Source organism: Pseudoalteromonas amylolytica, from assembly GCF_001854605.1.
Taxonomy (GTDB): Bacteria; Pseudomonadota; Gammaproteobacteria; order Enterobacterales; family Alteromonadaceae; genus Pseudoalteromonas; species Pseudoalteromonas amylolytica.
In genome coordinates this window covers 1-57,671 of sequence record NZ_MKJU01000026.1, presented here as the reverse complement: position 1 = coordinate 57,671, position 57,671 = coordinate 1, and the positions used below count along the sequence as shown (strand labels likewise).

47 protein-coding genes are annotated in these 57,671 nt (G+C 43.4%); 23 read left to right on the top strand and 24 right to left on the bottom strand.

The window, feature by feature from the left end:
• Positions 1-193: 193 nt before the first annotated feature.
• Positions 194-706: an alpha/beta hydrolase gene (locus BET10_RS21285; RefSeq protein ID WP_139158543.1), complete on the top strand. Its 513-nt coding sequence runs from the start codon at positions 194-196 to the stop codon at positions 704-706.
• A gap of 28 nt (positions 707-734) precedes the next feature.
• Here the strand turns inward: BET10_RS21285 and BET10_RS11085 are convergent, their stop codons facing one another.
• Positions 735-1,682: an alpha/beta fold hydrolase gene (locus BET10_RS11085; RefSeq protein ID WP_070985655.1), complete on the bottom strand. Its 948-nt coding sequence runs from the start codon at positions 1,680-1,682 to the stop codon at positions 735-737.
• A 266-nt stretch (positions 1,683-1,948) separates the two neighbouring features.
• Here BET10_RS11085 and BET10_RS11080 point away from each other — a divergent pair, with 266 nt between their 5' ends.
• From BET10_RS11080 to BET10_RS11070, 3 genes are all read left to right on the top strand, one after another.
• Positions 1,949-2,128, top strand: coding sequence for an alternative ribosome-rescue factor A (locus BET10_RS11080; protein ID WP_070985654.1), 180 nt, complete (start codon positions 1,949-1,951; stop codon positions 2,126-2,128).
• Between the two features lie 284 nt (positions 2,129-2,412).
• Complete coding sequence (pnuC, locus tag BET10_RS11075; RefSeq protein WP_070985653.1) at positions 2,413-3,048, top strand: nicotinamide riboside transporter PnuC; 636 nt, start codon at positions 2,413-2,415, stop codon at positions 3,046-3,048.
• 34 nt (positions 3,049-3,082) lie between these two features.
• Positions 3,083-3,463, top strand: coding sequence for an MmcQ/YjbR family DNA-binding protein (locus BET10_RS11070; RefSeq protein ID WP_070985652.1), 381 nt, complete (start codon positions 3,083-3,085; stop codon positions 3,461-3,463).
• Positions 3,464-3,495: 32 nt separating this feature from the next.
• Here the strand turns inward: BET10_RS11070 and BET10_RS11065 are convergent, their stop codons facing one another.
• Positions 3,496-5,595 (bottom strand): PocR ligand-binding domain-containing protein, encoded by a 2,100-nt coding sequence (locus BET10_RS11065; protein ID WP_070985651.1) that lies wholly within the window; start codon positions 5,593-5,595, stop codon positions 3,496-3,498.
• Between the two features lie 418 nt (positions 5,596-6,013).
• Between BET10_RS11065 and BET10_RS11060 the strand changes: the two genes are divergently transcribed.
• Positions 6,014-6,463, top strand: coding sequence for an Hsp20 family protein (locus BET10_RS11060; protein WP_070985650.1), 450 nt, complete (start codon positions 6,014-6,016; stop codon positions 6,461-6,463).
• 71 nt (positions 6,464-6,534) lie between these two features.
• On the opposite strand, the gene BET10_RS11055 is transcribed toward BET10_RS11060, so the two are convergent.
• The 3 genes from BET10_RS11055 to BET10_RS11045 all read right to left on the bottom strand — a co-directional run bounded on the left by BET10_RS11055 (position 6,535) and on the right by BET10_RS11045 (position 11,146).
• A complete protein-coding gene (locus BET10_RS11055) occupies positions 6,535-7,497 on the bottom strand; it encodes a bile acid:sodium symporter family protein (protein ID WP_070985649.1) in 963 nt (320 codons plus the stop codon).
• Positions 7,498-7,600: 103 nt separating this feature from the next.
• Positions 7,601-9,928, bottom strand: a complete 2,328-nt coding sequence (locus BET10_RS21990; protein ID WP_070985648.1) for a TonB-dependent receptor — start codon at positions 9,926-9,928, stop codon at positions 7,601-7,603.
• Positions 9,929-9,994: 66 nt separating this feature from the next.
• Positions 9,995-11,146, bottom strand: coding sequence for a helix-turn-helix domain-containing protein (locus tag BET10_RS11045; RefSeq protein ID WP_070985647.1), 1,152 nt, complete (start codon positions 11,144-11,146; stop codon positions 9,995-9,997).
• Between the two features lie 145 nt (positions 11,147-11,291).
• On the opposite strand from BET10_RS11045, the gene BET10_RS11040 reads away from it, so the two are divergent.
• The gene (locus BET10_RS11040) at positions 11,292-11,984 is read left to right on the top strand and encodes a hypothetical protein (protein ID WP_070985646.1); all 693 of its coding nucleotides are present in this window, start codon (positions 11,292-11,294) and stop codon (positions 11,982-11,984) included.
• Between the two features lie 6 nt (positions 11,985-11,990).
• On the opposite strand, the gene BET10_RS11035 is transcribed toward BET10_RS11040, so the two are convergent.
• Both BET10_RS11035 and BET10_RS11030 read right to left on the bottom strand, forming a co-directional pair.
• Positions 11,991-12,731: a substrate-binding periplasmic protein gene (locus BET10_RS11035; RefSeq protein WP_139158541.1), complete on the bottom strand. Its 741-nt coding sequence runs from the start codon at positions 12,729-12,731 to the stop codon at positions 11,991-11,993.
• Between the two features lie 204 nt (positions 12,732-12,935).
• Entirely contained in the window at positions 12,936-13,292 is a 357-nt protein-coding gene (locus BET10_RS11030; RefSeq protein WP_070985644.1) for a RidA family protein, read from the bottom strand.
• Positions 13,293-13,647: 355 nt separating this feature from the next.
• Here BET10_RS11030 and BET10_RS11025 point away from each other — a divergent pair, with 355 nt between their 5' ends.
• Positions 13,648-15,897, top strand: coding sequence for a cytochrome c peroxidase (locus tag BET10_RS11025; RefSeq protein WP_240503677.1), 2,250 nt, complete (start codon positions 13,648-13,650; stop codon positions 15,895-15,897).
• An 81-nt stretch (positions 15,898-15,978) separates the two neighbouring features.
• Here the strand turns inward: BET10_RS11025 and BET10_RS11020 are convergent, their stop codons facing one another.
• The 5 genes from BET10_RS11020 to BET10_RS11000 all read right to left on the bottom strand — a co-directional run bounded on the left by BET10_RS11020 (position 15,979) and on the right by BET10_RS11000 (position 21,509).
• Positions 15,979-17,670 carry a hemolysin D gene (locus BET10_RS11020; RefSeq protein WP_070985643.1) on the bottom strand — a complete coding sequence of 564 codons (1,692 nt, stop codon included), beginning with the start codon at positions 17,668-17,670 and terminating at the stop codon, positions 15,979-15,981.
• A 188-nt stretch (positions 17,671-17,858) separates the two neighbouring features.
• Positions 17,859-19,046, bottom strand: a complete 1,188-nt coding sequence (locus tag BET10_RS11015) for an acetyltransferase domain-containing protein (RefSeq protein WP_070985642.1) — start codon at positions 19,044-19,046, stop codon at positions 17,859-17,861.
• A gap of 182 nt (positions 19,047-19,228) precedes the next feature.
• A complete protein-coding gene (locus tag BET10_RS11010) occupies positions 19,229-20,497 on the bottom strand; it encodes a Xaa-Pro dipeptidase (protein WP_083330513.1) in 1,269 nt (422 codons plus the stop codon).
• Between the two features lie 95 nt (positions 20,498-20,592).
• On the bottom strand, positions 20,593-21,207 hold the full coding sequence (locus BET10_RS11005; RefSeq protein ID WP_170829138.1) for a 1-acyl-sn-glycerol-3-phosphate acyltransferase: 615 nt from the start codon (positions 21,205-21,207) through the stop codon (positions 20,593-20,595).
• Between the two features lie 50 nt (positions 21,208-21,257).
• Positions 21,258-21,509 carry a helix-turn-helix domain-containing protein gene (locus tag BET10_RS11000; RefSeq protein WP_070985640.1) on the bottom strand — a complete coding sequence of 84 codons (252 nt, stop codon included), beginning with the start codon at positions 21,507-21,509 and terminating at the stop codon, positions 21,258-21,260.
• A 259-nt stretch (positions 21,510-21,768) separates the two neighbouring features.
• Here BET10_RS11000 and BET10_RS10995 point away from each other — a divergent pair, with 259 nt between their 5' ends.
• Positions 21,769-22,494 (top strand): XRE family transcriptional regulator, encoded by a 726-nt coding sequence (locus tag BET10_RS10995; protein ID WP_070985639.1) that lies wholly within the window; start codon positions 21,769-21,771, stop codon positions 22,492-22,494.
• A gap of 44 nt (positions 22,495-22,538) precedes the next feature.
• Here the strand turns inward: BET10_RS10995 and BET10_RS10990 are convergent, their stop codons facing one another.
• On the bottom strand, positions 22,539-23,681 hold the full coding sequence (locus BET10_RS10990; RefSeq protein ID WP_240503676.1) for a S8 family serine peptidase: 1,143 nt from the start codon (positions 23,679-23,681) through the stop codon (positions 22,539-22,541).
• Between the two features lie 478 nt (positions 23,682-24,159).
• Here BET10_RS10990 and BET10_RS10985 point away from each other — a divergent pair, with 478 nt between their 5' ends.
• Positions 24,160-25,470, top strand: coding sequence for an amidohydrolase (locus BET10_RS10985; RefSeq protein ID WP_070985637.1), 1,311 nt, complete (start codon positions 24,160-24,162; stop codon positions 25,468-25,470).
• Here the strand turns inward: BET10_RS10985 and rluA are convergent.
• Both rluA and rapA read right to left on the bottom strand, forming a co-directional pair.
• On the bottom strand, positions 25,467-26,120 hold the full coding sequence (rluA, locus tag BET10_RS10980; protein ID WP_070985636.1) for a bifunctional tRNA pseudouridine(32) synthase/23S rRNA pseudouridine(746) synthase RluA: 654 nt from the start codon (positions 26,118-26,120) through the stop codon (positions 25,467-25,469). The genes BET10_RS10985 and rluA overlap by 4 nt on opposite strands.
• A gap of 131 nt (positions 26,121-26,251) precedes the next feature.
• A complete protein-coding gene (gene rapA, locus BET10_RS10975; RefSeq protein WP_070985635.1) occupies positions 26,252-29,149 on the bottom strand; it encodes an RNA polymerase-associated protein RapA in 2,898 nt (965 codons plus the stop codon).
• A gap of 277 nt (positions 29,150-29,426) precedes the next feature.
• Here rapA and BET10_RS10970 point away from each other — a divergent pair, with 277 nt between their 5' ends.
• From BET10_RS10970 to BET10_RS10960, 3 genes are all read left to right on the top strand, one after another.
• Positions 29,427-30,833: a PhoH family protein gene (locus BET10_RS10970; protein WP_070985634.1), complete on the top strand. Its 1,407-nt coding sequence runs from the start codon at positions 29,427-29,429 to the stop codon at positions 30,831-30,833.
• Between the two features lie 113 nt (positions 30,834-30,946).
• Positions 30,947-34,666, top strand: coding sequence for a hybrid sensor histidine kinase/response regulator (locus BET10_RS10965; RefSeq protein WP_070985633.1), 3,720 nt, complete (start codon positions 30,947-30,949; stop codon positions 34,664-34,666).
• The gene (locus BET10_RS10960; RefSeq protein ID WP_070985632.1) at positions 34,667-35,569 is read left to right on the top strand and encodes a GGDEF domain-containing response regulator; all 903 of its coding nucleotides are present in this window, start codon (positions 34,667-34,669) and stop codon (positions 35,567-35,569) included. It abuts the gene before it with no gap.
• 24 nt (positions 35,570-35,593) lie between these two features.
• Here the strand turns inward: BET10_RS10960 and BET10_RS10955 are convergent, their stop codons facing one another.
• The gene (locus BET10_RS10955) at positions 35,594-35,965 is read right to left on the bottom strand and encodes a DUF3192 domain-containing protein (protein ID WP_070985631.1); all 372 of its coding nucleotides are present in this window, start codon (positions 35,963-35,965) and stop codon (positions 35,594-35,596) included.
• Between the two features lie 154 nt (positions 35,966-36,119).
• Positions 36,120-37,067: a D-2-hydroxyacid dehydrogenase gene (locus tag BET10_RS10950; protein ID WP_070985630.1), complete on the bottom strand. Its 948-nt coding sequence runs from the start codon at positions 37,065-37,067 to the stop codon at positions 36,120-36,122.
• Between the two features lie 73 nt (positions 37,068-37,140).
• On the opposite strand from BET10_RS10950, the gene zntR reads away from it, so the two are divergent.
• The 7 genes from zntR (at position 37,141) to BET10_RS10915 (ending at position 45,497) form a co-directional block, all read left to right on the top strand.
• The gene (gene zntR, locus BET10_RS10945) at positions 37,141-37,554 is read left to right on the top strand and encodes a Zn(2+)-responsive transcriptional regulator (RefSeq protein ID WP_070985629.1); all 414 of its coding nucleotides are present in this window, start codon (positions 37,141-37,143) and stop codon (positions 37,552-37,554) included.
• Positions 37,538-38,719 carry an SO_0444 family Cu/Zn efflux transporter gene (locus BET10_RS10940; RefSeq protein ID WP_170829137.1) on the top strand — a complete coding sequence of 394 codons (1,182 nt, stop codon included), beginning with the start codon at positions 37,538-37,540 and terminating at the stop codon, positions 38,717-38,719. The genes zntR and BET10_RS10940 overlap by 17 nt, the downstream gene beginning before the upstream one ends.
• A gap of 113 nt (positions 38,720-38,832) precedes the next feature.
• On the top strand, positions 38,833-39,930 hold the full coding sequence (locus tag BET10_RS10935) for a 1-acyl-sn-glycerol-3-phosphate acyltransferase (protein WP_070985628.1): 1,098 nt from the start codon (positions 38,833-38,835) through the stop codon (positions 39,928-39,930).
• A gap of 118 nt (positions 39,931-40,048) precedes the next feature.
• Positions 40,049-40,297 carry a DUF1289 domain-containing protein gene (locus BET10_RS10930; RefSeq protein ID WP_070985627.1) on the top strand — a complete coding sequence of 83 codons (249 nt, stop codon included), beginning with the start codon at positions 40,049-40,051 and terminating at the stop codon, positions 40,295-40,297.
• Between the two features lie 75 nt (positions 40,298-40,372).
• Positions 40,373-40,579, top strand: a complete 207-nt coding sequence (locus BET10_RS10925; RefSeq protein WP_070985626.1) for a DUF3283 family protein — start codon at positions 40,373-40,375, stop codon at positions 40,577-40,579.
• 1 nt (position 40,580) lies between these two features.
• Positions 40,581-40,979: a GNAT family N-acetyltransferase gene (locus tag BET10_RS10920; RefSeq protein WP_070985625.1), complete on the top strand. Its 399-nt coding sequence runs from the start codon at positions 40,581-40,583 to the stop codon at positions 40,977-40,979.
• A 102-nt stretch (positions 40,980-41,081) separates the two neighbouring features.
• A complete protein-coding gene (locus tag BET10_RS10915; protein ID WP_240503675.1) occupies positions 41,082-45,497 on the top strand; it encodes an EAL domain-containing protein in 4,416 nt (1,471 codons plus the stop codon).
• Positions 45,498-45,557: 60 nt separating this feature from the next.
• On the opposite strand, the gene BET10_RS10910 is transcribed toward BET10_RS10915, so the two are convergent.
• Together BET10_RS10910 and BET10_RS10905 are read right to left on the bottom strand one after the other, a co-directional pair.
• Positions 45,558-46,505: an ion transporter gene (locus BET10_RS10910; RefSeq protein WP_070985624.1), complete on the bottom strand. Its 948-nt coding sequence runs from the start codon at positions 46,503-46,505 to the stop codon at positions 45,558-45,560.
• A gap of 2 nt (positions 46,506-46,507) precedes the next feature.
• Positions 46,508-49,177 carry a bifunctional acetate--CoA ligase family protein/GNAT family N-acetyltransferase gene (locus BET10_RS10905; protein WP_070985623.1) on the bottom strand — a complete coding sequence of 890 codons (2,670 nt, stop codon included), beginning with the start codon at positions 49,175-49,177 and terminating at the stop codon, positions 46,508-46,510.
• Positions 49,178-49,427: 250 nt separating this feature from the next.
• Here BET10_RS10905 and BET10_RS10900 point away from each other — a divergent pair, with 250 nt between their 5' ends.
• Entirely contained in the window at positions 49,428-50,099 is a 672-nt protein-coding gene (locus tag BET10_RS10900; RefSeq protein WP_420820122.1) for an SIMPL domain-containing protein, read from the top strand.
• On the opposite strand, the gene BET10_RS10895 is transcribed toward BET10_RS10900, so the two are convergent.
• The 3 genes from BET10_RS10895 to BET10_RS10885 all read right to left on the bottom strand — a co-directional run bounded on the left by BET10_RS10895 (position 50,084) and on the right by BET10_RS10885 (position 52,656).
• Positions 50,084-50,848 (bottom strand): substrate-binding periplasmic protein, encoded by a 765-nt coding sequence (locus tag BET10_RS10895; protein ID WP_070985621.1) that lies wholly within the window; start codon positions 50,846-50,848, stop codon positions 50,084-50,086. The two genes, BET10_RS10900 and BET10_RS10895, sit on opposite strands and share 16 nt — an antisense overlap.
• Positions 50,849-50,962: 114 nt before the next feature.
• On the bottom strand, positions 50,963-51,481 hold the full coding sequence (locus BET10_RS10890; RefSeq protein ID WP_070985843.1) for an NUDIX hydrolase: 519 nt from the start codon (positions 51,479-51,481) through the stop codon (positions 50,963-50,965).
• A gap of 122 nt (positions 51,482-51,603) precedes the next feature.
• On the bottom strand, positions 51,604-52,656 hold the full coding sequence (locus BET10_RS10885; RefSeq protein WP_070985620.1) for an aldo/keto reductase: 1,053 nt from the start codon (positions 52,654-52,656) through the stop codon (positions 51,604-51,606).
• 290 nt (positions 52,657-52,946) lie between these two features.
• Between BET10_RS10885 and dinB the strand changes: the two genes are divergently transcribed.
• Complete coding sequence (gene dinB / locus BET10_RS10880; RefSeq protein ID WP_070985619.1) at positions 52,947-54,005, top strand: DNA polymerase IV; 1,059 nt, start codon at positions 52,947-52,949, stop codon at positions 54,003-54,005.
• Between the two features lie 386 nt (positions 54,006-54,391).
• Here the strand turns inward: dinB and BET10_RS10875 are convergent, their stop codons facing one another.
• Positions 54,392-55,309, bottom strand: coding sequence for an alpha/beta hydrolase (locus BET10_RS10875; RefSeq protein WP_070985618.1), 918 nt, complete (start codon positions 55,307-55,309; stop codon positions 54,392-54,394).
• A gap of 472 nt (positions 55,310-55,781) precedes the next feature.
• On the bottom strand, positions 55,782-56,138 hold the full coding sequence (locus tag BET10_RS10870; RefSeq protein WP_070985617.1) for a VOC family protein: 357 nt from the start codon (positions 56,136-56,138) through the stop codon (positions 55,782-55,784).
• A 682-nt stretch (positions 56,139-56,820) separates the two neighbouring features.
• On the opposite strand from BET10_RS10870, the gene BET10_RS10865 reads away from it, so the two are divergent.
• Both BET10_RS10865 and BET10_RS10860 read left to right on the top strand, forming a co-directional pair.
• On the top strand, positions 56,821-57,132 hold the full coding sequence (locus tag BET10_RS10865; protein WP_070983092.1) for an IS3 family transposase: 312 nt from the start codon (positions 56,821-56,823) through the stop codon (positions 57,130-57,132).
• A gap of 26 nt (positions 57,133-57,158) precedes the next feature.
• A partial coding sequence (locus tag BET10_RS10860) for an IS3 family transposase (protein WP_139158734.1) occupies positions 57,159-57,671 on the top strand: 513 nt, incomplete at its 3' end.

Here is a 57,671-nt window from a genome sequence, read left to right as displayed (position 1 = left end):
TAACGTGAGGTAAGGAAAAGGAAAGTGATGAAACTTCGTATGGTAAGCTGCGCTTGGCTCACAGCGCTGATATCTTTCAATAGCTGGAGTGCGACTGTCTTGACGGCTCCACCAGAGTCTGTATCTGCAAACGACAAATTTGTATTTTATCAACATGGTTACATAGTTGAGGGAACAAACCCAAAACCAATAAATACTAAAAACGGTTGGGGGGGGTTATGATTTTCCAGCAATTAAACAAGCACTTGCTGATAAAAGCTATACTTTAATTGCACACCATAGAGCTAAAAACACTGACCCCTTTGCTTACGCCTATGAATTAAATCAACAGGTACGCACATTGGTTGAAAAAGGTGTTTCAGCAAGGAATATTACATTAGTTGGCTTTTCTCGAGGCTCGTTTATCGCGGGTGTTGCCTCTGATAAGCTCTCAGATTTAGAGATTAATACCGTGATATTGGCTGGCTGCGGTAGGCTTGTCTCTAGTAAACACACAGATATAAAGGTGTTTGGCCACGTGCTATCGGTCTATGAGCGCTCAGATGGCCCTCAAAGCTGCGCAACTTTGGCCAAACGCAGTACACAAACGCGTTCGTTTAATGAAATTATGATCGATACTGGCCTTGAACATGGGGCATTTTACAAGCCAATGAATGAATGGGTTACCCCAGTAAAAGCATGGATTAAAGCACATATGGGAAGGTAGCCTCAGGTAAACCTCAGGTAAATGAGGTTTAGCTTTTCATGATGTGCAACTCACATTTGCGAGCTTTTTTCTCAAGGCGCTTTCGTTCGGATTTAGTGACGTGCTTGGCAACCCATTTTGTCATTTTTTTCATCAACTCGGGTGGAAAATTATGGCCCATTCCTGGTACGACTTTTAGTTTAGCTTTACGTATGCTCTGTGCTGTTTTTTGGCCTGCACACAAGGGGAAGATGGGGTCTTCTAAACCATGAATAACCAGAGTTGGTGCTTTTATTTTAGGCAGTAAATGCTCCCGACTGCCGCTGTAAGTAAGCGCGACTAACTGGCGTTTGAAACCATTTGGAGTATGAGCACGAGCTACGCTCAACTTAGCCTGTTTTTGGAGCGTGTGTTCGTCTTGTGGATACCCAGGACTGCCAATTAATTGGTTTAACCTCACGAGGTAATTAATACTGGACGCCTCATTGTTTCTCACAGGTTGCAAGCGAAGCAGGCGCATAAAAAGCAAAAAGTTACGTGTACAAAGGCGGGGCATGGATGAAGATGACATCACGAGAGTCAGACTCAACACTTTCTTTTTATGCTTAGCAGCCAAAGATTGCGCTATCATACCGCCCATAGAAGCGCCGACTAAGTGCGCTTTTTTTATTTGTAAAGCGCCCATCAGTGCTAATGTATCCTGACACATATCTTCAAGGGTATAGGGGGCTGCCGCTGTGGATGCGAAGCGCTTTTTTAACCATGTTTGTACAAGGCTAGGACTACCATATTGCTCTAACTGAGTAGAAAGCCCCGTATCGCGATTATCAAAGCGCACGACACGAAAACCTTTTTTAACTAGCCCGTAAAAAAAGGGCTCTGGCCACACGGTCATTTGTGCGCCTAACCCCATTATTAAAATAATGGCAGGGGCCTCTTTGGGCCCTTCATCTTGATAATTCAGTGTAATACCGTGACCGGTTACAATGCTGGGCATAATAAAGCTCAAACGTTTGGCAAGTTAAATTTATTTTCTTACAGTATAGCGAGTGAGGTATGAAGGTTTGATAACAATACCCAGTAAACCAGATTAATCTGCTAGGAAAGCCGCAATAAATTAGGTAAGGTTTTGTTTTTATTTATTTTAATATGGATTGGATAGAGTCTAAAAAACAGCATAAAAATTACTTGCATACAGCGGCATTTATGCCAATAATTCGCCCCGTCATTAGACGATTTAGTAGTCAATTTTAAGGAATTATCATGAGTAAAAAACAACACTGCCACGCCCATCAACGAGGTGAAATAAAAGATAATGCACTCAAAGCATTAGTCACCAGCCCACTGTTTAAAGTCAAAGTTGAAAAGGCGAAAAAAGGCAAAGGTAGCTTTAAACGCAACGCAAAACATAAAGGCCAAGAGCCTTATCTTAAGGCAGCGTAAGCAAGCTTTAAGATAAGGCTTTTTGTGCCACTCAATATAAACTTTTTTACCACTAATAGTTCCCTTCAGTTATTGGGGGAGATTGATTTTGCATAGGATCAATTCCCCTCGCTCAAGCCAGCTCCACGTTTACCTAAAAATACATCATAAGTTGAAATTTAACGGGCTTTCACAAGGCGTACTCGCCAGAAGGGTGATAACATAATGCGACTTGATTTCAATTGCCTGTGTAAGGATGCGTCAGCATTGGAGAGTCTGTTAGTTACAATTGAGCATTAAAATATATGAATGAATTAGTTGGCTTTTTCCAACATGTTATCAGTGGCTTTCAAGCCATGTCAGTTTGGGAGTACAGCGCCGTATTATTGTCTATCGCTTACATGCTGTTGGCGATGAAGCAAAGTGCCTGGTGCTGGGTCGCAGGCGGTATCAGTACATTAATTTATACTTTGTTGTTTTTCAATGGCGCATTGTTGATGGAGTCGTTGCTAAACTTTTTTTATATGGCAATGGCGGTTTATGGCTGGTGGCAATGGCGACAAGGCCAAATGTTGGGGGCAAAACTCACTCTACATGAAGAAAACCAGTTACCTATCAGTAGTTGGTCATTACGCTCTCATACTCGGTTGATTGCCATCACAAGTGCAGTTGGTATAGCCCTTGGATATGTTATGGAGCATTACACCTATGCGGACTTTGCCTATTTGGACTCCCTGACGACTTGTTTTGGCGTCGTTGCCACCTACCTTCTCGCGAAAAAAGTGCTGGAGAACTGGTTATATTGGGTTGTGATTGATGCCGCATCAATTTATCTTTACGTAAGCAAAGGCTATTTCCCAACCGTGGTGCTGTTTGTATTTTATACCGTGTTGGCGGCTGTGAACTATAGCCAGTGGAGACAATCCTTACGCAACGACTAACATGTTACTACATGCTAAATAACAAGGAGGTTTTATGGATCACCTGCAGGTTCATCAATATTTTATGAACAAACCAGAAGCGACTGTGAGTCAGCCCTTTGGTGAAGGGGTTGATGTGTATAAGGTAAAAGACAAAATGTTCGCTACGCTTTCGCTTGGCAAGCACATGGGAGACAAACACAATGAAACGTGGCGAATTAACTTAAAATGTGAACCAGATGAAGCGCAAGCGCTTAGAGATATCTTCCCATCGGTTTTACCAGGTTACCACATGAATAAAAGGCTGTGGAACACCGTGTTGCTTGACGGCTCTATTCCACAAGGTGAAATTGAGCGAATGATTGACAATTCGTACCTGTTGGTGGTGAAAAAAATGCCGAAAAAGGCGCAAACATCATTACTACTACACCTGTAACCAAGTAAATTAGAATGCGGTGGTTCGTCCTTTTACTGAAACACGGATAACTTCTTGTATAACAGGTTCATTTCAAGAGGTTTACCGAGCCAATCATCAAAGCCGACACGTTCATACATCGCAATATCATCACTCATAATGCTTGCAGTGAGTACGATAACTGGCGTGTTAGGGCTGTGTTGTTTGATATGATGACACGCGTTAATACCATCCATATTCGGCATATGGATATCCATAAGTACGATATCAGGGGTTACTGTTGCAAACTTCTCAATGGCGATTTGTCCATCTTTGGCGTGTACCAAAGTCGCCTTGGTATGCTTTAGCATCGTAGAGACGATAAGCCAGTTTATATCATTATCCTCGGCGACCAAAATACACTTACCTGATAAATCAGGTGCAGGGAATAGTTCAACTTTTTTTGGCTGCGAGATGGTGCTGCTATCTGCTTCAAGTGGCAACGCGATGGTCACCGTTGTGCCTTTGCCCAACTGACTTTGTATATCAATAGTGCCATTCATTAGCGTTAATAGATTACGAGTGATGGACATACCAAGCCCAGTGCCGCCAAAGCTACGGGTTGTGGAGGTATCGGCTTGTTCAAAACGTTCAAACAAAGCTTTTACGCCCTGTTCATCCATGCCTATACCGGTATCCGTGATGGTTATAACGGGCAGACGCTGGCCATTGTCAACTCGAGTCGTCAATGAAATTGTTACCTCACCTTGCTTGGTAAATTTAATGGCATTGGAAACTACATTGATAAGGATTTGCCGGATACGTGTGGGATCACCTAGCCACTGATCGTTGCTATCAGTACTGATATGGGCGTACAGTTTGATGTTCTTTTTGTGTGCGGTGGGACCTATGTCTGAGATGATCGTTTCTATGATTTGCGATAAAGACAGCCCGATCGATTCTAACTTTAACTTACCCGCCTCAAGCTTAGAAAAGTCTAAAATGTCGTTGATGATGGTGAGTAATGAGCGTGCCGATGTCAAAGAAGCATCTAGTAACTTTTTGTTCTGAGGCTCTGTGACTTGGTTCTCAAGCAATTGGAGCGAACCTAACACGCCGTTCATTGGGGTTCTAATCTCGTGGCTCATATTAGCTAAGAAGTCACTCTTAGCGTTGCTAGCCATATTCGCTTTGTCTATGGCTTCTATCAAGTTGGCCTGTAGTGTCATTGACTCGGTAATATCTTGCACCACGGTCCAAATGCTCTTGACCCCCGTGGTTTCTTCTACCAAAACGCCATGTAATAGAACCGTTGCATAACTATTGGGTGCCACTTGTATGTGCACATTTAAATCTCCAAACGCTTTGCTTTTTGGCAACCCTACAATGGCTTTGTCAAAACTCTCTCTGTCTGCAGGTGCAATGAGTTCTCTCAGTGTTTGTGACATTAGGCTGAGTTTATCTGTGCCCACCAAGCGACTAAAGGCATCATTCGCCAGTAAGAATCGACCGTTGTCGATGCGGTTTTTGACTACTCCAATGGGAGCCATCTCAATAAACTTGGAGAATGAACTGGCGAGTACATCGTGTTCTTGAATCACTTTTTTATTCATCTGCTTTATTTTGATGGTATTTGCGCCCATTTCTGCAACCATTTCCGCTAGTTTGGCTAAAAAAGCAAAATGAGCTTCTATTTCAGATTCTGAATAAACTGGAACCCGCTGTATTGCATCAAGATATTGTTCTTCGTCAAACCCCACATTTCTAGCTTTTTGGCGAAACTCTTCAAGGTTTGGCGGTTCGAAAAAGAACTGTCCGGTAAATAGGTTAGCGATATGCTGGCCTTCTATAATAACAGGTGTGGCAACATCGACTAGCCCGTTTTTGCAGCGATAAACATTGTATTTATTACCTGCAGCTAAAGCACCCGCCAAAGCAGTATCACTTTCTAGGCAATTGGCGCAGGTTTGTTCATTTTTACGATGAAACTTGGTACAGGAATCTTGCCAGTTAGTGGCAATAAGCACATTACCATGCAAGTCAAGTAGTGCCGTAACCATTTTGGTCGCATTAGAGTAAAGCTCCAACAATTCGGTGAGCTTAGGGATATCGATCAGTTCTTCAACAAAATACTGCGGCGTGATTCGCAGCGCTGGATCCAAGTAATCAGGCATTTTTATGGTATGGGCTCTCTACTAATTAATGTAAATAATAGCGCAGATTAGCATTTACCTCTATCTAAGTGCAGCCATAATTAACTAAAAAGTTACACCTTTTGAGGTCATCAAGGGCACATTAATGCGTGTTCGCAATCAGGCATGTGAGCCGTTTTACCATATAACGTAAAATGCCCGCTTGAATACTCGGTGCGTTAGTAAAAGTGCTTTTAAAGTATATAAAAATCATAATGTTAAAAGTTTCTTAGAAAAAAATTGAAAAAAGTATCTTGAAAAGGGTTTGTCGTGTCCATAGATAGGATTGTGAGGACGCCGATAGGGTCCCAAATAAATTTAACTTTATGTTTTATATGCTGTTTATTGGTTTATTTTAAAGAGTAAGCAGCTTAGTTATTGCTTTATGAGGATACAAATTATGCAAACAGTCGATCTATCTCCACTATACCGTTCATTCATTGGTTTTGACCATTTAGCGTCGCTAATGGATGCCGCTGCCCGAAATGAAAAGCAGCCTAGTTTCCCTCCTTACAATATTGAGGCGCTAGGTAAAGATAAGTATCAGATCACCATGGCGGTGGCTGGATTTGCTGAGCATGAATTATCTTTACAGTCTGAGGGAAATGCCTTATTGGTTAAGGGCGAAAAGCAGCAACAAAAACAGCAAGATGATGACCGTCGTTTCATCCATCAGGGCATTGCTCAGCGCAACTTTGAGCGCAAGTTCCAGCTCGGGGATCATGTAAAAGTACTCAGTGCTGAGTTGGAGAACGGCCTGCTAGTCATTGACCTAGAACGTGAAGTTCCCGAGGCGTTAAAACCTCGCAAAATTGAAATTGGTACGAGTAAGCTACTCGAAAAAAAATAGCTTATAACATTTCCTTCTTACGTTGTTGATCCTAATCAAGCCGCCTTCAGGGCGGCTTTTTGTATTGGCTGTTATGATTGCTCTATTTGTGACTCTGCGTCAGGTTTAGGCGCTGTGCTTGATTCTTTGATGCTACGCTTGTGCCAATAGCCTGCCAAAATTGAACCACTCACGTTGTGCCATATGGAAAATAATGTGCCAGCGATAGCAGCCGCAGGGGAAAAGAATTTCATTGCCAGTGCAACAGCAAGCCCCGAGTTTTGCATGCCAACCTCGAATGCGATGGTTCGGCATACGGTCTCATCTAGCTTAAGACATTTAGGTATCCAGTAACCTAGCAGCAACCCTGTCGCGTTATGTACGACAATGGCCACAAATATAAGTAACCCGATGGTTTGCAGCTTAGCGCTATTTAACGCCACGATGATGGCAATGATAAACACAATGGCAGCCATCGACACGAACGGTAAATGGGGTTTGATATGATTGAGCTTATTGGTAAAAATGCGATTCATCAGTACGCCTATTGCTACCGGCAGCAGAACTATTTTCAAGAGGCTGGCGAGCATCGATGACACAGGAATATCAACCACTTGTCCAATCAACGCAGCAGTAAGAAAGGGGGTAAACATCACCCCAAGCAAGGTACTGATTGCGGTCATCGTGATAGATAAAGCAACATCCCCTTTGGCTAAATAGCACATCACATTACTTGCCGTGCCACCAGCCACCGTACCGACCAGCACCATGCCAATGAGTAAATCGGTATCAAACATGAGCAGGGTTGCCAAGGTGTATGCCATTAGAGGCATCACGGTAAATTGCAGCAACACGGCTATCAGTACCGCTTTTTTATGTTGTATTACTCGTAAAAAGTCTTGGCCTGTGAGTGTTAAACCCATACTCAACATGATCACCATGAGCATGGGGATGATGGCAGATTTAAAATCGATAAACAGGTGTGGAAAAAACAGTGCGATGGTACTGAGCAAGACTGCCCAAACGGGAAATAGTTGTGTTATGGCTGTCATGATAAGGCCGCTAATTTGTTCTGATTATTTTCAAGATAGTATCTTGTGTTACAACAACATACCATGCCAAGCTGCACCGACCACTTATGAGGTCAAAGCCGATAGATTAAAATTGATAACTAAGCGATAGGCCAAAGCGCCTTGATGGGGCGAGATAATACTCAGCTACGCCAAAGGCAGCCGTAAAGTCATTAGCGCCTATCACATGATATTCATCCGTTAGATTGGTGACAAAAAATGATGCTTTCAGCTGTTGGGTGATAGGGTAACTAACGTAGAAATTCAGCAGCGACAGTGCATCTTGTTTGGCGTGTTCGTTATTAAATACATCATTGTAGATGTCACTGCGATACGCCCAACTCAGCCGCGTTGTAAGGTTGTGTTGATTAGTGATGGGCCAGACTTTACGTAGGCTCAAAGCGGTTGTCCAGCGGGGCGTTTTTATCAGTTTGCTGGCTTTGGTGACTTCTGTTGCATTACCTACATCGGTGAATTTGGCGTCCGTATAAGAGACACTGAAACTGAGGTTAACCGTTTTCGACAACAGTGCTTCGGCCTCTAGTTCAACACCTTTGGTTCGGGTGTTGCCTACATTGTCGATAAATATTTCAACACCGGAGTTCTCCCCTGATTCACCGCCGCGTAATTGCATGTCTCGATGTTCGAGCAAAAAAGCAGTGCCATTGAGGCGTAACTGACTGTCAAACCACTCTGAGCGGACGCCCAATTCAATTGCAGTGAGGTATTCCGGCTCAAATGGGCGAGCGGATACTACCGAGTTAGCAACGCCATTAAACCCTCCCGATTTAAAGCCACGTGCCGCGTTAATAAAGTACATGAAATCTTTCGTGGGTCTATATTGAAGTCCGAGTAACGGTGAGAAAACCCGCCAACTTTTCTCAATGGCGCCATCAGGGGCGCTATCTGTTCTATTAATCGCGATGACATCAGCAACATTTAAACGCGTTATCACTTGCTGCTTTTTCCGCTCCCAAGTTAAACGTGCCCCCGTGGTAACATGCCACTTGGGCGCAAATTGATAGGTACTATGCGCAAATAGGGCAATGCTTTGGTTGTCAACTTCATTGTTAAATGTGTTATCAAGATCGAGGGCGAGATTAAGAGGATTGTTTGGCCCGCCAATGGATGTAGGCGCGCTCAAAGGTGAGCCATCAAGCGGTGAGGGCAGAGTTTCTAAACCCTGATATAAGCCCTCTAGAAATACAAACCTAAAGTTATAATCTATGTGCTCATCTATGGTGAACAACCCTAGCAGCCATTTAAAATCATTATTTTGATTGCCAGAGAGATTAAACTCTTGACTAAGTTGGCGCTGAGTTTGTTCATCATGAGTAAAACCGATATTGACGGGATTATTGTCAAAATCTCTACCATAAATGGCATCGAGTGTACGGTAACTGGTGATCGATTTTAGATGTAATTGCTCGTTAATATCCCAATCAATCGTGCCACGGTATCCTGTTTGGCTCACGCGGTTTTCGTTTTCAGCGGTAGCTGCACTCAAAAAGGGGTCTGTAAAGGTGTGTAGTTCAGGAAGTGGTTCAATGGCTGGGGAGCCTGTTGCGACCAAATTATACAGTGAGATCAAATCGGCATCGTCATTTTTCTTACTAAGAACCGATGGGGCGCTACCATTATTTTGCAGCTGTCTGTCTAAGCTAAATTCAATGCTGAGCCTTTTTGAAGGTTGATAACGCAGTTTAGCTAAGACCCCCAACTCGTCTTGGCCGCCCTCCAAATCACCATTAAGTCGCTTAACAAAACCGTCTTCGGTGAACTTGGCCACAGCGACTCTGGCAGCCCATTGCTCATTCAATGGTTGATTGAGAAGGAAGGAAGCGTCAAAACGATTGAACTCACCCGCTGTGATCTGGGTGCGAACTTGCTGTTGGTCACTGACCTTACGAGTCAAGATATTGATAGCCCCACCAATCGAGTTTTTACCATACAACGTGCCCTGTGGTCCTCGCAGCACTTCAATACGTTCTATATCTAAAAAGTTAACAATGGACCCTGCGGAGCGAGCATGATAAACCCCATCGATATAAAGGCCTACGCTAGGGTCGGTGGTTGGAATGGGGTCTACTTGACCGACACCGCGGATGGTAATACCAGCACAGTGGGTGCACCCTGAGTTTTCACCCACTGTGGTGATGTCTATATTGGGAATAAAATAGGCGGCGTCGACTAAGTTATCTAGTGCTCTTTGTTCTAGAAACTCTCTCGACATTACAGACACAGACAGCGGAGTATTTTGTAGGTCTTCTTCTACCTTTCTTGCTTCAACCGTCACGTTCATCAGTTCGGTGAGATCTAAAGAAAATAAGTCGGTGTCGTTACTGGCATAAATGGTAGGAGAACAGGCGGCAATAACACTGCAAAATATGTTGCGAACGCGCTTGCTTAACAGCATTGATGTCATCCCCGTTATTATTGCTTTATTAGTCAAGTATAGACCTGAGTACTGTATAGTTTCAGGCTATTGCTTAGTAGACTTTTTAAATTGACTTGGTGTCATGTTAGTTCGACTTTTAAACGCTTTATAAAATGACGAACGGGCATTAAAGCCAACAGACATGGCAACGTCTAATACGTTGTGCTGATCTGACCGCAACATGTCTTTCGCCGCCTCAACTCGTGCGTTATTTATACATTCAAAAAATGACGTTTGCATGACCTGACTAAGCGTTTGTGAAACATACTGGCTAGGCTCGTTGATATGTTTAGCCAGCTTGTAAAGAGTCAATTGTGAGTCTAAATAAAGTTTATCACTTTCAATAGCTTGTTGTACTTTTTGGGCGATGCTTTGGCTTTGTTGTGGGCTAAGTGCCGAGCGTTGATAGCGGGGGTTTTCGGTATCGTTTTGTTGGGCTTGCTGTTGATTTTCTTTATAGACAACAGCAAATCCAGGTTGTTGCGTTAAGCCAAAATAGCCCAACCACCATATTGTCAATAAGCACAGTAGCTGGCCCCAAATGGCGTCAAAAATAGCCAAATTAACATCCATGATGGCCAACGAAGCCCATGTACCACTTAGCAGCATGGCTACGACGATAAGCCGTAGCCACTTCAACTTCTTGTTAGTGAGATCACAAAAAACATTTTTCAGTTGCAGGTGATAGCTATGAGAGAGTTTTGCCAAGCTGAATAAATAACCCACGGTTTGCAAAAACCATATAGCAATCGAGAGCATAGTCCCAACACTGATGAATACCGAGAAAAAATCAGGTGTTACATCTTGGTCACTGAAAAACATCTCTTGCAATAGTGAGTTGGGTGCTAACAAGATGGCAAAGCTAAGCAGCAAGCTCATGAATGCAGGAATATAGTGTTTGCAATGTGATAGTTGAAAACACCATGGGGTGCTGGCAGTCAAAGCGCGAGCGTATAGCCACAAGCTCGGCGCTAACAGTAAAAAGCATGGTGCTAAGATTGCGATGTAGCTAAATATATGTTGCTCAAAGCCCGCAAAAATGGATCCCCCAGCGCTGAGAAAAGTCAACGCGAGAAGCAGTATAAAAAGCGGAATATAAAACGGCTGCTGGCACATTCTATAGGCGATCAAATAGCAGGAAAACCCACCAACACCGAGTGTTACTCCCGATAACAACATCTCAAATGATTGATCCATTCTACACTTCCACAAAAAATATGTTGTTGATTATTAATATTATATTTATTTGGTTTGTCTTCGCTAAGTGGCTTGGACGACACCTTTAGAAGTTGAGCATAGCATGAGTCTAAATCTTAATTATGGTTATTTTTTGGGAGCGGTTATGGCGCAATCAATCATACTTTTTGGCCACATCGCCACTGGCACAGTCGCGGTACTTGCCGGATATACGGCGTTGTTTATGAAAAAAGGCGGTGTGGGGCACATCAAAGCGGGTCGCTGGTTTGTGATAGCGATGGTGTTAATGGCGATAACAGGGAGTGTGGTCGCTTTTATAAAGCCTATGATGATATCGATGATTGCGGGCATGTATACACTTTACTTGGTACTTACCGCCTTGGCTGTATTTAGAGCTTCACAGTCGAGACAGGCGAGTGGTCACTATGTGCTTATGTACGCTGCGCTTGCCATTGGCTTGTACAGTTTTTACTGCGTGTATGTGGTGAGCCAGTCTGAAACAGGGCGATTTCAAGGGTTCTCTGTAGGGCCGTATCTCATGTTTGGTGTGCTTGCCATAACCAGTGTGATGTTGGACCTACGCTACATAATGGCTAAACAAATCAGTCAACGCACCCGTTTGTCACGTCACGTTTGGCGTATGTGTTTTGCCATGTTTATTGCGGTGGGTTCATTTGTGGGCCAAGGATTACAGCATGCCCCTGAGGATATTCGTCACTTTTTGCTAGTTGAGTACGCAGATCTTATTATTTTGTTGCTTATGATGTATTGGCTGATACGTGTGAATGGCTTGCTGCCAAGAGTAAAGCAAAAGCTCTTAAAACGAACACAAAGCTAAAGGATATTATCTACTGGTGGCTGTCAATTGACTCAGCTTGCCGTAGCGACCATCAAGTTTCATTACTTTAAGCACCTGTGAAAGTTGATGAGGGAGTTCTGGGTGGCGTTGTTTGTTGATATAGGTATGTAGCTTTACTTCAACTAGAGGAGGGTTATGGATTTTTATCTCGTGGGATGAAAGGGGTGAATTTTTCATTAAGCGCTGTGCAGTTGCTTTACTTGTCACCGTAATATCAGCCCTACCGGCGATGATAAGCTCGATGGCTTGATCAAAGTCATCTACTAAGATCACACCTTTAAAACGCGCTTGATTTTTATCCAAAAAAGCGGTGCCTCGCTCATAGGCGATGGTGTAGTGTTGCATGCTTTGCCAGCCATTTACCACAATACCTGACTTACCTATGACAGATTGATCAATTACTGCGATGGCCTCGTTGACTCGTATTAAATTCGGGTAGGTTGCAAGGTCTAAATCGCTGACTCTGAATAGCTCGCCATCTACCTTGCCCATGTTGGACCAGCTTAAGCTGCGTTTGCTTGGTAACGTTATTACGTTCAAGGTAAAGCCCAGCTCGGCCAATGCAACGCGCAGCACTTGCACTGTTTTTTGATACAAGGGAGTTCTTGGGTCGTTGGTCGTTGATAAAGTAAGTGGCTTTAACGCTTTGCTCTGAGCACCAAACGCTGGGCTATACAAACCATGTAAACATATAAAAACCACCACTAGGCAATACAGCTTTTTCAAGATAGGTCTTCTAGTTGTAACAATAATATTCAGTATAGGCGGTTTTTATTTTAGATCTGATAATTTGCGGTGTACTTATGGGGGCCTTTAGATGCTTGTGCTTGTAACATAGCAGCAATTAGTCTTTTGAGCAGACTGAGAAAGAGAGGGTGCTATAAGCGAAGCCTCTCACTCTCAGAACACAGGCCATCATGTGTGTAGGTACTAACTTTCTTTAACAGCTGCGATCACGGAAACTTCTACCAATAACTCTGGACGAGCCATTGCGGCTTGTACACAGGCTCTTGCGGGGGCGTGACCTTCAGGCACCCATGCATCCCACACGGCGTTCATTTGCGCAAAATACTGCATATCGCTGATATACACTGTTGCACTGAGTAGGTGGTATTTATCGCTGTTCGCTTGTGCGAGTAAATCATCAACCTTAGCAAGCATGGTTTGGGTTTGTTCGGTGATGCCTTTGCTGGCGTCTTCACATACTTGCCCACATAAATAGACGGTGTTGTTATGCGTAACAATGCGGCTCATGCGTTGGTTGGTATGTTGTCTTGTAATCGTCATAAAAGCTCCTTGGAAAACCCATAGTTTACACAAGCCATTTTTACCCTGGGTAGCATTTTATTAAAGTGAGCGTAGGTTGTTTAGTTATAAGTGATGATTTTTGGGTTTTGGAACGTGTAAATTACCACCTTGTAAAGTTAACCTTGTGTTAACTTTACTCGTAACTCACACGTAAACTGCAGCTATTTATCACGATGTTTTATATAGTTATTTATATATTTTTTCTGTTAAATTGTTGAAAGATAAATTTTTATAATTTAATTTCATTGATTTGTATTTAGTATTTTGCAAATGTAAATTTTTTGGGTTAGTTTTCGCTTTTGAGATGATTCTCAAACTAGCAAAGGAAACTAACATGATAACAATGAGAAGACGGATTACTCTACTGGTCAGTCTGTGCATCGTCGCCAGCAAGGTGGTTGCCAGTGACGTACTTCCATCCGCAGAACCGGATTTAGATGCCAAACTTGCGCAGTTGATAGCGCAGCATGAACTGACTGGAGATTTAACCAGCGGCGCAAATATTCCTGCCGTGGATGACCCCGAAGTAAAGCTTGGAAAGCTATTGTTTTTTAGCAAAGCGCTCAGCGGTAATAAAGACGTTGCATGTGCGAGCTGCCATCACCCCTATTTAGGTGGAGGAGATGGTTTAGCCTTGCCAATTGGTACGCTGGCAAAAGATGAAGATGTACTGGGGCCGGGCAGAGAAACACTGACTGGCAACCTATACGTACCAAGAAACTCACCTACCATTTTTAACGCTTGGACTGAAAAGCGTAGTTTGTTTCGCGATGCGCGTGTTGAATTTTTGGATTGGCTAAATCCAGAACGTGGGATCAGTACACCCGATGTTCCCTATAAACAGGCTGATCCAAACGCAGGAAACAGCCTGTTGCAAGCACAGGCGCGTTTTCCTGTCGTTACCGCGTCCGAGATGCGTGGTTTTGACTTTATGCAGGGGCAGTCCAACGAAGCGGTACGAGCACATTTAGCCGCAAGAATTGGCGACTATGGCAGTGGTCAGGGGGAGTTATTTAAAAATAACTGGCGAGCACACTTTGAGAAAGTCTATGGTGACAGCGCCTCATCTGGTGAGGAAGTGGTCACTTTTAAAAATATCAGCAAAGCCATCGCAGCATATCAGCGGTCCATGAATTTTACCGATAACCCATGGTTTGCTTACATCCGAGGGGATAAATCAGCCATCACCGAATCGCAAAAACGTGGCGCATATTTATATTTATACCTGCCGCCGCCGCCATCAGATGGTGGTGAACCGCCAATGGATACGCCCACGCAGTGTATTGGTTGCCATAACACCGATAGCTTTACGCAAACCAAGGTATCCAATTACCACAGGTTGGCGTTTCCTCAAATTGGTCCAGGTACGGGGGCGGGTGATACCACAACCAATGATCTAGGCCGAATGCATCGTAACAATAGCGAGGCTGATATTTTTAGCTTTCGTTCGGGCACTTTGTTGAACATTGAAGTAACAGGTCCGTACGGTCACGCGGGGAACTATGACACGCTAGAAGAGGTGATGGATCATTACAACGATTATCGCGCCACATTGCGTAATTACTTCGACAATAAAGTGTGGTGTCAGCAGGCGCAATTTAAACACCGAGCGGATTGTGAATCTTTGTTTGTTGATGCTGAAATAAATACCGAAGAAGCGGCCAAAATCGTAGATTTTGAAATTGCTGACGGTGCGCCAGTGCTCGTGCCTCTTGGACTCAATGAACAAGAACTCACTGATATGGCCAACTTTATGAAAGCATTAACAGACCCCTGTGTAAAGGATGCTGCCTGTTTGCAAGCTTGGTTGCCGCAACCTCATGAAGGGGACCCAGATGGTTTACAACTGCGTGCCAAAAATGAGTTGGGCGTACCGCTATATTTGCCAGCTAACTGTCGAGAAGGAGATACGGCAAGCTCAGGAGATATATTGAAGCTTGATCAAGCCGAGTGTGTCAGTGGTCAAATGCAGTATTTTAAAGTGCAAGTAGAGCATGACAATACCACGTTGTATTTAAGTACTCGCGGCGCACAAAGCACTACACGTTTGCTCTACAACCCAAGACAATGGGCGACACCAAGTAATGCCATGGTGCGCTCAAAAGTCATGAGTACCGAGCAAGTGTTGGCAGTGACTGTTAATAGGGGCACTCACTATGTCTCTATTGTCGACTCTAAACCCTATCAATCAGTGATGCTGGCAGCAAGTTATGAAAGTGCACTTAGAGAAGGTGCGAAAAAGCCAAAAGAGCTGCTCGATACATGTCAATCTATGCCACCACTAAATCATGGCCAATTATTTGATAAGCAGGCGGTGTGTGTGGGCGCAGGAGACAGCCACTTTTACATCAAGATTACTGAACCAGATAGTCAAATAGAGATCCGCACTCAGCATGGCTTGGGTAACACAGATTTATATGTTGGACAGTTTTGGCCAAGTCGCAGTTTCTATGACTTTTCGTCGCAGCGCTTCGGTAGTGATGAATATCTCAGACTAGATGGTCTCCAGCCCGGTTGGTACTTTGTATCAACGCTGGGTGAGGGAGCCAATCATGGCACCACAATTGAGGTAGATATAAAATAACCCTGCTGTAACGCTCGGTACTAAAGCAAAAAGGCAATGACAGGCGCTAAGCCTGACATTGCCTTGATTTGCGTTTACTTACTATTGGTTTAGGATCCATTTTGCTGAACTATGATGTGGTTCGCCATCACGGTTGAGATGTATGCTGTTATCGCTACTGTCTAGCCAGAAATACTGTTGCCAGTAGGTGTTTTTAATATTCCAAACCCCGCCTTGATAAATAAATTGATAAGCGGATTGGCGTGGTGAATCAACCAATTTTGCATAGCCAGATGAGGTTGCGCTGTAGCTAAAGAATAGCTCTGGGTTTTGCTTGCTTCGTAAATAAAACGCGCCGTCGGGTGTGGGGACTTTAATAAACTCAGTGGCAGTGCCAGCCGTGGCTACCAATCTGGCGTCATTGGTGAGATCCTCTTGTGTGTGAACAGGTTGACCGTTTAGCGCCGATTGAAAACTGATAGTTTCACCTTTGTCGGCGGCGTGCTGTGTGGCTTGCCAGTCACTAGGTGGGGTTTGCCAGGTGAGAGATTTCCAACGCCAATTGTAAGGCATATCCATGTGTGGGTCGTAGAGATCTTCATAACCCGGCTGTGCCTCAATGTTATACAAGCATTGGCGACGCTCGGCATCAAGTTGCGCAACACGCGCTGATTGGCTGCTGGTACCAACATTTAGCTCAAGCATACACTCTTCAAGCGTTTTACCTGGACCCGTTTCGTTCGGTGCAAGTACATAGGTGTGATCGCGTCGTTGCTGGTCATCATACCAGCTGAGCATGGCTTGTTCATCAAATGAGAGCCAGTTATCCACCAATGTTTGCGCTTCCAGTCGAGCGGCTTGTTCTCTTTGTTCTGGGTGTACTGCCATAGTGCGAATAAACGCAGCCCATAGATCTTTACTGGCCTCAAGGGCAACTAGTGCCACAGGTTTCATGCTGCTGACTTTGTAGCTACTCCAACCGGAGTCTAAGCGGGTATCTTCATGCCAGATCACATCACCACTGCTGAAATTCACGACATCCTTAGTGTCGTGGCTATGCTGCTCGGCTCCTTCTGAGCACAAGTAAGCTTTGACTTGCCATACTTTTTCGAAGTTATCTTGCGGTAGTCTCACGGTATGTTCAGGGCTAAATGAGTCTTGGAAAAGATGAACTGCGCGGCCGAATAAAAAGTAGTTATGATCGACTTCAACTCGTGCGGAGTAACCGCCACCATCCCACACTTTAATGCGCTTTTGCTGTGCCATTGCAGCGTCAATAAAGTGTTGAATAAAACGTTGTTGACCACGGCGGGCTGCGTCGACACCACCTTGACCCGCAACATCATCATAACGACGCATAAAGTGATCTTGTTGCAAATCCGCAGGTTCTTGAGAGATTGCGCTGAAGCAATTTGGACCCGTGGGATCAATACTGGCGTTAGATACATTGAATCCAGCAATATCCACCCAACGTTCACCCACTATTGCAGCGTACACATTATCAAAGCGAGGTTGATAATTGCTATTGTCATTGGTGTTTGCACTGATCTTTGATATTTCACTGTAGGCACTACTGAGGTCGGTATTTTTTGCCAGTCCATACTGCCAAGTTGGCCGAGGATCGTTAGGGTCGGGGCTAATAACATGCTCTGCATCTAGCAATTCCAAGGCGGCAGTACGTGTTAGCCACTCATGGCCCATTGGCATAATGCCACCCCCACCGAGTTGCGTAAATGCAATACTGTTGGCTGACATCGTTAGGGCCATAAGGAGGCTAAGGTTGGTTTTTTTCATTGTGTTTCCCGTGTTATTCGTAATTTTTTATTAGTAAACATCAACTTGAGTGTTTACCTTAGAAACACTAAATGAATTTATTTTACATTACAAATATTTTACTAAAGTAATTAAAAATTCACCTTTGTCCCTCAAAGTGCATTTTTGTCCTTTTTATGGGATTAAAATTGCACCATCTTGATGTGAACTTACAAATAACTTAACACTGGGTTGCTAGAGCGTTTTTTGAGGTTGGCATAGTGCTTACAAGGATAATAAAGGGCCCAAAGTAATAATAGCCAGACACAATAGGTTAACCATAAACTAGGCGCATAGTTAGGCGGTAACTTATTAAAAGCAAAAAACATATTGATGGGTTCACCAAATTTAAACCAAGTGTAGAGATGTGCAGCACCATTGATAATAGGCACATGGATCACGTAGAAAAACAGCGGTACAGCACCAAATACCTTAAGCCAGCAGAGGTAGCTGTATAGGTTGTCGTTGCTGTTGAGTTTTTCTAATTGTGCCAACAGGATGAGGCCTGGCCCTATCGTCATCAACGTATATTGCAAAGAGGGTGGATATTTATGTGTGTTTAGAAATGATAAAATTGAGGTGATGGTGTTTTGCTGTGCAACAAAGTTTTGTGGATCACCATAAATGCCTGTGGCTCTGAGCAGGATAAAGCTCATGATAAGCCCTAATCCTAAATTGGTCAAAAATGGAATGCGTGTCTGTGGCGACCAAGTATACACCTGACCCACCACATACCCCAATGCCATGATGCTAAACCAAGGGATTAATGGGTAGGCTATAAATGTACTTATACCTAAGCTCTTGAAGGTAATAGCTCCTTGCACATGTAACATCTGCCATAGCCACGCAAAAGAGCCTAACGCTCCCATTATCGCCGTATCATTAACAGCATTATGTAACAGCAAAAAGGGCAGTGTTAGCAGGAGTATCCACTTTGTACTCATATTGATAAGCAACGAAAGTAATACCATTGAGCAACCAATAACCCAGATCACCTGTAGCACTATGGTGTTGTAACTGACTTGCCAACTGGGTGTGATAAGCGCAATCTCCAGGATAATAAGCCACACGCCACGGGTAAATAAAAAGTGCCGTAGTTGTTTAGCATCTTGTACTTTTTGAGCATATAAAAAGGCGCTAACACCCGTTAGAAAAACAAACAACGGTGCACAAAAATGCGTGATCCAGCGGGTGAAAAACCATGCCCAATTGCTAAATTCCAGATCGGTAGGGGAAAATGGAGTCACACCCCAATAGTTTCTGGTGTGATCCAATGCCATCAAAATGATGATTAAGCCACGTAACAAATCGATGGATGATAATCTAGATGATGGCTCGTTGTGTGTCGTTTGTTCCATTTTTTGTCTACCCCTGTTGAAGTCCTTTTTTACTTTTATCAGCCAATGTTTAGGCACGGCATAAATACAAGGGTAGAGTAAATTTACTTTTTGTAAAATAATTGTAAAAATGAACGACTGTATTTTTGGAAAGTTCGGCGTGTGGTTTTTCTGAGCCTGCTATAGAGCAGGCTCTACGGTATTTACTGCTTATAGATTTGACCATCTTTCATGACAAAACTGACATTTTCCAACGCTGTAATATCATGCAAAGGATCGCCATCAAGGGCGATAATATCGGCAAGGTAGCCCTCTGAGATCTTTCCTAAATCTGCTTGCTTGAGTAGTGCTGCGCTATTAACGGTAGCAGCTTGAATCGCCTGTAATGGGGTCATCCCAAACTGCACCATGCGCGAGAACTGTTTACCATTGTCTCCATGTGGATAAATTGCAGCATCGGAGCCAAATACCATATTTAGTCCGGCTTTTACTGCGCGGCGAAAACTCTCTCGCTGGGCTTTTGAAACTAACTTCTCTTTGTTGATATTCTCTTCGGGTACCCCATTGGCTTCGCCAAAGGCTAAAGTGTACTCGGTGTTATAAATGTCACAGGATAAATAAGTACCGTGCTGTTTTGCCAAGGAGATAGCTTCGTCATCCATGAAACTACAATGCTCTATACTATCTATCCCCGCGCGAATGGCTGCTTTAATACCATTGGTACCGTGGGCATGGGCCGCAATAACTAAGCCGCGCAAATGCGCTTCTTCAGCAGCTGCTTGCAATTCTTGTTCTGAAAACTGTTGAACGCCAACTTTAGTACCTTTAGAGAACACACCGCCTGTCGCGCATATTTTGATGGTGTTCGCACCATATTTGATATTCTCTCTCACTTTAGCGCGCACCGCCCAAGGTCCATCGGCGACGCCCGCCGCGACTGATTTTTTCTCCGGTGCGCTAAAGTTATCATCACAATGGCCACCTGTGATTGAAATGGCATTGCCTGCGCTGTAAATTCTTGGGCCAATCACTTCTTGTGCATTGATGGCATCTCGAACCGCAATAACGCTATAGCCGGGTGAACCAAGATTACGTATTGTTGTAAAGCCAGCTAACAGTGTTGTTTGGGCATTTTTTACCGCTTTAACGGTTTTTCTTGGAATTGAATAGTTTTGTGCAGCTAAGAAGTTATCTGACGGATCCCCGGTTAAATGTACGTGCATGTCCATTAACCCCGGTAGCAAGGTTTTATCTTTTAGCGTGATAACTTTTGCATCACTTGGAATTGGTAACTCACCTTGTTTAGCAATTTTTACGATGCGATTGTCTTCAATCAATAAGCTAGGGTTACTGATGCGCTCACCTGAATCCACATCGATGTAGGCTTTTGCATTAAGCACTGTGGTGTCTGCAAAAGCTTGCCCGCAAACTAAAGCAAGCGTGCAAATAGAACTAGATAAAGCTTTTTTCATATCATTTTTATTATTTGTGTTTGGTTTGCCCAGTATAGGCAACGTAATGTTCGCTGCGAATATATTGCGACAAAATATGCTGACTGTGCGTCGAATTAATCTCCAGAGACTTGCTGTGGGTATTTAGCCATTTCTTTATCAAAAAGCTTACAAAACCGCTGTAGTTCTTGCTCTATGTCGCCTTGAATATGCTGTGTGGGCATAATGACAAATTGCTTGTTGCGGTAATCCAACGCCATAGGCACAACGGGTACGTTGGCTGATTTAGCGATATGTAAAAAACCGGTTTTCCATTTGGCGGTTTTCTTACGCGTGCCCTCAGGGGCAATGCCAAGAATTAAGGCATCAGAGCGGTTAAACACGTCGGTAATTTGTGCAACCATACCGTGAGCTTGGCTTCGTTCTACCGCAATACCACCCATTTTCTTTAGCAACCAACCGATTGGTCCGAAAAAAATACTGTGTTTTCCTAAAAACTTGATTTCAATGCCAAGGCTGAGCTTTACCGAAATAGCCACGAAGAAATCCCAGTTGGATGTGTGAGGCGCGACCGCTGCTACAAATTTACCATATTGAGGAAACTCACCAGTGATACGCCAGCCCAACATACGCAGCATGACAGTGCCAAATGTACGGGAGAACGTCCCAGAGGTACGAGGAAGCTGCTTGGGTACGTCAATCAGGCGCTCGGTCTCTATTTTTTTTATCATTTCATTATCTTTATTATTTGTTATTTGTTATTTGTTATTTGTTATTGGGCTTATTCATCAGTGTGGATCATACCTAAAATCACATGTGCTACATCGAGAGAATAAACATCTTCTAGCAATCCTATCACGTCATTCCAGCGAGGGTTATATTCGTTATTCTCCCAGCGCCTAAGTGTTCGCTCTTCAATACCATAACTGGCTGCTGATTCGGCTTGAGTAAAGCCTCGACACTTGCGGGCAAACTTTAAAATATCAGCCCCTTTGGGCGTACGATTGGCTTGAATGTTAATCTGTGAAAGCATAATGTATAAATTCCTTCATTTATTACGCAAAAATACTAATGTCCAGTGAAATGCTTCATAAATTGATGTATAATGCAGCACTAAATACGCATAGATTGAAATTGACAGGGAATTCCCAAAGGTTGTTGTGCGTATTTTTTTAAATTTTAGATCTAAAAATTACGCATTTCAATGATTATTTTAGCGATTACGTCACTTTTTATTTGAACTGTGTCAAGAAACGCGTGTTTTTACTCTTAATAAATAAGGGAAATCATATATGTATGAAAATTATAGCGATAATGCGGTGACTGAAGAGGGAGGGGGTGCGTCATTCTCTGCGCGTGTAGAGCAAGCCATTAAGCCAGACAGTATTCGTAACTTTGCGTCAAAAATAGGTGTTTCAGAGGGCACGCTGCGTAGAATTCTAAAAGGAGAAGATCCAAAACTGAGTGTTATTGAGCGAATTGCTAAACAAGCAGGCGTGGATTTTATGTGGTTGGTAAAGGGGGTTGGTGACGCTTCAAGCAAATCCGATACATCACCTTTATTGAGTCAACGTGTTGTTAGTGTTGATGAATTCGAAGAAGAGTTTATTCTGGTGCCAGGCTATCACATCTCTGTAAGTACAGGTCATGGTGCCTTTAATGGGGCGGCGCGTATTGAGCGTCATTTAGCTTTTAGAAAAAAGTGGGTTGATTATAAAGGCTTGGATAAAAGCCAGTTGGCTGTTGTGTTTGCCAAAGGTGACTCTATGGAGCCGACGATTCACAATAACAATACTATTTTGGTTGACTTGTCGGATAAAAAGCTAAGTGAAGGGCTAATTTATGTGGTACGACTCGGCGAAGAGCTTTACGCTAAACGGTTACAACAGTATTTGGATGGCTCGGTTCGACTCATCAGCGACAATAAAGAATATGTGGATCAACACGTGCAACCTCATGAACTCGAACAATTAGAGATCATAGGGAAAGTTGTTTGGATTGGAAAAGACTTAGCCTAAAAAACGGCGCGCTAAATTAAGCGCGCCGTTTTGTTACTGGGAAATTACAGGTGAATGATGCTGTCAGCATTACCATCTGGGTCGTTAGTCGCTTTACCATCTACACTTGGGTTACCGTTGCTCATCATAATAACCGCACAAGCCGCTGGTGATGCCATTGACGTACCAGACATCGTTGTTGTTCCGCCACCATTGCGAGTTGATAAGATGCTAACACCTGGTGCTGCGTAATCTACTGGTGGGTTACCATAGTTAGAGAAGCTTGCGAAACGGTCGTTTGAATCCGTTGCAGAGATAGTATAAACACGGTTATGTGATGCACTAGCCGGTGAAACGTTACCAGCGTGCTGGCTTTCGTTACCTGCTGCAACAACAAAGAAAGCGCCTGATTGCTGTGCTGCATTTTCAACCGCATCATTTAGCTCTTGGTTAAAACCACCACCAAGGCTCATATTTGCACAATCGCCTGAACTTGCGTTAGCAGCAACGTGGTCAATACCGGCCAGTACGCCAGACCAGCTACCAGAGCCACGTGAGTCCAGTACTTTTACTGGTACAACAGATGCGCCAGCAGCTACACCCACTACATCAATATTGTTATCGATCGCAGCAATGGTGCCTGCTACGTGTGTACCATGACCGTTTCCGTCATCTACACCCGCATCACGACCTTTAGTGAATGCCGAGAAGCCTTTACTTGTATCAACGTTTAAATCAGCGTGATCTACGTCAATACCAGTATCGAGTACCCAAGCTGTATACTGGCTACCATCTACTGGACCACCTACACGCGTTACACTCCAAGGTGTTTGTTGAGATTGGCTGCCGCCGCCACCTGGCTTACCTTTTGCAGCTGGGCTTGCGTGTACTACGCCATCAGGAGTGAAACGCATAATGTCAGTGTTACCTGAAAATGCTGCTTTAGCTTTTTCACAGCTCATGTTCACAGCCATACCTTTGATACTGTTTTTATAGATATGCTTTGCTTGAGCATTTGCTTTAGCAACCATGCCGCGAGCTTTGCCTTCAACATCAAACTTTGATACGCCATCGTTAAAACGCACGATACAGGTGTTAGCAATTTCCATATCGGCTGCTGCACCTTGATAGCTTGGTTCTTGAGCTAACGTGCTAGTGCTGGTAATGGCGAAGGCGATAGACAAAGTAAGAAGAGATTTTTTCATCATGTTGTTCCTATTTATAATTATTAGATTATTAACCTTTATTTAAAGGTTGTTACAAAGTTAGCTATTATTTAACAGTTGTCAAAGGTGAAATGGTAAAAAAATTTATATTTCCTTTTGTAGGTGCATAAATGATTTTTCTTATCGTTAAAAAGGTAATTTTGTTCGGTTTTTGTTATCCACTGTGTATTTTATATGCTTATTTATAATAAATGAGCGTCTGGAAGTTTGAATGTATAGGAGTGTAATCATTGGTTTTTTTAGTACATTTTGGTTTTATTTTGGGCGCTTGTAGAGTGGTGAAAATTGTAAGATTGGCAACAGGTATTTACTAAATTATAGGTCAGCAATATCAGAGCTTTTAATCCAGTTTTCAAACAACTGTAAATGAACACACATTCCGCATGGATAGCTAAATATTGTGTAACTAGGTGTTAGTTGCTAATTTGAGGTCTGACTTAAGGAAGTGGGAATAATAATAATGAAAAAGCTGATCATGTGTTTACCTATGTTGATTGCAAGCCAGGCCTACGCGCTATCTCTTGCGGACAATGTTAAATCCGATATATCGTATTTGGAGTCCTTATATTTACACCTGCACCAAAACCCAGAGCTGTCTTATCAAGAAAAAAACACCGCTGCGCGTTTGGCCTCAGAACTAGAGGTGCTTGGCTTTGATGTGACAAAAGGGGTGGGCGGGCATGGTGTAGTTGGCTTGCTTAAAAATGGTGAGGGTCCCACTGTAATGATCCGAGCTGATACCGATGCGCTGCCCATCATTGAACAGACGGGCAAAAAATATGCGTCAAAAGTAAAAGTATTAGATAGCAATAATAACGAAGTTGGTGTGATGCATGGCTGTGGGCATGACATTCATATGACCAGTTTTATAGGTGCTGCCAAACAACTTGTGGCGTTGCGTGCCAATTGGCAAGGTACTTTAATGATGGTGGCACAGCCCGCTGAAGAGGTGGGGGCTGGTGCTAAAGCTATGATCAAAGAGGGGCTGTTTAGCCAGTTTGCCAAACCTGATCATGTGTTAGGGCTACACGTTAGTGCCTCAGTACCCGCTGGCAAAGTGGCCATCGCGCCGGGTTATGCCTTAGCGAATGTGGATTCGGTTGATATTACCGTTAAAGGTAAAGGTGGTCACGGTGCTTACCCGCACACTACGGTAGATCCTGTGGTCTTGGCCTCGCGCATTGTACTGGCCTTGCAAACGATTACCAGTCGCGAGATATCACCGCTGCAACCTTCGGTTATCACTGTGGGGTCAATTCATGGGGGCTCAAAACACAACATCATCTCGAATGAGGTGAAACTGCAACTGACGCTGCGCTCCTACGACCCTAAAGTAAGAGAGCAGCAAATCGCTACCATAGAGCGTATGACCAAGGGGATTGCTTTGAGTGCAGGGCTGCCAGAGGACATGGCACCGAGTGTGTACGTCAATACAGACGAAACCATTCCCTCTACATACAATGACCCTGACTTAGCGGCCAAAGTAACGGATGCAATTAAACAAGAGCTTGGTGCGGATAATGTCATGAAGTCTGAGCCGGTAATGGCGGGAGAAGACTTTGGCCTATATGGCTTAACCGACGAAAATATCCCAATCACTATTTTTTGGCTGGGTGGGGTAGAACCTGAGCTTTATCAAAAAGCACAGAAAAATGGCGATACGCTACCTTCATTGCACTCAAGTCAATTCGCTCCAGACTATCCGCTGACTATAAAAACGGGCGTCAGAGCAATGACGGCAAGTGCATTAGGGTTGTTTAATCAGCACTAAAATGGCACAGGGGCGTTAAAGGTCATCATTTGGCCCGTATCAGGATGACAAATCTGTAGCATCTCGGCATGTAACTGCAAACGAGGTGCTGCAGCCAGCGCTTTGTCTTTGGCATAAAGTCTATCGCCCAATATCACATGGCCAAGTGACAGCATATGTACGCGTAATTGATGTGAGCGACCTGTGATGGGAGTTAATTTCACTCGGGTGGCGTGCTGTTCATAATTGAGTACTTCAAAGTGCGTCAACGAAGGTTTGCCCGTATCGTGACACACCATCTGTTTAGGGCGATTTGGCCAATCACAAATGAGTGGCAAGTCCACCGAACCGCTTTGCTGCGCTAACTTACCATGGATGCGGGCAATATAGTGCTTATTCGTCAATCTATCTTGAAATTGAATACTTAAAAAGCGGTGTGCCGCTTTACTCATTGCCAAACATAGCACTCCCGATGTTGCCATATCTAAGCGGTGCACAATGCGCGCGTTTGGAAACACCGTATTGACTCTGCTGATTGCGCTGTCCGCATGTTTTGGATCCTTACCTGGCACAGTTAATAAGCCGCTGGGTTTGTTGATCACAAGCATGTGATCATCTTGATACAAAATTTCTAAATAGGGGTCGCGCGGTGGCGCATAGTTTAACAACACAGGTCTGGCCTTAAATGAAACAAGCGCGACATTTTAACGGGGTTTTTGATAATCGCAAAATATGGTGTCAGGTTTGGTGATAAAAGCGTAAAGCAAAGGCCAAGCGTTGCACTTGGCCTTATGCATTTTTCTTAGTCGTGGGTCACCACGATTAAGCGGATTGCATCAAGCTTAAGTTGAGCCTTGGCAATATGATTAGTCAGCTCGGTACGTTGCTTATCAAATACCGCTATTTCCTCATCGCGAATGTTCGGGTTGACGGCTTTGAGCGCCACTAGGCGGCCCTGTTCATCGGCCATGACTTCTAGCATTTTCTGTTGTGCTTGAGCTTGAATCGCATCCAACTCCTGCGTTGCTAAGGTATTGGCTTGAGTGATAAGCGGATGAATTGCGCTTTGTAACGCGTTTGCTAGTTTACTCGCTGTTTGACGACCTACAGCAGAAAGTTGATTGTTGAAAGCGTCAAACGCAACATTTGCCGCTAAATTGTTGCCTGCTTTGTCCAGTAAGATACGAACCGGCGTTGGCGGTAAGAATCGACCCAGCTGTAGAGCTTTTGGCGCGGAAGCTTCGGCGATAAAGATTAACTCCACGAAGAAAGTGCCCACGGGGAGCTTTTTGTTTTTCAACAAGGCCACAGAAGCACTACCAAAATCATCATCACAGATCATATCCATGGTGCCCTGTACCATTGGGTGATCCCAACTGATAAAGTGCGCATCTTCTTGTGATAGCGCGGTCGTACGGTCAAAGGTCACGGTTATTCCGTCATCTCTCAAGCAAGGGAACGATGGGTTTAACATGTGTTCCGTCGGCTTCAGGATAATGGTATTTTCACCTTTATCTTCTTGGTTCACACCAAAAATATCAAATGCATTGATCATGTATGCAGGTAGAACAACGTCGTCATCAAGCGCTTCAATATCTTGTACCAAACGTTCTGCTTTACCTTGACCGCTTGAATGTAGCTCTAAAAGTCGGTCACGGCCTTGCTCCATCTGACTGCGCAATACTGCGTTTTTCTTCGCAGCTTGCTCTAGTAGCGGGTCTAGTACATCTTCGTCACAGTTGTGCTCGCCAATTAACTCAAGCAATTCTTCAGAAAACTCTTTGTATAACATCTGGCCCGTAGTACTGGTCGTTTCAAAGGCATCTAAGCCGTCTTGATACCAACGCAATAGCACTTCTTGTGCGGTGTTTTCAAAGTAAGGTACATGAATATTCACATCATATTTTTGACCAATTCTATCTAGGCGGCCGATGCGTTGCTCAAGTAAATCAGGGTTTAGCGGTAAATCAAATAGCACTAGGTGATGCGAGAACTGAAAGTTTCGCCCCTCTGAGCCTATTTCTGAACACAATAACACTTGTGCACTGTCGTATTCATCCGCAAAAAATGCCGCTGCACGGTCACGTTCAACGATTGACATGCCCTCATGGAACACTGCGGCTTTGATTGCTTCGCGTTCGCGCAACACTTGTTCCAGACTGATAGCGGTTTGCGCTTCAGCACAGATCAACAACACCTTTTCATGTTTCAGTGATTTAAGCGTATCGATGAGCCAGTCTACGCGTGGGTCAAATGCCGCCCAACCGCTGCCAGCACCTTCAAACTCTTGAAAGATCTTTTCGGGGAATAATGCTCGCAACGCTGACTTTTCAGCACTTTGTATGCCGCCCATGGTGCCAAGTACCGACATGGCTGTTTTATATTGTTTAGGTAGAGCAACGGGGTAACTGTGTAGCTTACGGCTCGGATAGCCGTCAATCCCACTACGGCTATTACGGAATAAAATTCGGCCTGTGCCATGGCGGTCTAAAAGCATAGAGAGGATCTCTTGTTTAGCCGCTTCATCACCCGCTTGTGCGTTACCCAATATGTCTGAAATGTCAGTTTCTTTAAGCAGTTCAATAATGGTCTGTTGGCCCTTGTCGTCCAAAGCCCCGTCTTGTAACAGCTGGTTAGCGGCATCAGCCACTTCTTTGTATTGGCTTTCTTCTGCTACAAATGCGTCGTAGTCGTAGAATCTATCTGGGTCGAGTAATTTTAGACGGGAAAAGTGGCTGTAATGCCCAAGCTGATCTGGTGTTGCTGTTAACAGGATCAAGCCTGGGATATCCTGACTTAATTCAGCGATGCGCTGATATTCGGTACTGGGCTTTTCTTTTGTTACGGTCAGGTGATGGGCTTCGTCAATAACCAGTAAATCCCAGTCAGCAAGCGTTGCTTGCTCAAACCAACGGCGTTTTTTGGTGATAAATTCAAGGCTGACTAATACTAACTGCTCGGTTTCAAACACATTGGGGGAGTCAGCGAACGCTTCATCACAGCGTTCCTCGTCAAAAATAGAAAAGCGCAGGTTGAAACGACGAAGCATTTCTACCAGCCACTGGTGCTGCAGATTCTCAGGTACTACGATGAGCACTCGGTTAGCGCGACCGGTCAAAATTTGCTGATGTAGAATCATACCCGCTTCAATCGTTTTACCTAAACCCACTTCGTCAGACAGTAATACACGTGGCGCAAAGCGTTTACCAACTTCATCCGCAATGTAAAGCTGGTGAGGAATAAGGCTTGCGCGTTGACCCACAACACCTTTAAGGTGTGATTGCTGGCGGTTAAACTGATGTTGCCAAGTTTGGTAGCGCAATGTGTATCGGTCAAAGCGGTCCACTTGACCTGCAAACAACCTGTCTTGTGGTTTGTTAAACTTGATAAAATGATCAAGAAAGGTTTCTTTTAGGATGGTTTTTTCTTCTGTATCGAGACGGATACCGTGATAACACAATAGCTCGCCCTCAAGCTCAACTTTTTCTACTTGTAATTCCCACTCATCAACATGACGAATAACATCTCCGGGATTAAAAATAACGCGGGTGACGGGTGCTTCTTGCATGGCATAAACGCGGTTTTCTCCACTGGCTGGGAACAATATCGTTACTTGGCGGCCTTCCAAAGCCACTATAGTGCCTAATCCTAAATCTGATTCTGTGTCACTGATCCAGCGCTGACCTAAGGAAAAATTCATGTTTGTCTCGTCTTAAGCAGAAAAAAGGCGGCTATGTTACCCGTTCGCTTGCTGTTGTTCAATCTTGTTTATTGTTGCCGAATGTGCATATTCAAAAACCTAAAAAGCGCGGAAACAGAGTACCTAGTGCTGCTTAAAAATTGAGCGCTTGATTGTCATGAAACGGACTTTTATGACAAATAGACTAAACTTGGTTTATAGCCTTATGTTTATTGGTATAACCACCAACGAATTTAAAGGGTATAGCATATATCATTGCAAACGACAGGAATGCGCTATGGGAAAAGATCAAGACCTCGACAGAAAAGTGTACGTGCTTGACACCAACGTACTACTCCATGAACCCCTCGCTTATCTTTCCTTTCAAGAACATGACGTAGTCATCCCGATGACCGTACTTGAAGAGCTAGATCATATTAAAGATAGAAAGCGCGATGTAAGTCGTGACGCTAGAGTGGCTATTCGTAGCCTAGACGATGTCCTAAGAGACGCCTCCCCAGAACAAATGCTAGAAGGAGTCCGTTTACCCAGTATCCAATCAGATAAAGAACATGGGCCACTTGCACGTGGTAAGCTAATAATTGTGAACGATCATTTGTTTCCAGACAGCATTTCTGGCTTGCCCGGTAATGAAAATGATCACCGCATTATTAATTGTGCCGTTCGCCTGCAAAAGCAATACAGTGAAAAAAAAGTAGTCTTGGTGACCAAAGACATCAATATGCGCTTAAAGGCTAAAGGGGCGGGTTTAAAGTTTGTTGAAGATTATCGTACCGACCAGTTAATCGACGACATTAAATTACTTAGCACTGGGTTTAAAAAAATTTCAGGCGACTTTTGGCAAAATGTGGGCGATTGCACATCAGAGCAACAGGGGCGCTACACCCTACATCACGTGCCTAAAACTTTACTGCCTGATGTATTTTGTAACGAGTATTTAATTGATGATGGAGAACACTTTGCAGCTCGAGTGGATAGTTTTGACGACGAGCATATTACGTTAAAAGATCTAAGTCGTGAACGTCTCATGCATCAAATGGCTTGGGGGGTAAAACCAAAAAATATTTATCAAGGCATGGCGCTGGATGCGTTGCTTGACCCAGATATTGAGCTTGTGATCCTAACGGGGCCTGCTGGGTGTGGTAAAACGCTATTAGCACTTGCCAGCGCACTGGAAATGATTATCGAAAAAGGTATTTACGACAAAGTCATTGTGACGCGTAATACCCCCGAAATTGCCGAAAGTATAGGTTTTTTACCGGGAACGGAAGAAGAGAAAATGGCGCCTTGGTTAGCCGCAATCACTGATACGTTAGAAGTGCTACACAAAAATGATGAAAGCCCAATTTCAAGCAGAAATTACATCATGGAGAAGGCGAACATTCAGTTTAAGTCGGTGAACTTCATGCGTGGCCGCAGTATTCAAAATGCAGTGGTTATCTTGGATGAGAGTCAAAACTTAACGGCCTCGCAATTGAAAACCATTATTACCCGTTGTGGGGAAGGCACTAAGTTGATTTGCTCTGGTAATTTAGCACAAATCGACAGTAATTATCTTACCCCTGTCACATCTGGTTTAACCTACCTAGTGGAGCGCTTTAAGCACTTTGAGGGCAGTGCAACGGTGAATTTGAACGGCGTTGTGCGTAGTCGTTTAGCCTCTTTTGCAGAAGAAAACTTATAAAACGATATGCGATGCAGGTGACTATTTTGTGACCTGCATTGACCTATTTTTATAGACATACACCACATTACTGGTAATGTTCCAGCTTAATAATAATTTACTCGCTCGGTTCAATGGACGATAACCAAGAATTTATTCCACTGAAAAAATATCGCAGGGCAGCGCTCACTGGCCTACTGATCTCCATTATTGTGGCCAGCTTCTTATGCTTACATTTATATCACATCAAACTTAACCGAGCATTTAATGAGCACAGAGCTTACTTTGATGCCATAGATACTCAGGTGGTACAAAAAGTCGCTGAAGCGAGCAATGTGATAGACAATATCTTTATTAGCCTAGATCAGCCCCTAGCCTATGAATATGATCAGACAATTCTGCGTGCTATCCAAAAGAGTGACAACTATTACCATAAACTAGACAATGACGCAGGGGAGATAGTCGCTCGCAAAAATGGCAAGCAGCCGGTTACAGTACCGCAAAACTGGCAACAGATTTTGGCGTTAGGACCAGCATTTAACACAGCATTGGCATTGGTTCCGCCGCTTGATGCGATAGGTTATGTCAAAGAAGGGCAATTTGCGTTTGTACGCAGAAAAGATACTAGCACCAGCCACTTGTTAAGTGCCATGCTCGATGGGGCGCTGGCCCCAGACTTTTCTTTATACAACTTTAGTACCAGCGGGCGCGTTACTATCAAGGGCAGGCATTATTTTAGTATTGCCAAGCAAAGTGGCAGTGCGCGTGGCGAATATGTGGTGCTTGTGTACGACAGTGAAGATGTTGCGACTTGGCTAACAGATATTACCTCAGCCCATGTACAAATTAGCTTGATCAATAAAGACAAGCGCAACTTGCTCAGTGATGAACTGATCCAGTTGAAACCCAAGCATCAAGTCAATCAATTTGAACCGTGGCAAGGTGGTGTGCAGTTATACACTTTACGCTCTCAGTCACCAATTGATTTAGTCTATGAGCAAGACGAGGCCCAGTTTCTCAAACCTGTGTTATTCGAAGTGTTGCTGGAGTTTAGCTTTTTATCGCTTTTTGTGATCGCGACTTACACATTACTTAGCTGGTTAAGTAATCGAATTTTTATCCGCCCAGTGAGCTATTTTGTGAGCTATTTGACGCATCAAGACCACGCGCCTCAGAACACCTTTGATTACGTAGTGCCTGTTGATTGGCAGCCGTGGTTTGCAAAGGTCAAACAAGTAGTGATGCAAAAGCAAAGCTTGTTAGAGCAACTGCAAGAGCACAACGAAATGCTTGATGAGCAAGTGAAGCTACAACAGCGCGCCCTATCACGATCACTGGAAGCCAAAGAGCGACAAGCGGCACTGTTAAATACGGTTTTAGACAGTGTCCCTGATCTGATTTACTTCAATAATATCGATGGCTCTTTCATTGGCTGTAATCGAGCCTTTGAGCAGTTTTTGGGAATAGAAAAATCGCAACTGGTTGGGCGAGAGCTTGCTGATGTGACGAATGAGTACCCACAATTGCTGACACTTGAACAGCAAATGCGTGACGAGAGGCGCTCTATCACACAAACGATAGTACTGGATCACAAAAGTTATATGCTGACGGTGAGTCCGCTGTTGGATATACATCGAGGGTTGCTAGGTAGTTTGGGAGTAGCCAGAGATGTCACTGAGCAACAGCAAGCGATGAAAGCACTACAAACATCGGAAGAGAATTTTAAATCAGCGATGGAATATGCCCCCAATGGCGTGATTTTGGTGTCGCTGGATAAAAGCGTACTGGTGATAAACAAAGCAGCAAAACGTTACCTTAGCTGTGAAGACCCCGAGCTAAACGTTCATCTGTCTTCGTTGTTTAATTCCGATAACTACCTAGCGATTTCTCACATTCTTAGCATGTTATTACAAGACAATAACAATGTTCTTGAGCTGAGCCTATCGCAAGGGGAGCCACTTTACTGGTTGCAACTTAGTGCTTCTTTGGTCTGGGATAAAAACAAAGAGCCAAAGTATTTTGTTTTACATTTACAAGATATCACCAGTTTGACGCAGGCAAGGTTAGACGCTGAACGTGCAACATTGGCGAAAAGCCGATTTATTGCCAATATCAGCCATGAGATCAGAACTCCTTTGAATGTTATTCAAGGCGTTATTGATATCGTCAAAAAACAAGGAGTCAGCGAGCGACAAAGTAATTTGCTCGGTCAGGTTCAGCACGCTTCGGAGCAGTTACTTAGTATGCTTAACAGTATTTTATCTTTTGCTAAAGTGGAAGGGCAGCATCAGGAACTATCTTTTGCACCGTTTTGCATCGCCACCTTAATCAAAGATTGTCAGGATTTAATTTTGCCGCTAAGTGAGCAAAAACAGTTACAGCTAGAGCTTAAGGTCGATGAACGCATATGGCCAACTCTAAAAAATGACGAAAACAAGATAAAGCAAGTGCTCCTTAACTTGTTGAACAATGCCGTCAAATATACTCTCACAGGCACCATCACATTGTCCTTAAAGATAGTGAGCGACACTAACTCTGAGCAAAGTATTCGTTTTAGTGTTCAAGACACTGGTGTAGGCATCAAGCAAGAAGATCAACAGCGACTATTTGATGCGTTTACACAGGGGGATGAGTCACCAGCTAGGCGTCATGAGGGAATTGGATTAGGTCTCGCAATTGTAAAACATGAAGTGTCGAAGCTTGGGGGAGAGATTGCGTTAATTAGTGAGCCTGAGCAAGGTAGTGAATTCTATTTTACGTTAACCTTAGATAAAGTACGTAATGAAGTACCTCATCGAGTAATGCATACCCTATGGCTTTGTAGCAGTCGCCGCGTCACTGAGTATATGAATAAACCTTACATAGATGTTGTGCATGAAATGCAAGAGGTGTTTGCCAAACTGGAAGAACAACATTTCGATTGCCTGATTATCAGTGCAAGTGACGACGCACTCACTATTCTTAATTCAAAACATACTGCTTTGAAGTCGCTAAAACATATCGTTATTCCAGAGTCGGTAGCTGTGGTACCGTTACAGCCTTGTCCACAAGTAACATCGCTGAGCGAAGCAATATTTCTGCAAAGTGCATATTGCTTTTTATTCACCCACGGGAGTGAGACTAAGCATCCACAGCTACCCAATAAAAAGGTCTCTGGTAGCCTATGCTTAGTGGTGGATGATAACCATCTCAACCTCAGTATCACAGCAAACATGCTGCAAACGCTAAGTGTGAATGTAGCAACACAGGCCTCAGCTGAGAGTCTACTGGAGGTTGTTACACGTCTGCAACCAGACCTGATTTTAATGGATATTCACATGCCAGAAATTGATGGATATCAAGCGACACAGGAGATACGAACTAAACTACGTAATTTTGGCAAACCCATCATTGCATTAACGGCTAATTCATCGCTGGGAGAAAAAGATCATGCTCTGTCGGTTGGCATGAATGACTATCTGACAAAGCCTTTGTCTCAGGTGAAATTGCTTGAAACCCTGCAAATACATCTCAACTGTGAGGGGGTGTTCTTTGATCAAGAAATGGGGCTACGGCAGATGATGGGAAATGCTGAATTATTGAACAAAATGCTTGATAAATTTGCGACTATGTGTACAGAATATTTACAAAGGATTGACACACTCAATGATGATAACCAGCTTCAGATGCTGGCGCATAATATCAAAGGTGCCGCTGGTGGGATTGGCTTTACCAATTTATCTATGGCTGCAAAATCCCTTGAGCTGCATATTAAAGAAGCCGGTACATTACAACACCTTGATTTTAAAGACGCCTTAAAAGTGCATTTACAACAGGTACGGCAGTTTATATTAATGAGATATAAAGGGGAGTAAATGCATAGCAACGCACAAGTACTGGTTGTTGACAGTGACCCACTAAACCGGGTTGTACTTGAAAATACCCTAAGCGAAGACTGTCTCGTGGCTTTGCAGGATAATTGCGAGGATGCAATTAGCTTTATTGCGTCCCATAAAGTCGATTTAATCATTACGGATATTACCTTGGTTGATGCTCAAGGGGTGCCATTTATTCAAAGGCTAAAAGACCATACGGATACCTATAAAATCCCCGTCATTATTGTATCTTCAAGTAATAGTTATAGTGATGAAGTTAAAGGTTTACAGATGGGAGCCGTGGATTATATTACTAAGCCTTTTAGTCCTTTAATTGTCAGAGCCAGAGTAAGAATACACTTAGTGTTAAAGCAAAAAAGCGATTTATTGGAGGAGTTGGCATCAATAGATGGGCTGACGGAGCTGCCAAATCGTCGTTTGTTTGATAAGCACCTAGCGCAACAATGGCAGGCTTGCCATTCGCAGGGTAAGACGCTAGGAATTGTATTAGTTGATATAGACTACTTTAAGGCTTACAACGATGTGTATGGCTACGGTGCTGGGGATGAATGTTTGATCAAAGTTGCCCGTTCTTTGAAAGAAACGGTTGATGCTCAGCAAGGGTTTATTGCTCGCTTCGATGGGGTGCGGTTTGCAGTTGTATTGGCTGGGTGCTCGATTGAGCAGGTTGAAGCGTTATCTCATCTGATGCATGACGCAATAGATAAGTTACTACTACCTCATAAGTCTTCCCCCATCTGCGCGCATGTAAGTATTAGCACAGGTATGGTGTTAGTAGAGAAGGAGTTTTCATTTGGGGTGGCGAAATGTTTGCAATACGCTGATAACGCTTTGATGCAAGCTCACGTCAATCAAGAGCGTATGGTGTTGCTTATGAGGTGAGTCATGCTCACCTCATAACGTGGTTTACAGTATTTCTGACATCGCCGCGCTACCAAAACCAATCAACTTGGCATCTTTGAATACCAAAGGAGTACATTCATCTTTGGTCACTTTTCCGTCGGAATGTCTACTGTTAGTGGCAAAATAAAGCACCTGATACACGCTATCGCCCTTTTTGACTAATTCAGTGAAGTCAGGCGTATTGAAGGTATTTAAAACATGTTGGTAGTCGGCACCAATACTTAGCTCTGAGATTTTTTCACGGTTATTTTTTTGTGTTTTTTGCCAGTTGCTGTGCCCAGCCCAATTATGGTCAACTTCACCATCTGATACGGCTACAATACAGCCTGTTAGTAGGGGAGTGGCCAGTGCAGAGATTAAAAGTAATTTTTTCATTTTTTATTTGATCCTTAAAAAGACGTACCTGCATCTAAGCAATTTAATTGCCAACTTTAAAAGTTGTTATATATTAAGGTGTTATGGATTGACCTGAGAAATTCTGTGTCAAAAAGGCTAATCCCTTTGGTTTAATTCATCATAATTTGGTTAATTAGATTACTCTATTGAGTTGCTCACCACAGTTAAAACTTTGAATATTATCAGCAATATTTTGCACAAGTCGTGCGATAGACTCTTTGCTGGCCCATGCAATATGTGGAGTGAGAATTAAATTACGCGCATGGTACATCAGCAGTGGGTTGTCGCTTTGTGCAGGTTCTTGAGACAGTACATCAACGGCCGCACCTGCGAGCTGATTGTGACTAAGTGCCTTAACCAGTGCTGCTTCGTTAACTATGCCGCCTCGCGCAGTGTTGATTAATACACAGCTTGGTTTGAGTGTGGCAAATTCTCGCTCATCAAATAAGTTGCGGGTTTGATTCGTTAAGGGGCAGTGTATTGAGATGATATCAGCCTGTTGTATTGCTTGCTCAAACGGCACGCGTCCTGCTCTGATGGTTGGGCTGTCACGTTGTTCGGCGATAATCACCTGTGCCCCAAAGGCTTCGGCAACTTTTGCTACCGCCTGGCCCAATGCGCCGTACCCAATAATAGTAAACTTTTTACCTGCAATTTCACTGATTGGGTGGTCCAGCCGGCAAAACATATCACTTTTTTGCCAAAGCCCGTGATGACAATCTTGGATATATTGATGGACGTTACCCATCAAGTTGCCCAGCAGCGTAAATGTATGTTGAACGACACAGGGCGTCGAATATCCAGCAACATTTGTCACTGCAATGTTTAGCGCCTTGGCGGCATCAAGACTGATGTTGTTAGTGCCTGTGGCAGCAACACAAATGAGCTTGAGTTTGGGTAGCTGAGATAAAGCATCGGCATCCAATACTACTTTATTGCTAATTACCACTTCAGCATCAAGACAGCGTGCGACTATGTCCTGTTTTTCTGTGCTGTCATAAATTTTTAGATCACCGCAACGCTCTAACGGCTCTAACGGTGTATTTGCGAGGGTTTGTGCATCAAGGATAACTATGTTCATAACTTTTCTCAAAAAGGCTTGACCTTGGTGTTTACTCTAAGGTTTATACTGTAACACAAATAGGGAGGCACAAATGAAAATTGGTGAAATGGCAAGATTGTTAGGTGTATCTACAGATACGCTGCGTTATTATGAGCAACATGGATTACTGTCGCCAAGCGAGCGTAGTGACTCTGGGTATCGCCTTTACAATGAGGCTCAGCTCAAGCAGATGCAATTTATTTTGCGTGCCAAAGAGGTGGGATTTAGTTTAAAAGAGACGTTCGAGCTGCTGCAAATTAAAGTCGATAAGAATCAACATAGTTGTGAAGAAGTAAAAGCGATTACATTACAGAAGTTAGAGCTGGTGCGTACTCGAATAGCAGAATTACAGCGCTTCGAGCAGTCTTTATCTAAGTTGGCTAAAAGGTGTTGTGGTGGACAAGAAAGTGCAGATTTTTGCTCAATTTTAACCGCGTTGGAGGATGTTGATGGAACTTGTAACTAATTTTTGGCAATTATTTTTGCTGTCTGCTCCGTGGTTAATACTGGGCTTGTTTCTAGCTGGCGTGATCAATGTATTTATCGCGAAAGACTTTTTGCAAAGGCACTTGGGCGAAGAAGGTGTATGGACCACAGTCAAAGCGGCTTTAATTGGTGCGCCCATGCCATTGTGTTCATGTGGTGTTATCCCTGCTGCGATTGGACTGCGCAGAGCGGGAGGCTCAAAAAGTGCGACAACTGCATTTTTGGTTTCGACCCCTGAAACCGGTGTGGATTCTATTTCTGTATCGTATGTTTTACTTGGGCCTTTTATGGCTATTATCCGACCTATCGCTGCCGTATGTAGTGCAATAGTGGCGGGTGTGTTGGTTGGCAGGGATACTAAATCGCAATCACCGACGACACATAAACCTACAACACAGGGCTGTTGTGACAGTGAACCTGCGGTTGCTGCGTCAAGTTGCTGTAACACAGAACAGGAGCAGGCAAGTACGCAAACGAGTTGTTGCGCAACGCAGCATCAAGCCCCTCAATCAGCCACTTGCTGTGATACCAAAGCCACTGTCGCAAAACAAAGCTGCTGTGACACGCAAGATACACCACAAGAATCCTTTTTAGGTAAAATGTGGCGAGCGATTAAATTTAGCAGCAACAAGTTGTTGTCAGACACTATGGTGTGGCTGATGATCGGACTGTTTTTTGCTGCTGTGGTGCAAACCTTTGTGCCAGAATCGTTTTTGAGTCAGTGGGGCGGTGGCATTATTGCCATGATGGTGGTGATCTTAATTAGTATTCCTATGTATATTTGTGCAACGGCTTCAACGCCTATTGCTGCCGGTTTACTAATGGCTGGGGTTTCTCCAGGGGCTGTTTTGGTCTTTATGCTGGCAGGGCCTGCCACAAATATTGCAACTTTAGGGGTAGTAGGGAAAGAGTTAGGAAAACGAGCGGTGATTGCTTATTTAGGTGGCGTGATTGGCGTGGCAATTATATTTGGTTTTTTAACAGACTTCCTCGTTGCAAGCTATGGGTTTGCTGTTGAACCGATGGTACAAATGCAACATGAAATATTGCCTCAGTGGTTTACATTGTTGACTGGCCTCGTTTTACTCGCATTGATGCTACGTCTAGTGTGTCTGGATGTGTGGCAAAAGGTCGCTGGAAAATAATTGCTTAGCTATTTGCAAAGGTGGTCAGACTTGATAATCTTAGCTTCCTGCAGTTAAGCACGATAAAATACTGCGCTTTTCGGATTAATCCTTGAATAAATGAGTAGTTTTTAGTGGATACGTACGCACAAATAAGACCTTATAACGACGATGAAGTACCAGCTGCATTAGCGCGTTTATTGGCAGATAATGACTTTATTGATGTCATTGCAAAGTACAATTTACCTAGCTGGTTAAGTCATTGGTCTACCCTGTCTCGTCCACTCGTTCGCGCGCGCTTACGCGGCAAGTGGGGTAAGTTTACCAGCGTTGAGCAAGTGCAGCAGGAAGTGGCTTATTACCTAGAGATATTAATAAAAAATACAACCACGAAGGTAACTTACTCAGGTCTAGACAAGCTAGATAGAAACGCGGCCTACCTGTTTATTTCTAATCACAGAGACATCGTGTTAGACCCCGCATTAATGAACTGGGGATTACATCAACACAACATGAATACGGTGCGAATTGCTATTGGTGATAACCTGTTGCAAGTACCGTATATCACCGAATTGATGCGTTTAAATAAGAGCTTTATCGTGAAGCGCTCGGCCAAAGCACCAAAAGAAATGCTTAAGGCGCTTAGTCAGCTTTCAAATTATATTTATGATTCTCTACAGTCGGGCCACTCAATTTGGATTGCACAAAAAGAAGGGCGAGCAAAAGATGGTATTGATCAGACCGATCCCGCCTTGCTTAAAATGTTGCAGTTGCAAGGGCGCAAGCTAAAGCTGCCGTTTGATGAGTACGTTCGCACCTTAAAAATTGTGCCGGTGTCTATCTCCTATCAGTATGAGCCTTGTGCTGTTGCAAAAGCTAAAGAGTTAGTACACAAACGTGAGTTTGGCGCTTACGTTAAAGCCCAAGGTGAAGATATCGCAAGTATTTTAGAGGGGATTCGTTCGGATAAGGGCCATGTTCATATTGCCTTTGGTGAGCCTATCGTCTCGGGTTGTGAAACACCCGATGAGCTAGCTCACAGTATTGATCAACAAATTTTGGGGCACTATTATCTTCATCCCAGCAATTATATCGCGGCAGGCGAAGACACAAAGGTAAGCTCAAAAGAGCAGCAAGACTTTTTGCAACGTCTCGAATTAGTACCTGAAGAGCTAAAAACCCAAGTGCTGGCAATGTATGCGGAGCCACTTAAGCGCAAGCTTGTGCCTTAACCAAATAGCTCGAACAAAGGAAATAAATAAAAGCCACTCGCTTATGCGGTGGTTTTTTTGTTTGTTATTTGTCCATCAAATCGCGTTATACTTAAAGTAGCTAAGAGATGTGGACATTATGGAACAGATTGAAATTTTTGAGATCCCAAGCCCATGTAAGGGGATCTGTCAGGTCAATAACCGAGGTTACTGCAAAGGTTGCTATCGCAGTAGAGAGGAGCGGTTTGCTTGGAATAATTTCAGTGATGCGCAAAAAAGAAAGGTGATTGCTCTGTGCCAGCAACGCTACAAACGCTACCTTGCTAATAAAAAGCATCAGGATGCACAAAAACCGCCACAAGATGACCAACAATCTTTAGATTTTTAATCGCTTCCCAAAGCAGATGAGCGGGGAAAACCTATGATATACTCCACCTAAATTTAAACTTTGATTGTGATAGTTATGAGCTACAACCTTTGCAATTTGCCTAGACAAGAAAAATATCAAATCCAGCTGGACTATGAAGCCTCGTTTTGGGCATACCAAATCAAGCGTGGTAAAAACACCCGTGAAGCGGTATATGAAGCAATCAATAGCCGTCCAATATCGGAGCAAGCAACACTCAAACAACGGTTTGAATATTACTTGAGCATCATGCTTGCTGGTTAATATGCACATTTCTTTACTTGAGCCAGTTGCAACACCTTTGATTAACAAGTTTTATCAACAGCACAAGGGGCGTGGTAGAGCAACCAAGCATGATCAGAATTGGGTTGTTAAAGCGCCCGACATCATAGCGGCATGCCGTGTGCAAGATAAAGAGGGGGAGTTGTTTTTATCCTCGGTGCTTGTTGCCGAAGACTTTCGCAATCAAGGGGTGGCTCGCGCCTTACTCACGCAAGTGATTGCGTATCAAAGTAATACACTCTACACCTTTGCCTATCGTCATTTATGTGATTTTTATCAGCGGTTAGGGTTTTCAAACTGTAATTTACCCTTGAAATTGCAACCGTATTTTAACAGTTATGTTGCGCAAAAGCGTGATATTGTGGCAATGTGTTTGTCCTAATAATGTAATCTTATCGCTCCTATGCCAAACTTCTTTCAGCCCCTAATTGTAATTTTCTCTGTCGTTTTGCTTTGTTTTGCCAATTTAGCTCAAGCGTCGCAAGTGAAACGTTTATCACCGGCTGAGGGCTTGTCACAAAGCTATGTCAATACATTGATGTTTGATAATAAAGGCTTTTTGTGGTTGTCAACGGAAGGGGGATTAAATCGTTATGATGGTTATCAAGTGCTCAAGGTTAAAGGGCCAGCAGGAGTTTTAGACGAAGCCATCATAGATAGAATCTATCAAGACCCGCAAGGTATCATCTGGATCACGTCCAGAGCCTCAGGACTTTATTCCTACGACCCAGAAAAAGATGCATTTCGTAAATATATGAATGGCCCTAGAAATGAACAAGAGTTTGTGCAGTTTGGGGTCAATGATATGTTGTCAAAAAGCGAAGATGAGCTTTGGTTAGCTCGTGGTGATAACGTATCGGTGTTGAATGCAAAAAGTGGTGAGATCACAGTACAAATTCAACTGCCTATAGACAAAGAAAGTGGCTTTGTTCGTGACTTAATGACAGTCGGAGACTACCTGTTTATCGCCAGTTCAAAAGGGGCCTTTGCATATCATATTAGCAAGCAAAAATTACTGGCAATTGAGCATATAGCCTCGCCGCAGCACGAGTTCCAAACTTACACTAAATCGTTGGCTCTACTTGATTCTGAAACTTTGTTAGTAGGCGCTGTACAAGGTCTATATCAGGTGGATATCAGCCAACTGGACGATATGTTCGAGTATCAAGATAACCGTTGGCAATATGAAACCCTGCTCAATGACTTTAATATCTGGAAAATATCAGTTAAGCCAGACACCATTACGCTTGGCACCGACAAAGGGTTAATGTTTTTTGATAAGGATACGAAAAAGCTAAGTCGTGATCAGCGCATTGCACAAAGTGCTTATAGCCTAACTGATACCAGTATTATTGATTTTGTTGAGGACCAACTAGGTTCACTATGGGTCGCTACCAAAATGGACGGGGCAATGTATTTGCCGAAAAAGAACGAAGCATTTGTCAATATCAATGCATTAACCGTTCAAGGCGAAGGGTTTTCACATAGCAACGTGTGGGATCTACAGGCGTATAACGGAAACATCTGGGCTGCTACACATGACGGTTTGACGGAGTATGATCCACAAACAGGTAAAACCAAAAATTATCTTAAAGGTTACCTTGGTGAAGCTGTCATGCCTGAGTTTTCTGTGCTACAAATTCATTTGTATCAAGACGAGTTTTGGCTTATCACACATCGGGGCTTGTTTATCTTCAATCCGACAAGTCAAGAAATCCGTCGCCCAGAAGTGATTAATAACGAACACCAAACCATAATGGAAGACTATGTTTTCGGTGTGACTTTGCTGCCCGATGGCAATATGTATTTGGTCCACCCTGAGAGGGGGTTTTTCCATTACAGTATTGAGCAAAAAGTGATTACAAAACTCCATGGTGATTTGCAAGATAAAGACCCGTTCTTGTCATTTGGATTTCGAATGCCATTGTCGGATAAGCCGGATCAGCCGTTATTTTTCTATGGCGGTGTATTGTATCGATATGTTCCACAAACTCAGGCATTATCAAAAATCTACGCAACACCGAATGCCAATGAGCACTCACCTGACAACTTACTCACCTACACCATAGATAAGAACAATATTTTGTGGCTGGCTATGTCCAATATGGGCTTAATCGGGTTGACGCTCGACGATTACGAAGTTGCACACACCATAGATTTAAGAAAGCTAAAGCTTGATACCCCCATGTATGAAATGCGCCAAGATAGCGTGGGTGTTATTTGGATGTCGTCGCACAAAGGCATATGGCGCTTGGACCCTGACAACCTTCATATGCAACAATTTGCAACTGATGATGGGCTATATACCAATGAGTTTAACTGGAATGCGTCAGAGCAACTCAAAGATGGCAGAATCGTCTACGGCTCTTTAAAAGGGTTTACTTGGTTTGACCCTGCTGTTGTGCGGCCAAAAAAGCCGTTATTGTCTCGGGTGAATATCACTTCTGTGGAACTGATGTCGAGAAAGTTACAGCAAAATGGTCTCAAAGCGATTGATGAATTGGTGCTCAATCATGATGACATAGGTTTGGAAGTTGCGTTCTCTGCGATGGTATTTAATTATCAAGATAGAGTGGTATACGAATATCAGATATCAGGTGGTCAAAAGACCCTGACGCGTAGCAATAATCGTGTTGTATTTCCTAAGCTCAACCCTGGCAACTATCAGCTGAAAGTATGGGCTAAAGACCCTTACACGGGGGACTACACTGAGCCTGCAAAGCTCAATATTAAAGTGCGTTATCCGATGTGGCGCTCGCCATATGCTTTGGCTGCCTACATTTTATTTGCTCTGTGTTCCTTTAGTTTATGGATGTATCGCAAGAACAAAGTCGAGCAGATGATCATCGCGGCTCACAAAGAAACTCAAAACAGTGAGGCGAGACTTAAATTGGCGTTGGAAAGTAGTGGTTCCGGTGTGTGGGATTGGCAACTTGATAACCACTTAATTTACCAACCAAGGTTGACCACGGAGCTTGAATACCCACACGATAACGTAACATTAGATGAGTACCTTAATATTGTGCACCCTAATGATAGAGCGCTGTTTCGAATTGAATGGCTGGAATTTGTTTCAACCAACAAAGGGACTTTCAATTGCACCTATCGCTTAGCACATAAACAAGGCCACTGGCGGTGGTACAAAGATTACGGCAAGGTGATGGCTTGGCAAGATGGTGTACCAGAGCGTGTGACCGGCACCTATACCAATTTAACAAGAGAGAGAATTTTTGAAGAGCGGGCACGCTTGTTTGGTGCCGCGTTTGAACAAACACGAGATTGGGTATTCATTCTTGATAGAAACTTACGGATTCAAGCGTGTAATACCGCGCTACAACAGGCGTTTGATATTGAAGCAGAGCCTGACTCAAGTACCAAACTAAGCCTAGGTTTGAGTAGACAGGTGAGGATGCGTTACTTACGCGCGATGATTCAGCTTAAACCAGGCGAGCACTACAGTTCAGAAGAGCAGCTGACCCAGCCAGGTGGTGAGGTATGTTATGTGCTGATAAAGGTGAGTGCTGTAGCTGATGCTCATGGTGAACTTGCAAACTATGTTGTCGTGATGACCGATATTTCGTCACAAAAGCGCACAGAGCAAGAGCTGTATCAGTTGGCAAACTATGATGTGGTCACACAGCTGCCAAATAAAGTGTTGTTTATCGATAGGGTGCAACACGCTTTGTCACAGATGCAACAACAAAGCCCTATAGTCATACTTGCATTGCGTTTTAGACGTCTCAAGCGTTATCAGGAATCACTTCCTGCAGAGCAATACGCCAATGTTATGCGTCATTTAGTGAGCATGTTGCGCCAATGCTTTAGAGAGCAAGACAGCATAGGTGTTGAAGCGAGTCAGGAGTTTTATGTTCTGCTAGAGCAAGTCAGAGAAATTTCCGAAGCGACACGATGTATAAGTGATCTAATCCAGCGTTTTGAAAAGCCGATTAATATCTCGGGATATGAGCTGTCACTGGATGTATGTATAGGGGTGGCTTGTGGGCCCGAAGATGGCAATGAAGCATTTGCCTTGTGCCAAAACGCCAAGTTGGCGCTCAGCCACGCGTTACAACAAAATGGCGCAGGTGTGTACTTTTTTAAACAGGAAATGAATCAACAGGTACAGCGCACATTCGTGCTAGAGAAAGACCTGCGCCAAGCTTTAGACAATGGTGAGTTCTCTAATCTGTATCAGCCGATAATTAATGGTACAAGCAAAACCATCGACGGCTTCGAAGTCACCGTGGATTGGCCAAAAATTATGGGCTGTGAAGGCGAAGGTGTGATAGCGAGTGTCGCACAAACGGGTCTGTCGACCTTTATTATGCTACAAACCCTTGAGCGTGCACTTTTTGAGCTAAAGCAGTGGCATATACATAATTCAGAATTATATATCTCACTCAACTTGTCGGCGCAGGACTTTCAAAGTACTCAGTTGCTTGAACAGATCAAAGTTATTCTTGGGCGTACCAATGTGCAAGGAAGGTTTATTGCATTTGAAATCACAGAGTCTGTAATGATGAGTGATATCAGTCATGTTATTGATGTGATGCACCAACTTAAAGCACTAGGCTGTAGATTGTTTATGGATGACTTTGGTACGGGCTATGCGTCATTAACCTACCTTAAGCAGTTCCCAGTAGATGTGCTAAAAATCGATCATAGTTTTGTCAGTGATATTGGTATTGATAACGAGCATGAAGTGATTATTCACGCCAGTTTATCGCTGGCCCACAGTTTGGGAATGCAATGTATCGCCGACGGTATATCAACCAAGGAACAATTGCGTTTTTTGAGAATGTTGGGGTGTGACCATTTCCAAGGGCCGCTATTTTGCGATGTTCAATCCGGTGAACAAGTTGCTGCATTGCTAGAGAGAACTTGGCAGCCCGTATTTTAACTTCGTTGCTGCAAGGTACAGACACACTTGCACCAACGAGCTGTTATAGCTGCTTAACCGTCACAGTTTATTACCGCAGTGCTTGCAATACAGAGCATGTACACGTTGAGAGGTCATAACTTTTATGGCCTGATTGGCTTCGGCATGGCTTAATCCCAGCTCTATACGCAACATTTCAAGATGCTCTTTTTCACTGGGGTCAATCTCACCGTCAATCAGACTGTGCAACACCGCCTCATTAAATGCGTCTCGGCGTTTTCTCAATTGGTCGGCAAAACTAGAGGCCAATAAACCTGTAGGGATTGCGACCATACCCATGCTGAGCAAAGTGATCACGCCCCCGAAAAATCTTCCTGCTGCGGTTACAGGCACCACATCACCATAGCCGACGGTTGTTAAGGTGGCCATTGCCCACCACATAGACTGTGGAATTGAACCAAATTTGTCGGGTTGTATATCATGTTCAAGCAAGTAAATGCCACATGACGCCATGATCAACACCACTGACATAATAAAGAATGCGGCTAACAAGCTACTGCCTTCCTCTTTGAACGCTGCAAGTAACAACTGCATTGCTCGAGAGTAACGAGTGAGTTTAAAGATACGAAGTAACCTAATCACTCTGAGGAAGCGCAAGTCAAAGGTGATAAACATCATCAGCAGAGTGGGTAAAATAGCGAGTAAATCTATGATGGCCAGAGGAGAAAAGAGGTATTTAAGACGCTTTTTTACATTACTACACGAGAGGTTTTTGTACTCTATTTTGTCCACACTGCACCACAGGCGAAGCAAATATTCAACGGAGAATATCGCCACTGAGACCAGCTCCAACTCATGAAAAAAATCTTGATATTGCTTAGCTAAACTGGGCACTGACTCAAGCACAATGGCTATGACGTTAACCATGATCAAGGTAATTAAAAAGATGTCCAGATAGCGTCCAGCCTTGTAGTAGTGGCCACTGCCTTCCAATAGTGCAGCCGTTTTTTCACGATAAGTAGATAGCATAATTAATTTAGTTCTAGTTGCATGTTGACCGTGCCTTCTTCAAAGTCACGGGTGATGGTGAAACCGAGTTTTCTCGAAAGCTCAATCATACCGCTGTTCTCTGGTAGGGTAATCCCATTGAGTGTTTTTATTCCTTGTTTTGCAGCGTAATCAATAATGGCGCTCATAAGAATACGACCCAACCCCAGCCCTTTGGACTGAGAGCGCACAACGACGGCAAATTCCGCGCTGCTATTATCAGGTTCTATCAGGATGCGTGATACGCCAAGTGTCCTATAGCTGCTTTTATAGGGCTGAGTAACGATAAATGCCATTTCTCGGTCGTAATCTATCTGAGTCATTTTAGCCAGTTGCTCATGATTAAATTGCGGAAGTTCACCAAAGAAGCGTCGATATCTATCTTCTTTTGTTAGCGACTGATCAAACTCCTGATGGGCGCGTTCGTCTTCTGGTCTAATGGGCCTCAAGGTGACAGTTTCACCATTTTTCAAAGTTACATTTTTCACCAGATCTTTTGGGTAAGGTCTTATTACAAGCCGTTTTTTACCCACCTTGGGTTGGTATGGAACAAGCGTGACGTTGGCATCCAGCACTAAAAATTGTCCATTGCTTGCCAAAATAGGGTTTAACTCAATACTATCGATGTCAGGCTGATCGATGATCAGCTGTGAAATACGCGTAAGTAAATCGCATAATCTATACTTATCGACCTTGTCTGGAAGCGCTCGCTCCTTAAGTACGCCTTTGTCATGAGCCGCTGCTATCAAATATTTGGCAAGATTCATATTCAGAGGGGGAAATGCCACAGCTGCTTGCGAAAACTCCAAACCCGTACCGGCTTCACCAAGTAAGATAACGGGGCCAAAGTTTGGCTCGGTTTTAACGGCGATACGTAGCTCTTGTGCACCGGCTCTTGGCGCCATTTTTTGCAAAGAAAAACCGTCGATAATTGCATCGGGGTAGGTCTGTTTGATCCTCAACAGCATAGCAAAAGCACTTTGCTCAACTTCGTGACTATCGTTTAAATTAAGTACGACTGCGCCCACCTCCGACTTGGACGCAATAGAAGGGCTGAGCAGCTTAAGCGCGACGGGAAAACCAAGCTCAATGGCTTGCTCTTTCGCTTCTGTTGGCGTCATCGCCACGCGTGTATCGATACACTCAATGTTGTATTGGTTCAGCACTTGGCTTGCCAAATGCGTTGAGAGCTGAGAATGTCCTTCTTTGAGCAGCATTTGAATGGTTTTTCTCGCCGCTTTACTGTTAATTTGGCTATTGCCACTGCCAGATTCAGGCGTTTGTGTTAGGTGTTTTTGATTGCGCCGATAACTGACCAGGTGCATAAAAGCGCCCACAGCGCCTTCGGGTGTGCGATAGGTCGCAATACCATGGTTGGCGCAAATATCTCGCGCTGCATAGGCCGCACGCTCACCCATAAAGTTAGTCATCACAAACGGGCGGGCCATTTTAGGAATGGTTTGCAACGTATTGGCAATGATTTTGGCGTACTCTTCGCTGGGTGCTAGCGCTGAGGGGGTGTGAATGATCAGTAAGTTTTTTACCTCAGGGGCTTTGAGTAATATTTCCAAAGCTTTTTGGTAGCGCATAGGCGAGGAGTCACCGAACAAATCAATTGGGTTTGTGGTCATATTCGATTGTGGGATCACGGCATTGAGTGCTGCGCGAGTCGTCTCATCCAATTGCGTTAACTTACCAGAGCGTTGTAGTAGGGTATCAACCGCCATGATCCCAGGGCCACCGCCATTGGTTAAAATAGTCAGTTGCTCTACCTGAAGTAATTTAGGGTGTAAGGCAAGTGTTTGGGTTGCAGCAAACAGCTCTCTTAGGTCACTTACTCTGAGCATACCTGCACGTTGAAACATCGCATCATAAACTGAGTCATCAGAGGTTCTCCCACCAGTATGAATGTATGCGGCCTCGGCTCCTGCGTGAGTTTTGCCTGTTTTGATGACAATGACTGGCTTGCTAAACGCTGCGGCTCTAGCGGCTGAAATGAAGCGCCTAACATCATCAATATTGTCTATGTACAACAAAATGGCTTTGGTTTTTGCGTCACGACCAAGGAAATCAAGTAACTCGTCAAAATCAATGCCAAGGCAATCACCTACTGATACAAAATAGGAAAAGCCAATTCGCTTACTCTGGGCCCAGTCCAAAATCGTTGAGCAAACCGCTGCCGATTGTGAAACAAACGCCAATTTACCTGGCTCGGCAACGGTGTGTGAGAAGCTGGCATTAAGACCAATATGTGGTACAAGCAACCCCAAACAGTTTGGACCAAGCAACTGAATATTATGTTTATGTGCGATGTTTTTTAAGGCTACTTTTTGCGTGTTACTCAAACCTGCTGCAATGATAACTACATTGTAGCAGCCAATATTGCCAAGTTGTTCAATCAGCGGCTCTAACGTGTTTTTGTTGGTGCATATGACTGCAAGTTCAGGGGGGTGTGGTAACGTAGCAATGCTGGCATAAGCTAATACACCATGCACGGCATTATGTTTTGGCGTAACGGGCATGATGGGACCATTAAAGCCGCCCTGTAGCAGGTTTCTCATCACCACGTAGCCTGCGCGACCTTTGGTGTTAGAAGCACCAATCACAGCCACTGAGCGAGGATTAAAAAATTGTCCTATTTGTTTTACGCTCATTTACCTTCCTGTGTTAAATCTCGTCTACCGACATTTGTGTAGGCCAAATCGTACCGGTACATGGGTCGTTCAGGTCCCGAATTTAAAATTAGCAATTTGGCTGATGAAATCAATGATTTGTGCTATCACTGTAATCAGTTTTTGACGATTGATCGAGACATATTCTGCCTGACTTTGATCTGACAACTATTTATTGGAGTAACAAACCGTGAAAGAAGCATTAAGCAAACACTTGGGTGCTGCAGGTGTCTTGGCTATTGGCATTGTATTGAGTACTTGGCTCATTACTGGGTCTTTACAAGATATCAAAGCGATGGAGCGTACCGTACAAGTTAAGGGCCTAGCCGAGCAGGAAGTGATGGCGGATACCGTGATCTGGCCTGTATTTTATAAAGATGCTGATAACAACTTAGAGGCTTTGGTGGCCAGAGTCGAAGAGAAAAATACAGCAATTCGCGCATTTCTAACTTTACATGGTTTTGATGAGCAAGAAATGAGTCAAGCGACGCCCTCAATCGTAGATAAGTTTGCGCAAGAATATGGGCAAAATGAACGAGGCTTTCGTTATATTGCCAAATCTGGCATCACTGTTTTTAGTCATGAACCTGATAAGGTGAGACAGGCACTTGGCAAGTTAAATACGCTTGCCAAACAAGGTATTGCGATCACTCAGGATGATTATCAAAATCGTATAGAGTATATGTTTACTGGATTGAATGACATCAAACCACACATGGTACAAGAGGCGACTCAAAAAGCGCGTGAAGTGGCGCTTAAGTTTGCGAAAGATTCCGACTCTAAACTTGGTAAGATTAAGTCGGCGCGCCAAGGGCAGTTTAGCATTAGTGACAGAGATAGTAATACGCCGCAAATTAAAACGGTACGCGTGGTAACTAGCGTTGAGTATTACTTGTCAGATTGAGGCGTTGCTAGCTTCCAGCGAGCAAGAATTTGCTGATACCCACCGCTTTGTTTCAGGTGTTGAACTGAGGCTCTCAACTTTTGCACGGTCGCAGCGTCCAATTTGGGGTTAGCGGCTAGCCAAAGCTCGGATGGAAAATCAGTTAGGTGTAGTTTTTTAGCAACACCTCTAGGGTCTAAGCCGGTGCTGACGATTTCTTTTTCTAAGGTGAGCGTATTGGTTAGCACCAAATCAGTGCGCTGTTTGTAAAGTAACTGCCAAAGCTGATGATAGTGACTAACTAATACCAAGTTTTCTTCTTCATTAAACCCTTGCTCGCGTAAAAACCGTTCACTGGAGTAGCCACGGATAGTGCTCACGCGATATTGTTTGGCGCTTTGTAAGGTATCAATAGTTATGGGACTGTCAGCAAGGCTCACCAAATAGGCATCAGCAAAGTAGGTTCGTGCAATCCACACTAACTGTTCGCTGCGCTGAGGGGTTTTCAGCAAAGATAACATCAAGGCATTGGGTTGAGTTTGCATTTCTTTGTAGGCTCGAGCCATAGGCACAATTTCAAATTGGCCTTCAAGCTGCGCATGCGATAGCACACTGCGAGCTAAATCAATTAGAGCGCCTGATGCCTCACCTCTGGCATTTTTAAAGTGATAAGGCGGAAGGTCTTCAGCATAAAAAGTGAGTGTTTGGGCGTGACTAGCAACGGGCACAAATAAGATTATCAGAGTGCAAAAAAAGAGCTTTATTGTCATGTCACCTCCGATAATTTTATAGCTTGTGGATAATCTGATCACACAAGTGCATCAGTTAGCCGAGTGCTTTACAGTAACCAAAAATCACCTTGGGCCTCAAGCTGTAGGAAACCATCACATAGAATTTTGCATCAGCCTATCTTTTATTTGTTGTAATAAAAACAACTCACGCACCAAAGATTGGCCTTGTTTTTCACTATTGGCAAGCGTTTTCTGGTTGTGAGAGATGGCTTCGTCGATATTCACCCAAACAGGCTTCATACCATTAGCGTGCTCATAGTCTTCCATTTGTGGCTGACTAAATTGACCGCATGTCTCACATACATAGCAATCAGAGATGATATGAATCGTATCATAATCGTGTTTATACCAGCTGCGGTATTCTTCATAGCGGCCAAACTCAGTGTAACTCAGTAAGCTTTCGGCACCCGTTTCTTCGCGCAACTCTCTAAATAGTGCTTGCTCAATGCTCTCATGCTCATCGACGCCACCGCCAGGTAGTGAGTAATCATCATACCTTGCTGTGTATAGTAACAGAATTTTTTGGCCGTCTAGCACAATGGCTCTGGTGGTATGGCGGGTAAAGCAAGTGCCGGGCAATGGGATAACAGGGGTTGGATTAAGACTATACATGTCACGGTTAATCATATTTTGCAAATAGGTCTGATTATACGTGACCAATTAAATTAACAAAACTTAAATGACATTAAGTAAAACTCAGCCAACCTCTGGCGAGGAGGGCTGAGTTACTTGATTTAGAAGGGCGAAGGAAAACGCTGTAATAACTCGCCAATTGCCGCTTGTTGGGCATCATCTAATGTCAGCTCAAAGGCTTGTAGGTTTTCTTTTAGTTGCGCCATGCTGGTGGCACCGATGATGGTTGAGGTTACGCCATCCACTTGATTCACCCAAGCAAGTGCCATTTGCGCAGGTGTGATGCCAAATTGCTGAGCCAATTGTACATATGCTTTAACTGCTTGATTGGAGTGTGGCGTGTCTCTGAATAAGCCATTGCGTTGCACATATGTCCAACGTGACCCCTCGGGCCTTGCGCCATCGATGTATTTACCAGTCAATGCACCGGCCCCCAATGGCGACCAAGGTAAGTAGGCAACATCTTCATGAATGCAATTTTCAATAAGATATGGCCAATCTTTGGTATGTAATAAGTTAAACTCATTTTGAATGGCAACGGGCTTGGCAAGGTTATGTTCAGAGGCTAATCGCAAATAAGTGTTAATGCCCCAAGTTGTGTCGTCAGATAAGCCCCAATGGCGAATCTTACCGTTGTCAATACACGTCTGTAGTGCTTGCAGGATTTCTAGCATCTCACTGAGCTGTTGCTCACGGTCAACGTCTGAAAACTTCACCATTCCCGGCCAATGGTTGGCAAAATGTGGAGAGTTACGGTTTGGCCAATGAAGCTGATACAAATCAATGTAGTCTGTATTTAAGCGCTGCAGTGACGCATCAACGGCTTCGATAATGGTCTTGGCGCTGATTGGTGCGCCACCTCTGATCCAGCGCAATCCTCCACCTGCTATTTTGCTCGCAAGCACGACCTGCTGCCGCTTTTCTTGATGGCGAGCTAACCAGTTGCCGATGATTTTTTCGGTTTCGCCATAGGTGTCTTCTGAGGGGGGCACGGCGTATAGCTCAGCGGTATCCATGAAGTTGATGCCATGGCTGAGCGCATAGTTTATTTGTTCATCCGCATCATGCTGGTTATTCTGTAGCCCCCAAGTCATACTGCCTAAACATACTCGTGAGACATCGAGTGTGCTACTACCTAGTCGACTGAATTGCATGTTAAATCCTTGTTGAAGTTTTAATTGGCAATAAATGCCACGACGCGATTTAGTTTAGTGTATTAAAAGTGTGAGTAAAAGTTGCAACAGCGGTAAAATTATGAACATAATAAAGCTGTATATAAATACAGTTGTTTTGTAATGCGTAAATTCATCCATATTGATATGGATTGTTTCTAAACTCTAGGGGGTTGCCAGCTAGCATTTATTGTAAGTGCTGAGTCCTAGAACTTTTTGGTTATGTTTTTTCATCTTGTATAAAGCAAATCTCAATTTTTGGACGTGGAGTGATGCGAAAAATAGTACATGTCGATATGGACGCATTTTATGTTTCTGTTGAGCTCAGAGACAACCCAGAACTTATGGGTAAACCAGTTGCTGTTGGCGGAAGTAGGGGCTCTAGAGGTGTTCTTTCTACTTGCAACTATATGGCAAGACAATTTGGTGTCAAAAGCGCAATGCCTACAAGTGTAGCGTTGAGAAAATGCCCTGACCTTATTCTTTTACCAGGTAGAATGGACGTGTATAAGCAGGTTAGTGAGCAAATTAGAGATATATTTGAGCGCTATACAGATTTAATCGAGCCTCTGGGTTTAGATGAAGCCTATTTGGATGTTAGCGATTGTAAATTATTTGGTGGTTCAGCAACTTTAATAGCGCAGGACATTTGTCGCACTATTCATCGAGAATTAAACCTAACAGCTTCAGCAGGTGTCGCGCCAATTAAATACTTGGCTAAGGTTGCTTCTGATTTAAACAAACCTAATGGTATTTATGTTATTCCCCCTAGTGACGTCGACTCATTTATCGACACAATGGAGCTGAAAAAGATCCCAAGTGTGGGTAAAGTAACGAGTGAAAAGTTACTAGAAGATAATTTAAAGTTTGGCAAGGACGTTAAAGCATCCAGCCTTGAATACTTGTCAATTAAGTATGGAAAACTAGGCCGATTGTTGTGGGAGAGGTGTCGCGGTATAGACAATAGGCCCGTTGTAGTAAGCAGGACAAGAAAATCAGTTGGAGTAGAAAGGACATTTCCTGAAGACTATCGCGATATTGAGTCATTAGACAGAGTGTTGTTTGATGAACTAGTTCCAGAACTCAAGCGGAGATCCTCTAGATACTTAATTGACAGAGGAATAAGCAAAGTTGGCGTGAAAATTAAGTTTTCTGACTTTCATCAAACGACAAAAGATTTTACCGTAGAGCGATTAGAGCCTGAAGTTTTATCAGAGTTACTTCGTGAAGCTTACCACAGAGGGAAAGGTAAATCGGTTAGATTGCTTGGCGTGCATATTGGCTTATCTGAGCAAAAAAATACATCAGAACAAATATCATTTGAATGGTAATCAATGTGCCGTCAATTTACCTTTTTCGAGTCGTAAAAACGCACTTTTGATTATTAGAGGTTCTATTATTTTGTTTTGTATATCTTAATCCAATGTGAAAAGAAGGAGTGTTACACTCTTGGCGGATTATTAAGGAACGATACAAATTGCGCAAAGCGCAGATTAAACTGTTCACCATAGGTAGGAAAACTGATTTTTTAGCAAAACTACCAAGGGCGCAAGTACCTGCGCTGTTCTCTAAAGCATCATTAAAATGTCAAATGCCAACAAACTCAATGTGTTCGAATAGACGATGACTAGCTCCGAAGCACTCAGTTAATCCTATTAAACACAGAGCCACTGCTAACGTGGTAGTTTGCTATGCGTTAGAAGGGTTTACCGAACGCTTATATGCTTTTTATCTGCTTTGACATTGAATTAATGCACTTCCGTGCTGAATCACATATGCTCGATAGCTGAAAGAAACCATGGATGACTCCCAAATAATGATCAATGTGAACGTCAATACCTTGCGAATGCATTAGTTTATATAGCTGTTCGCCTTCATCACGTAACGGATCAAATTCAGCGGAAACGATGGTTGTAGAAGGTAGGCCGCTAAAATCACTTCTCAATAGGTTTAACTCTGGTTCTTCGATGACTTTTGGATCACCATTTGTGTACAACTCAAAACCAGAGAGCAACATTTTTGCGGTAATAATGTAGTTTGAACCGAAATTCTTATAACTCTGCGAGCCGCCTTTCGGATCTAACATGGGGTAGATGAGGATCAGCTTTTTGGGCTGCCAAAGTGAGTGATTTCTGAGTCTTAGCGCCGTAGCTAAAGCTAAATGACCCCCTGCACTGTCACCCATAAAGACTATCTTTTTTGTATCGCCTCCATACTTGCTGCCATGCTCCTTAATACCTAGTACAGCTTGATATACATCATCATGTGCCGCAGGGTAGGTATACTCAGGTGCTAATCTGTATTTTATACAGATGACTATAGAGTTCGACTGCTGTGCAATTTGTCTCAACTGAGCTTGATGAGTTTCGAAGCCCCCACTTATAAAACAGCCGCCATGGAAGTAAATTGTGATTGGTAAATCTTCCTTACTCGTAGGTTTATAAATTTTTATCTGAACCTTATTAAGGATATCTAGGAATTCATTGGCTAATTTTGGACTATCTCCTCCTAGAACCGCACTTGCAGCATAGGAGTTGCGACGTTCTAATACTGTTTTCATTGATAAACAAGGCTTCCCACTCGCTTGAAATTCTTCAACTAATTCTTTGATACCAGCCTCAAGTTTGCCTGTCATGACTTAAATCCTTAATTATATTGATAATATGGTATACATTATTCATTGACTATCTTGAATAACAGCCATAAAAGCAGCCCACTTTTTCATTACTTCTCCTAGTATTCCCAATAGTAATAAGGGGAATTCTTATAGGCCATTCTGAATGGGTTTCTCACATGATTAGAACATTATTAATCTAAGTATTTAGGAGCATAATAGTTAACAGGTTTCATGTTTAATATCTTCCATTAAAGATTTACATTGTTGGTGTTAGCATACATTGAATCACTAAATATAATTGCGAAAAATAGAAAACTTAATATTTTAAACTTTTGGGTTAATACCACTATGCATTTTCCTTTATTTATCTCAGTGACCCCAATCAGGAGCGTGAATTTTTAAATGTTTATTTAATTAAATACGTTAAAAAAGGGTAGGTGTTGTAAAGCACTACAGCTGCTGGCAAAGTACGAACCTATGACCATTATTTTCAGGCGGAGAATACAACTTTGTTTCTGTCTAGATCTCTTATGTAAGCTGAATATTTTGGGCCGCGTATTCCCGGCTTACCTTCACAGCTACCACCCAGTTTAATAGCCTGCTCGTATAGTCGATTAACCTCTTCTTCAGAGCCAACGTTTATGCCAAGCATAGTGCCGTTTCCATTGGTCGCTGGGAGACCGTCAAATGGTATTGCTACGGCAAAAGTAAAACTCTCACATTGCCAATAGTTCATTCTGTCGGTTTTGAACACTTGGGTGAGATCTGAGCCTTCAAACAAAGCATCGTAGAATTCAATTGCCTGCTTCATGTTATTAGTACCAAGAACAAAATAGTCCAACTTCATTTTTGTAATGACCTCAATTGTTGATTAGACGTAAAATTTTTATAGTGAAAATTTGATGCTTGATATCAAGGATATTCGTATAAAAATGAATGTAACCGTGTATAAATCACTTAGCCTTGAAATATCCATTTTTACTCAATATTCTCAAATGTCGTGCTTAAGGAATAGACAATGGATGTTCAGCCTAGAACTTTTCATATTCTATACCTATCAACTTTCCCATTTAATAATATTTTCGAGCTAAGCGTACTTGTTAAATTTGTAGGAAACAATCAAGGGATAAGCATTGTTACCTTATGTTACATTGCGAAAATAATTTTGACTTACAATTAACTTATGAGTTTTTAAATTGATTTAAATGGAGGTTGTTATGAAGGTTAAATGTTTTATTGGTTTAATTTTATAACTCTGTTGTTGTGGCTGTCTTTTTTATTTTCGCTTTTAAATGTCGTAAAGTTAACCGTAATGGCAGCTAATATTTGCGATACTTAGTGTAAATGGCATAAATTAAAAGTAGTATAGAATTTCATTGAGTTTTCACCTTTAGTGGGGAGTGACATGTATAAATATAGGTTTTTGTAAATGGAAATTTGTGAAGCAAAAGTTGAAGATTGTAGTGGCACAATAAATTTGGCCACCTGATTAGAGGTGATAGAATCACCATAACTGATTAGGTGCAAATATGACAAAAAGAACTCGTCCAACTTATTCTCCTGAATTTAGACTCGAAGTCGCTCAACAAGTCGTCGATGAACAACGCTCTGTTAGAGACGTTGCCGAGGCGATGGGATTAGGTAAATCCACTGTCGATAAGTGGGCACGCCAGCTAAAAGAAGAGCGTAACGGTAACCTCACTAGTGCGACTCCCCTGACCCCTGACCAACTTAAAATCCGCGAACTTGAGCGTAAACTCAAACGCCTAGAAGAGGACAATGAGATCCTAAAAAAGGCTTCAGCTCTCTTGATGCAGGACTCCATCAAAGGTTTGCGCTGATCCGCTCCCTTCAAGAGAGCTGGCCTGTGAAGCGTTTGTGTGCTGTATTTAAAGTACAGCGCAGTAGTTACCGATATTGGCGCGAAACACCACATACTATAGCGCCCGAGCGGCTACGTTTAATTGCCGAAATGAAACGTTGGTTTGGGCTAAGTCATGGCTCCGCAGGCCAACGAACCTTGGTTCAACTGCTCGCAAAGTCAGGCTTCAAAGCGAGCCGCTGGTTGGTGAGTAAGCTGATGAAACAAGAGGGATTGGTTAGTCGTCAAATGCCAACGCATAAGTATTCCAAGGCAGAAAAAGAGCACTTAAGCATACCTAATTTATTGAAAAGAGCATTTAGCACACAAGCACCAGATCAAGTTTGGTGTGGTGATGTTACCTATGTCTGGTGCGGTTCTCGTTGGCTATACCTGGCTGTTGTAATTGACCTTTACGCTCGCAAAGTTGTAGGTTGGGCAACATCAGCTCGACCGGACAGTGACCTAACGAAAAAAGCTTTAAGAATGGCTTATGAAAGCCGAGGTAACCCAAAGCGA

Bases quoted from the DNA above. Each gene is read 5' to 3' on its own strand.
- BET10_RS10925 (WP_070985626.1), top strand. From the start codon at position 40,373: ATGAGCTACAACCTTTGCAATTTGCCTAGACAAGAAAAATATCAAATC.
- pnuC (WP_070985653.1), top strand. From the start codon at position 2,413: ATGAATGAATTAGTTGGCTTTTTCCAACATGTTATCAGTGGCTTTCAA.
- BET10_RS11030 (WP_070985644.1), bottom strand. From the start codon at position 13,292: ATGACGATTACAAGACAACATACCAACCAACGCATGAGCCGCATTGTT.
- BET10_RS10875 (WP_070985618.1), bottom strand. From the start codon at position 55,309: ATGACAGGCAAACTTGAGGCTGGTATCAAAGAATTAGTTGAAGAATTT.
- BET10_RS10955 (WP_070985631.1), bottom strand. From the start codon at position 35,965: ATGAAAAAATTACTTTTAATCTCTGCACTGGCCACTCCCCTACTAACA.
- BET10_RS10870 (WP_070985617.1), bottom strand. From the start codon at position 56,138: ATGAAGTTGGACTATTTTGTTCTTGGTACTAATAACATGAAGCAGGCA.
- zntR (WP_070985629.1), top strand. From the start codon at position 37,141: ATGAAAATTGGTGAAATGGCAAGATTGTTAGGTGTATCTACAGATACG.
- BET10_RS10995 (WP_070985639.1), top strand. From the start codon at position 21,769: ATGTATGAAAATTATAGCGATAATGCGGTGACTGAAGAGGGAGGGGGT.
- BET10_RS11070 (WP_070985652.1), top strand. From the start codon at position 3,083: ATGGATCACCTGCAGGTTCATCAATATTTTATGAACAAACCAGAAGCG.
- dinB (WP_070985619.1), top strand. From the start codon at position 52,947: ATGCGAAAAATAGTACATGTCGATATGGACGCATTTTATGTTTCTGTT.
- BET10_RS11080 (WP_070985654.1), top strand. From the start codon at position 1,949: ATGAGTAAAAAACAACACTGCCACGCCCATCAACGAGGTGAAATAAAA.
- BET10_RS10960 (WP_070985632.1), top strand. From the start codon at position 34,667: ATGCATAGCAACGCACAAGTACTGGTTGTTGACAGTGACCCACTAAAC.
- BET10_RS10985 (WP_070985637.1), top strand. From the start codon at position 24,160: ATGAAAAAGCTGATCATGTGTTTACCTATGTTGATTGCAAGCCAGGCC.
- BET10_RS10950 (WP_070985630.1), bottom strand. From the start codon at position 37,067: ATGAACATAGTTATCCTTGATGCACAAACCCTCGCAAATACACCGTTA.
- BET10_RS11005 (WP_170829138.1), bottom strand. From the start codon at position 21,207: ATGATAAAAAAAATAGAGACCGAGCGCCTGATTGACGTACCCAAGCAG.
- BET10_RS11010 (WP_083330513.1), bottom strand. From the start codon at position 20,497: ATGAAAAAAGCTTTATCTAGTTCTATTTGCACGCTTGCTTTAGTTTGC.
- BET10_RS11060 (WP_070985650.1), top strand. From the start codon at position 6,014: ATGCAAACAGTCGATCTATCTCCACTATACCGTTCATTCATTGGTTTT.
- BET10_RS10910 (WP_070985624.1), bottom strand. From the start codon at position 46,505: ATGCTATCTACTTATCGTGAAAAAACGGCTGCACTATTGGAAGGCAGT.
- BET10_RS10920 (WP_070985625.1), top strand. From the start codon at position 40,581: ATGCACATTTCTTTACTTGAGCCAGTTGCAACACCTTTGATTAACAAG.
- rapA (WP_070985635.1), bottom strand. From the start codon at position 29,149: ATGAATTTTTCCTTAGGTCAGCGCTGGATCAGTGACACAGAATCAGAT.
- BET10_RS10970 (WP_070985634.1), top strand. From the start codon at position 29,427: ATGGGAAAAGATCAAGACCTCGACAGAAAAGTGTACGTGCTTGACACC.
- BET10_RS10885 (WP_070985620.1), bottom strand. From the start codon at position 52,656: ATGCAATTCAGTCGACTAGGTAGTAGCACACTCGATGTCTCACGAGTA.
- BET10_RS10905 (WP_070985623.1), bottom strand. From the start codon at position 49,177: ATGAGCGTAAAACAAATAGGACAATTTTTTAATCCTCGCTCAGTGGCT.
- BET10_RS10990 (WP_240503676.1), bottom strand. From the start codon at position 23,681: ATGATGAAAAAATCTCTTCTTACTTTGTCTATCGCCTTCGCCATTACC.
- BET10_RS10895 (WP_070985621.1), bottom strand. From the start codon at position 50,848: ATGACAATAAAGCTCTTTTTTTGCACTCTGATAATCTTATTTGTGCCC.
- BET10_RS10930 (WP_070985627.1), top strand. From the start codon at position 40,049: ATGGAACAGATTGAAATTTTTGAGATCCCAAGCCCATGTAAGGGGATC.
- BET10_RS10965 (WP_070985633.1), top strand. From the start codon at position 30,947: ATGGACGATAACCAAGAATTTATTCCACTGAAAAAATATCGCAGGGCA.
- BET10_RS10890 (WP_070985843.1), bottom strand. From the start codon at position 51,481: ATGTATAGTCTTAATCCAACCCCTGTTATCCCATTGCCCGGCACTTGC.
- BET10_RS11045 (WP_070985647.1), bottom strand. From the start codon at position 11,146: ATGGATCAATCATTTGAGATGTTGTTATCGGGAGTAACACTCGGTGTT.
- BET10_RS21990 (WP_070985648.1), bottom strand. From the start codon at position 9,928: ATGCTGTTAAGCAAGCGCGTTCGCAACATATTTTGCAGTGTTATTGCC.
- BET10_RS11040 (WP_070985646.1), top strand. From the start codon at position 11,292: ATGGCGCAATCAATCATACTTTTTGGCCACATCGCCACTGGCACAGTC.
- BET10_RS11020 (WP_070985643.1), bottom strand. From the start codon at position 17,670: ATGAAAAAAACCAACCTTAGCCTCCTTATGGCCCTAACGATGTCAGCC.
- BET10_RS10865 (WP_070983092.1), top strand. From the start codon at position 56,821: ATGACAAAAAGAACTCGTCCAACTTATTCTCCTGAATTTAGACTCGAA.
- BET10_RS10940 (WP_170829137.1), top strand. From the start codon at position 37,538: ATGGAACTTGTAACTAATTTTTGGCAATTATTTTTGCTGTCTGCTCCG.
- BET10_RS11025 (WP_240503677.1), top strand. From the start codon at position 13,648: ATGATAACAATGAGAAGACGGATTACTCTACTGGTCAGTCTGTGCATC.
- BET10_RS11015 (WP_070985642.1), bottom strand. From the start codon at position 19,046: ATGGAACAAACGACACACAACGAGCCATCATCTAGATTATCATCCATC.
- BET10_RS11085 (WP_070985655.1), bottom strand. From the start codon at position 1,682: ATGCCCAGCATTGTAACCGGTCACGGTATTACACTGAATTATCAAGAT.
- BET10_RS11065 (WP_070985651.1), bottom strand. From the start codon at position 5,595: ATGCCTGATTACTTGGATCCAGCGCTGCGAATCACGCCGCAGTATTTT.
- BET10_RS11000 (WP_070985640.1), bottom strand. From the start codon at position 21,509: ATGCTTTCACAGATTAACATTCAAGCCAATCGTACGCCCAAAGGGGCT.